54 protein-coding genes, 3 pseudogenes and 1 other annotated feature (1 of these 58 running past the window's edge) are annotated in these 57,671 nt (G+C 49.4%); of the genes and pseudogenes, 29 read left to right on the top strand and 28 right to left on the bottom strand.

Annotated elements, in window-relative coordinates:
• Positions 1-1,226: the 5' portion of an ATP-dependent DNA helicase gene (locus H0248_RS00285; RefSeq protein ID WP_180784242.1), read on the bottom strand. 694 nt of this gene lie to the left of the window's left edge; only the first 1,226 of its 1,920 coding nucleotides appear in the window; it begins with the start codon at positions 1,224-1,226; its stop codon lies off the left edge, out of view.
• A gap of 229 nt (positions 1,227-1,455) precedes the next feature.
• Between H0248_RS00285 and H0248_RS00280 the strand changes: the two genes are divergently transcribed.
• A complete protein-coding gene (locus H0248_RS00280; RefSeq protein ID WP_039275097.1) occupies positions 1,456-1,800 on the top strand; it encodes a RidA family protein in 345 nt (114 codons plus the stop codon).
• Between the two features lie 116 nt (positions 1,801-1,916).
• On the opposite strand, the gene H0248_RS00275 is transcribed toward H0248_RS00280, so the two are convergent.
• On the bottom strand, positions 1,917-2,165 hold the full coding sequence (locus H0248_RS00275; RefSeq protein ID WP_180784241.1) for a YoaH family protein: 249 nt from the start codon (positions 2,163-2,165) through the stop codon (positions 1,917-1,919).
• A gap of 143 nt (positions 2,166-2,308) precedes the next feature.
• On the opposite strand from H0248_RS00275, the gene pabB reads away from it, so the two are divergent.
• From pabB to sdaA, 3 genes are all read left to right on the top strand, one after another.
• Positions 2,309-3,751 (top strand): aminodeoxychorismate synthase component 1, encoded by a 1,443-nt coding sequence (gene pabB, locus H0248_RS00270; RefSeq protein WP_180784240.1) that lies wholly within the window; start codon positions 2,309-2,311, stop codon positions 3,749-3,751.
• Positions 3,748-4,341, top strand: a complete 594-nt coding sequence (locus tag H0248_RS00265) for a CoA pyrophosphatase (RefSeq protein ID WP_180784239.1) — start codon at positions 3,748-3,750, stop codon at positions 4,339-4,341. The genes pabB and H0248_RS00265 overlap by 4 nt, the downstream gene beginning before the upstream one ends.
• Before the next feature lie 395 nt (positions 4,342-4,736).
• On the top strand, positions 4,737-6,101 hold the full coding sequence (gene sdaA / locus H0248_RS00260) for an L-serine ammonia-lyase (protein WP_039511315.1): 1,365 nt from the start codon (positions 4,737-4,739) through the stop codon (positions 6,099-6,101).
• 123 nt (positions 6,102-6,224) lie between these two features.
• On the opposite strand, the gene H0248_RS00255 is transcribed toward sdaA, so the two are convergent.
• Positions 6,225-7,781: a TerC family protein gene (locus H0248_RS00255; RefSeq protein WP_180784238.1), complete on the bottom strand. Its 1,557-nt coding sequence runs from the start codon at positions 7,779-7,781 to the stop codon at positions 6,225-6,227.
• 569 nt (positions 7,782-8,350) lie between these two features.
• On the opposite strand from H0248_RS00255, the gene manX reads away from it, so the two are divergent.
• The 5 genes from manX to mntP all read left to right on the top strand — a co-directional run bounded on the left by manX (position 8,351) and on the right by mntP (position 12,685).
• Positions 8,351-9,319, top strand: a complete 969-nt coding sequence (gene manX / locus H0248_RS00250) for a PTS mannose transporter subunit IIAB (protein ID WP_039529327.1) — start codon at positions 8,351-8,353, stop codon at positions 9,317-9,319.
• Between the two features lie 177 nt (positions 9,320-9,496).
• Positions 9,497-10,294: a PTS mannose/fructose/sorbose transporter subunit IIC gene (locus H0248_RS00245; protein WP_180784237.1), complete on the top strand. Its 798-nt coding sequence runs from the start codon at positions 9,497-9,499 to the stop codon at positions 10,292-10,294.
• Between the two features lie 14 nt (positions 10,295-10,308).
• Complete coding sequence (locus tag H0248_RS00240) at positions 10,309-11,151, top strand: PTS mannose transporter subunit IID (protein ID WP_014915287.1); 843 nt, start codon at positions 10,309-10,311, stop codon at positions 11,149-11,151.
• Between the two features lie 78 nt (positions 11,152-11,229).
• On the top strand, positions 11,230-11,688 hold the full coding sequence (locus H0248_RS00235; RefSeq protein WP_180784236.1) for a DUF986 family protein: 459 nt from the start codon (positions 11,230-11,232) through the stop codon (positions 11,686-11,688).
• A 424-nt stretch (positions 11,689-12,112) separates the two neighbouring features.
• Complete coding sequence (gene mntP / locus H0248_RS00230; protein WP_180784235.1) at positions 12,113-12,685, top strand: manganese efflux pump MntP; 573 nt, start codon at positions 12,113-12,115, stop codon at positions 12,683-12,685.
• 67 nt (positions 12,686-12,752) lie between these two features.
• On the opposite strand, the gene rlmA is transcribed toward mntP, so the two are convergent.
• The 3 genes from rlmA to H0248_RS00215 all read right to left on the bottom strand — a co-directional run bounded on the left by rlmA (position 12,753) and on the right by H0248_RS00215 (position 14,082).
• Positions 12,753-13,586: a 23S rRNA (guanine(745)-N(1))-methyltransferase gene (gene rlmA, locus H0248_RS00225; RefSeq protein WP_180784234.1), complete on the bottom strand. Its 834-nt coding sequence runs from the start codon at positions 13,584-13,586 to the stop codon at positions 12,753-12,755.
• A gap of 128 nt (positions 13,587-13,714) precedes the next feature.
• Positions 13,715-13,924: a transcription antiterminator/RNA stability regulator CspE gene (gene cspE / locus H0248_RS00220; protein ID WP_005968829.1), complete on the bottom strand. Its 210-nt coding sequence runs from the start codon at positions 13,922-13,924 to the stop codon at positions 13,715-13,717.
• A 41-nt stretch (positions 13,925-13,965) separates the two neighbouring features.
• A complete protein-coding gene (locus H0248_RS00215) occupies positions 13,966-14,082 on the bottom strand; it encodes a DUF2627 domain-containing protein (RefSeq protein ID WP_085996916.1) in 117 nt (38 codons plus the stop codon).
• A gap of 953 nt (positions 14,083-15,035) precedes the next feature.
• On the opposite strand from H0248_RS00215, the gene H0248_RS00210 reads away from it, so the two are divergent.
• The 5 genes from H0248_RS00210 (at position 15,036) to H0248_RS00190 (ending at position 19,882) form a co-directional block, all read left to right on the top strand.
• Positions 15,036-15,950 carry a metal ABC transporter substrate-binding protein gene (locus H0248_RS00210; RefSeq protein WP_180784233.1) on the top strand — a complete coding sequence of 305 codons (915 nt, stop codon included), beginning with the start codon at positions 15,036-15,038 and terminating at the stop codon, positions 15,948-15,950.
• Positions 15,947-16,837: a manganese/iron ABC transporter ATP-binding protein gene (locus H0248_RS00205; RefSeq protein ID WP_180784232.1), complete on the top strand. Its 891-nt coding sequence runs from the start codon at positions 15,947-15,949 to the stop codon at positions 16,835-16,837. Before H0248_RS00210 ends, H0248_RS00205 begins: the two co-directional genes overlap by 4 nt.
• The gene (locus tag H0248_RS00200; protein ID WP_010275570.1) at positions 16,837-17,700 is read left to right on the top strand and encodes a metal ABC transporter permease; all 864 of its coding nucleotides are present in this window, start codon (positions 16,837-16,839) and stop codon (positions 17,698-17,700) included. Before H0248_RS00205 ends, H0248_RS00200 begins: the two co-directional genes overlap by 1 nt.
• Entirely contained in the window at positions 17,697-18,554 is an 858-nt protein-coding gene (locus tag H0248_RS00195) for a metal ABC transporter permease (protein WP_014915282.1), read from the top strand. Before H0248_RS00200 ends, H0248_RS00195 begins: the two co-directional genes overlap by 4 nt.
• A 467-nt stretch (positions 18,555-19,021) precedes the next feature.
• Entirely contained in the window at positions 19,022-19,882 is an 861-nt protein-coding gene (locus tag H0248_RS00190) for a fructosamine kinase family protein (protein ID WP_180784231.1), read from the top strand.
• A gap of 87 nt (positions 19,883-19,969) precedes the next feature.
• Here H0248_RS00190 and H0248_RS00185 read toward each other — a convergent pair whose 3' ends face one another.
• The gene (locus H0248_RS00185) at positions 19,970-20,518 is read right to left on the bottom strand and encodes a YniB family protein (RefSeq protein ID WP_180784230.1); all 549 of its coding nucleotides are present in this window, start codon (positions 20,516-20,518) and stop codon (positions 19,970-19,972) included.
• Between the two features lie 295 nt (positions 20,519-20,813).
• On the opposite strand from H0248_RS00185, the gene hxpB reads away from it, so the two are divergent.
• Positions 20,814-21,479 (top strand): hexitol phosphatase HxpB, encoded by a 666-nt coding sequence (gene hxpB, locus H0248_RS00180; protein WP_180784229.1) that lies wholly within the window; start codon positions 20,814-20,816, stop codon positions 21,477-21,479.
• Between the two features lie 95 nt (positions 21,480-21,574).
• Here the strand turns inward: hxpB and H0248_RS00175 are convergent, their stop codons facing one another.
• Entirely contained in the window at positions 21,575-21,907 is a 333-nt protein-coding gene (locus H0248_RS00175) for a cupin domain-containing protein (RefSeq protein WP_010275594.1), read from the bottom strand.
• 308 nt (positions 21,908-22,215) lie between these two features.
• On the opposite strand from H0248_RS00175, the pseudogene H0248_RS00170 reads away from it, so the two are divergent.
• The 11 genes and pseudogenes from H0248_RS00170 to H0248_RS00120 form a co-directional block, all read left to right on the top strand.
• Positions 22,216-22,423 (top strand): annotated as a pseudogene (locus H0248_RS00170) (5-dehydro-4-deoxy-D-glucuronate isomerase); the annotation flags it as partial.
• A gap of 83 nt (positions 22,424-22,506) precedes the next feature.
• Positions 22,507-23,268, top strand: a complete 762-nt coding sequence (gene kduD / locus H0248_RS00165; protein ID WP_180784228.1) for a 2-dehydro-3-deoxy-D-gluconate 5-dehydrogenase KduD — start codon at positions 22,507-22,509, stop codon at positions 23,266-23,268.
• Positions 23,269-23,540: 272 nt separating this feature from the next.
• Positions 23,541-25,172, top strand: a complete 1,632-nt coding sequence (gene pelW, locus H0248_RS00160) for a pectate disaccharide-lyase PelW (RefSeq protein WP_180784227.1) — start codon at positions 23,541-23,543, stop codon at positions 25,170-25,172.
• 47 nt (positions 25,173-25,219) lie between these two features.
• The gene (locus H0248_RS00155) at positions 25,220-26,110 is read left to right on the top strand and encodes a carbohydrate ABC transporter permease (RefSeq protein ID WP_005968854.1); all 891 of its coding nucleotides are present in this window, start codon (positions 25,220-25,222) and stop codon (positions 26,108-26,110) included.
• Positions 26,103-27,008, top strand: a complete 906-nt coding sequence (locus tag H0248_RS00150) for a carbohydrate ABC transporter permease (protein ID WP_180784226.1) — start codon at positions 26,103-26,105, stop codon at positions 27,006-27,008. Before H0248_RS00155 ends, H0248_RS00150 begins: the two co-directional genes overlap by 8 nt.
• 13 nt (positions 27,009-27,021) lie before the next feature.
• A complete protein-coding gene (locus H0248_RS00145; protein ID WP_180784225.1) occupies positions 27,022-28,149 on the top strand; it encodes an ABC transporter ATP-binding protein in 1,128 nt (375 codons plus the stop codon).
• Between the two features lie 15 nt (positions 28,150-28,164).
• Entirely contained in the window at positions 28,165-29,457 is a 1,293-nt protein-coding gene (locus H0248_RS00140) for an ABC transporter substrate-binding protein (protein WP_180784224.1), read from the top strand.
• Positions 29,458-29,712: 255 nt separating this feature from the next.
• Complete coding sequence (locus tag H0248_RS00135; protein ID WP_110162952.1) at positions 29,713-30,429, top strand: oligogalacturonate-specific porin KdgM family protein; 717 nt, start codon at positions 29,713-29,715, stop codon at positions 30,427-30,429.
• A 337-nt stretch (positions 30,430-30,766) separates the two neighbouring features.
• Positions 30,767-31,720, top strand: a complete 954-nt coding sequence (gene paeX / locus H0248_RS00130) for a pectin acetylesterase PaeX (protein ID WP_180784223.1) — start codon at positions 30,767-30,769, stop codon at positions 31,718-31,720.
• An 80-nt stretch (positions 31,721-31,800) separates the two neighbouring features.
• Positions 31,801-32,307, top strand: a pseudogene (locus H0248_RS00125) (metal-dependent hydrolase); the annotation flags it as partial.
• Positions 32,308-32,547: 240 nt separating this feature from the next.
• A complete protein-coding gene (locus H0248_RS00120; RefSeq protein ID WP_180784221.1) occupies positions 32,548-33,942 on the top strand; it encodes an L-cystine transporter in 1,395 nt (464 codons plus the stop codon).
• A gap of 146 nt (positions 33,943-34,088) precedes the next feature.
• Here the strand turns inward: H0248_RS00120 and osmE are convergent, their stop codons facing one another.
• Positions 34,089-34,418 carry an osmotically-inducible lipoprotein OsmE gene (gene osmE, locus H0248_RS00115; RefSeq protein ID WP_180784220.1) on the bottom strand — a complete coding sequence of 110 codons (330 nt, stop codon included), beginning with the start codon at positions 34,416-34,418 and terminating at the stop codon, positions 34,089-34,091.
• A 225-nt stretch (positions 34,419-34,643) separates the two neighbouring features.
• Here osmE and nadE point away from each other — a divergent pair, with 225 nt between their 5' ends.
• The 3 genes from nadE to H0248_RS00100 all read left to right on the top strand — a co-directional run bounded on the left by nadE (position 34,644) and on the right by H0248_RS00100 (position 37,029).
• Complete coding sequence (nadE, locus tag H0248_RS00110) at positions 34,644-35,468, top strand: ammonia-dependent NAD(+) synthetase (RefSeq protein ID WP_180784219.1); 825 nt, start codon at positions 34,644-34,646, stop codon at positions 35,466-35,468.
• 88 nt (positions 35,469-35,556) lie between these two features.
• Positions 35,557-36,444 (top strand): aromatic amino acid DMT transporter YddG, encoded by an 888-nt coding sequence (gene yddG, locus H0248_RS00105; RefSeq protein ID WP_180784332.1) that lies wholly within the window; start codon positions 35,557-35,559, stop codon positions 36,442-36,444.
• Between the two features lie 159 nt (positions 36,445-36,603).
• Positions 36,604-37,029 carry a nitrous oxide-stimulated promoter family protein gene (locus H0248_RS00100; RefSeq protein WP_180784218.1) on the top strand — a complete coding sequence of 142 codons (426 nt, stop codon included), beginning with the start codon at positions 36,604-36,606 and terminating at the stop codon, positions 37,027-37,029.
• A gap of 60 nt (positions 37,030-37,089) precedes the next feature.
• Here the strand turns inward: H0248_RS00100 and ihfA are convergent, their stop codons facing one another.
• From ihfA to H0248_RS00005, 19 genes and pseudogenes are all read right to left on the bottom strand, one after another.
• Positions 37,090-37,386 (bottom strand): integration host factor subunit alpha, encoded by a 297-nt coding sequence (ihfA, locus tag H0248_RS00095; RefSeq protein ID WP_009112984.1) that lies wholly within the window; start codon positions 37,384-37,386, stop codon positions 37,090-37,092.
• A 4-nt stretch (positions 37,387-37,390) separates the two neighbouring features.
• A complete protein-coding gene (gene pheT / locus H0248_RS00090; protein ID WP_180784217.1) occupies positions 37,391-39,778 on the bottom strand; it encodes a phenylalanine--tRNA ligase subunit beta in 2,388 nt (795 codons plus the stop codon).
• A gap of 14 nt (positions 39,779-39,792) precedes the next feature.
• Positions 39,793-40,776 carry a phenylalanine--tRNA ligase subunit alpha gene (gene pheS, locus H0248_RS00085; protein WP_014915263.1) on the bottom strand — a complete coding sequence of 328 codons (984 nt, stop codon included), beginning with the start codon at positions 40,774-40,776 and terminating at the stop codon, positions 39,793-39,795.
• 108 nt (positions 40,777-40,884) lie between these two features.
• Positions 40,885-41,009: a sequence feature (Phe leader region), on the bottom strand.
• Positions 40,960-41,004: a pheST operon leader peptide PheM gene (gene pheM, locus H0248_RS00080; RefSeq protein ID WP_106120997.1), complete on the bottom strand. Its 45-nt coding sequence runs from the start codon at positions 41,002-41,004 to the stop codon at positions 40,960-40,962. It overlaps the preceding feature by 45 nt.
• A gap of 85 nt (positions 41,010-41,094) precedes the next feature.
• Entirely contained in the window at positions 41,095-41,451 is a 357-nt protein-coding gene (gene rplT, locus H0248_RS00075; protein ID WP_005968887.1) for a 50S ribosomal protein L20, read from the bottom strand.
• Between the two features lie 43 nt (positions 41,452-41,494).
• Positions 41,495-41,692, bottom strand: a complete 198-nt coding sequence (rpmI, locus tag H0248_RS00070) for a 50S ribosomal protein L35 (protein ID WP_010275699.1) — start codon at positions 41,690-41,692, stop codon at positions 41,495-41,497.
• A gap of 95 nt (positions 41,693-41,787) precedes the next feature.
• Positions 41,788-42,330: a translation initiation factor IF-3 gene (gene infC, locus H0248_RS00065; protein ID WP_110162960.1), complete on the bottom strand. Its 543-nt coding sequence runs from the start codon at positions 42,328-42,330 to the stop codon at positions 41,788-41,790.
• 2 nt (positions 42,331-42,332) lie between these two features.
• The gene (gene thrS, locus H0248_RS00060; RefSeq protein ID WP_180784216.1) at positions 42,333-44,261 is read right to left on the bottom strand and encodes a threonine--tRNA ligase; all 1,929 of its coding nucleotides are present in this window, start codon (positions 44,259-44,261) and stop codon (positions 42,333-42,335) included.
• 254 nt (positions 44,262-44,515) lie between these two features.
• Positions 44,516-45,916, bottom strand: coding sequence for an amino acid permease (locus H0248_RS00055; RefSeq protein ID WP_039275153.1), 1,401 nt, complete (start codon positions 45,914-45,916; stop codon positions 44,516-44,518).
• A 127-nt stretch (positions 45,917-46,043) separates the two neighbouring features.
• Positions 46,044-46,307, bottom strand: a complete 264-nt coding sequence (locus H0248_RS00050) for a YebO family protein (protein WP_180784215.1) — start codon at positions 46,305-46,307, stop codon at positions 46,044-46,046.
• 257 nt (positions 46,308-46,564) lie between these two features.
• Positions 46,565-47,356: a DNA-binding transcriptional regulator KdgR gene (gene kdgR / locus H0248_RS00045; RefSeq protein WP_180784214.1), complete on the bottom strand. Its 792-nt coding sequence runs from the start codon at positions 47,354-47,356 to the stop codon at positions 46,565-46,567.
• A gap of 213 nt (positions 47,357-47,569) precedes the next feature.
• On the bottom strand, positions 47,570-48,736 hold the full coding sequence (ogl, locus tag H0248_RS00040; RefSeq protein ID WP_010275714.1) for an oligogalacturonate lyase: 1,167 nt from the start codon (positions 48,734-48,736) through the stop codon (positions 47,570-47,572).
• 354 nt (positions 48,737-49,090) lie between these two features.
• The gene (htpX, locus tag H0248_RS00035) at positions 49,091-49,972 is read right to left on the bottom strand and encodes a protease HtpX (protein WP_180784213.1); all 882 of its coding nucleotides are present in this window, start codon (positions 49,970-49,972) and stop codon (positions 49,091-49,093) included.
• 163 nt (positions 49,973-50,135) lie between these two features.
• A pseudogene (locus tag H0248_RS00030) lies at positions 50,136-50,363 on the bottom strand (glycerophosphodiester phosphodiesterase family protein); the annotation flags it as partial.
• 184 nt (positions 50,364-50,547) lie between these two features.
• Positions 50,548-51,771: an L-lactate MFS transporter gene (locus H0248_RS00025; RefSeq protein ID WP_180784212.1), complete on the bottom strand. Its 1,224-nt coding sequence runs from the start codon at positions 51,769-51,771 to the stop codon at positions 50,548-50,550.
• Positions 51,772-51,955: 184 nt separating this feature from the next.
• Positions 51,956-52,705, bottom strand: coding sequence for a LytR/AlgR family response regulator transcription factor (locus H0248_RS00020; RefSeq protein ID WP_180784211.1), 750 nt, complete (start codon positions 52,703-52,705; stop codon positions 51,956-51,958).
• A complete protein-coding gene (locus H0248_RS00015) occupies positions 52,702-54,447 on the bottom strand; it encodes a sensor histidine kinase (protein WP_180784210.1) in 1,746 nt (581 codons plus the stop codon). Before H0248_RS00015 ends, H0248_RS00020 begins: the two co-directional genes overlap by 4 nt.
• Before the next feature lie 161 nt (positions 54,448-54,608).
• Positions 54,609-56,777 (bottom strand): sensor domain-containing phosphodiesterase, encoded by a 2,169-nt coding sequence (locus tag H0248_RS00010; protein ID WP_180784209.1) that lies wholly within the window; start codon positions 56,775-56,777, stop codon positions 54,609-54,611.
• 395 nt (positions 56,778-57,172) lie between these two features.
• Positions 57,173-57,430 carry a hypothetical protein gene (locus tag H0248_RS00005; RefSeq protein ID WP_039514724.1) on the bottom strand — a complete coding sequence of 86 codons (258 nt, stop codon included), beginning with the start codon at positions 57,428-57,430 and terminating at the stop codon, positions 57,173-57,175.
• Positions 57,431-57,671 lie beyond the last annotated feature (241 nt).

The raw sequence follows: 57,671 nt of genomic DNA, 5'->3' as shown, positions 1-57,671 counted from the left end.
TGATCGTTAACAGACAGGGTCGCGGAGGTAAACACCCAGGCCGCAGGCTTCTCTTTTATCAGTTCACGAAAGCGATCGGAGACGGACAGCGGCGTCAGCGCCAACACGAAATGACGTGAATTACATTCATACCAGTAGCTGTAACCCGGTAACTGCACGTCTTTCAGCCGTTTCAGGCGGTTGCGATAGAGCGTGGCGCGCTCAAAGGCGGCATCCAGCAGCGCTGAACGCCCGAGCGACAGTTTCGCGACGTCGTAACACAGCTCCAGCGCATCATCCAGCAGCACCAGCGCACGCTGAAGCGACGGCTGTTCGAGTACATCACGCAGATTACCGCGAAACCCCGGATCGCCGAGCGCCAACCGAAAATCCTGCGTACTCTGCGTCAGGCGATCGGCACTTTTTTGCAGTTGAGAGGCGTCGCGCACTTCGGTGCGGTAAGCAATGATGATGTCTTTCGCCAGATCCAGCAGTTGGCGGCTGGAAAGCTGCTGGCCGAAATATTGGCTGGCGATATCGGGAATCTGGTGGGCTTCATCGAAAATGACGACGTCGCTTTCTGGGATCAGCTCCGCAAAACCACTCTCCTTCACCACCATATCGGCCAGATAGAGATGGTGGTTAACCACCACGATATCGGCATCCATCGCCTTGCGCCGCGCTTTCACCACGAAGCACTCTTTATAGTGCGGGCAGTCGCTGCCCAGACAGTTATCGTTGGTGCTGGTCACTAACGGCCAGATCGCGCTGTCTTCCGCGACGCCTGAACAGGTCGTGACATCGCCTTCCGTCGTTTCCGACGACCAGCCACGCAGCCGAACCAGTTCGCTCAGCGTTTCACCGGGTAAATCACCGCCCCCCAGCGATTGCTGTTCGAGCCGTTCCAGACAAAGGTAATTCGAGCGACCTTTCAGCAGCGCTAATTTGCCTTTGTACTTCAGCGCCTGCGCAATCGTCGGTAAATCGCGGCTATAGAGCTGATCCTGTAGCGCTTTCGAACCGGTTGAAATGATGACTTTTTTATCTGAACGCAGGGCGGGCGCAAGGTAGGCATAGGTTTTACCGGTTCCGGTTCCCGCTTCCACCACCAGCGCTGTTTTATCGGCGATGGCCCGCATGACGGCCTGCGCCATCTGCCGCTGTGGTTCACGCGGTTTGAAGCCAGTGATCGCTTTGGCCAGCACGCCGTCATTAGCAAAATCATCAATTACACGATCGTTCGTCACGCCTGCTCTCTTGTTGAAGGGAATGCTGTCTCTGTAAGCCGCTAACCGTTTCAGGTCGTGGCAAAATATCGCGCTGATTATGCCAAGAGTCACCCGACGCTACCACCTTAAATCAGGAAAGCGTGCCGCAACCTGCTGTGTTAGGCTTGGCGGCTGGTATTGATTGATGTCACTATTTTAACTATCCCCACAATTTTTAGTTATCACCACAATGGAGAAACCCCACCTCATGGCGATCACACGAATTAATCCTGAAGCCCGCTGGTCAGACGCCGTCATCCACAACAACACGCTCTATTACACCAGCGTGCCGGAAAATCTGGATGATGACGCACAGGCGCAAACGGAAAACGCGCTGGCCGCGTTAGATGCGATTCTGCAACAGGCGGGAACGGATAAGAGCAAACTGTTGGACGTGACGATTTTTCTCGTTGATGCGGATGATTTTGCTGCGATGAACGCCGCGTGGGATGCCTGGGTCGTGGCGGGCAGCGCACCTGTACGCTGCACCGTGCAGGCTAAATTGATGCACCCGAAATTCAAAGTCGAAATCAAAGCGATTGCGGCAATATAAGCTATCACCACTTTTATACCCTAAATAATTCGAGTTTCAGGAAGGCGGCAAGCGAGGGAATCCCGANNAACGCACATGCAACTTGAAGTATGACGGGTATAGAGGAAGAAAGGTGGTTACTGCTCTTCCTCTTCTTCCCCATCGTCAAAATCGTGCTCTTCGTCGCTGTCATTACTGTCATTAAATGCGTCATCCTCTTCGTCAAACATCATCGCGACGGTGTCACCTTGATGATTCTGGCGGATCTCCGCAGCAACCAGTGCTATCGCCTGGCCGCTGCTCATCCCCTCAGACATGAGTTCCTGAATACGCTCTACAGCATCTTGCTGCTGCTTGTGCGTCAGTGCGGGCATACCTGCAATCATGATAACTTCCTGGTTGGTAAATTTGGACGTATCATCGCATGCCCGCGTCGGCATACACCAGTATTTCTGCTTTGTGGTACGCTATGGGCAGGAAAATCGACGCGCTATCAACATAGCCATACTGTAGACACAACACGAAAAACATGATTGCCGCCAATACGACTCACGTAACCGACACCAGCGATTCGACCGCTGCGACAGGTTCCGCCGCTATTTATCACGCGCTGCCTTACTATCCGACCGTGCTGCTCGATCGCTTTGCGCCCTTTTCCCAACAGCCGTGGGCGATGTTGCTGCATTCTGGGTTTGCCGATCATCCGCATAATCGCTTCGATATTATGGTCGCTGATCCGCGAGTCACACTTTGCACACGCGGAGGCAAAACGGAAATCATGCGTGACGGTGTCACGAACATCGTAAACGGCGATCCCTTTGATCTACTGCAAGCGCAGCTTGATTCACTCGCGTTGTCCACGGACACACATCCTGATTTCCCTTTTCAGGGGGGCGCACTTGGCCTGTTCGGATACGATTTGGGACGTCAGATTGAAACGTTGCCCGCACAGGCCGAGCAAGATATCGATTTGCCGGATATGGCGGTGGGTCTCTACGACTGGGCGCTGGTTGCCGATCATCATCGGCAGACGTTAACGCTGATCGTACATCATTCCCTTCAGGCGAGGCTCGACGGGCTAGCGACTCCGCCCGTTGATACCCCGAAAGCCGATTTCAGCCTCACCAGCAATTGGCAACCGAACATGTCACGCAACGCATATGGCGAAAAATTCCGCAAAATACAGGACTACCTTCTGGCGGGCGATTGCTATCAGGTCAATCTGGCACAGCGCTTTTCTGCGGCTTACGCTGGTGATGAATGGCAGGCATTTTTACGATTGTCAGCAGGCAATAAGGCGCCCTTTTCCGCCTTCATGCGTCTGCCAGAAAATACCGTCATCAGTGTATCGCCGGAACGTTTTCTCTGGCTGGAAAATCACCGCATTCAAACGCGCCCGATTAAAGGCACTCTGCCACGCCTCGCAAACCCAGAGGCTGATAAACAACAGGCGGTGCGGCTCGCTAATTCGGAGAAAGATCGCTCAGAAAATCTGATGATTGTCGATCTTCTGCGTAACGACATCGGTCGCGTCGCGGTCCCGGGCAGCGTCCGCGTGCCGGAGTTGTTCGTCGTCGAACCTTTCCCCGCCGTGCACCATCTGGTCAGCACGATTGAAGCACAGCTCCCGGAAGATTGCCCTGCAACCACGCTGCTACGCGCCTGTTTCCCCGGCGGTTCGATTACTGGCGCACCCAAAATCCGCGCGATGCAGATTATTGAAGAACTGGAACCTCAGCGCCGCAATGCCTACTGCGGCAGCATCGGTTACATCAGTCTGTGCGGCACTATGGATACTAATATCACCATCAGGACGTTACTCACCGAACGCGGCAGAATTTACTGCTGGGCGGGCGGCGGCATCGTCGCCGACAGTCAGGAACAGGCTGAATATCAGGAAACATTTGATAAAGTGGGTCGCATCCTTCCCCTGCTGGATGGATCCCAGACAATTCAGGTACCGAATAAATGAGTGAGATCGCCTTACCGCCAACGGCTTTTGTACTGAACGACTTTATTACGCGCTTTCAGTTACAGCTTCCGCCATCGCTGCGGCCTGTGCACCAGCAGCGTCAGGCTGCGGTTCTGGTGCCAATTATTTGTCACCCTACACCCACGCTGTTATTGACCCGACGTTCTGCCGAACTGCGTAAGCATGCAGGACAAGTGGCGTTCCCTGGCGGAGCGGCGGATAAAGAAGATCGTTCCATCATCGAAACGGCGCTGCGTGAAGCGCAGGAAGAAGTGGCTATCCCACCGGAAAACGTCCAGGTGCTGGGCGTATTACCGCCGCTGGACAGCGTCAGTGGATTTCAGGTCACACCGGTTGTCGGGCTGATCGCCCCACAGACGCGCTTTTATCCCAATGAAGACGAAGTCGCTGAACTGTTTGAAATGCCGCTGGATGAGGCCTTCGCGTTGACACGCTATTACCCACTGGATATTGAGCGCAAGCAGCAGCGTCATCGGGTTTATCTTTCCTGGTATCAGCAGCAGTTTGTCTGGGGGCTAACCGCCGCCATCATCCACCAGCTCGCCTTACAGATTTCTGACAGGCCCTAAGCTCAATGCCGCGTTCAGCGGCTTTTGGCTCACCACTTCTTTTCCCTCGCCAAATATCCTTATTTAAAAAGCGGCCTTTGCGATCAAAAAGCAATCAATTGTATAAATTACAATTACTTAATTCACATTTAGGATAAGTTAAATTATGTGATGACATAAGTTTATTTCATGCGAAAAAGAAAGCCACACAACATATTCCACACTACAATAGCGCGATTTGACGAGTTTTATTCTAATCTTTGGGTATATATCCACTAAAATTCAGGTCATGTCTCGCTGGAACCGAAATCATCAGATAATTTGCAGCATAACTATCTGATTATGATGAAGGAACCGGATGTAGGCGACCGGATAACAAAGAGTGGGTACGACCCTGAGTCTTTGAGGAGTTTCGCGTGATAAGCGTTTTCGACATGTTTAAGATCGGTATTGGCCCCTCTAGCTCTCATACGGTTGGACCGATGAAAGCCGGTAAGCAATTTGTCGATGAATTGATCACCCAGGATCGACTGACCGCCACCACGCGCATTGCCGTCGATGTGTATGGCTCGCTGTCTCTGACGGGTAAAGGCCACCATACGGATATCGCTATCATTATGGGACTGGCGGGCAACATGCCGGATACCGTTGATATTGATGCCATTCCCGGTTTCATCCGCGATGTTGAGCAACGCGAACGCCTGCTGCTGGCTAACGGGCAACACGAGGTAGATTTCCCACGCGAAGGTGGCATGGTTTTCCGCAGTGAAAATCTGCCGCTGCACGAAAACGGCATGACCATCACCGCCTTTGCCGGCAATAAAGAAATTTATAGCAAAACCTATTACTCCATCGGCGGCGGCTTCATTGTCGATGCAGAGAATTTTGGCAAAGACAGCGCCACGGATGTATCCGTTCCCTATACGTTCAATTCCGCCAAAGAGATGCTGGATCACTGCAAACAAAGTGGCCTGTCGCTTTCTGGGATGGTGATGCGTAACGAGCTGGCGCTGCACAGCCGTCAGGACATTGACGCCTACTTTGCCGATATCTGGCAGACGATGCGTGCCTGTATCGATCGCGGCATGAACACCGAAGGTGTTTTACCCGGACCGTTGCGCGTGCCACGTCGTGCCTCTGCGCTACGCCGTATGCTGGTGTCTTCCGATAAGCTGTCCAACGATCCGATGAACGTGGTGGACTGGGTCAATATGTTCGCGCTGGCGGTGAATGAAGAAAACGCCGCAGGTGGCCGTGTGGTTACCGCGCCAACGAACGGCGCGTGCGGCATCGTCCCTGCTGTCCTCGCTTATTACGACCACTTCATCGAGCCGGTTAGCCCGACCATTTATATTCGTTATTTCCTCGCAGCAGGCGCGGTAGGCATTCTGTACAAAATGAACGCCTCCATCTCCGGTGCTGAGGTAGGCTGTCAGGGCGAAGTGGGCGTCGCCTGCTCCATGGCCGCCGCTGGACTGGCAGAGCTGATGGGTGCGAGCCCGGAACAGGTTTGCGTCGCCGCCGAGATCGGCATGGAACACAATCTGGGTTTAACCTGCGATCCGGTCGCTGGCCAAGTACAGGTTCCGTGCATCGAACGTAACGCGATTGCTTCCGTTAAGGCGATTAACGCCGCCCGCATGGCAACCCGCCGCACCAGCGAAGCACGCGTCTCGCTGGATAAGGTGATTGAAACCATGTACGAAACAGGTAAAGACATGAACGCTAAATACCGTGAAACCTCACGGGGCGGACTGGCGATTAAAGTACAGTGTGATTAAAGTACAGTGTGATTAAAAAGCCGTGTGATTAGCCCGCACCCCACTTCTGTTTTTATTTCCACCGATTAAAAAGCCCCGCCAATTGGCGGGGCTTCATTTTGTCATCTACTTACGCAGAACGGTTTACGCATCTTCATCCTCTTCCCGATCGATGATGCGTTCTACACGCACCAGTTCAATACGGTATTCGGACACGTCGATGATGTGGAAGCGCAGGTGGTACAACTCAATGATGGCACCGACTTTCGGGAACTCATCACTATGCGCTAACAGCATTCCTGCCAGTGATGCATACTCTTCCTTCGGATCAACCAGCTCGCTGCTATCCACTACTTGTTGCAAGGCGTGTAGATCCGTTCCGCCTTTCACCAACCAGCCTTCGCCGTCAGGGATGATATCCAGCGTTTCGTCTTCATCCGGGAACTCACCCGCAATCGCTTCCAGCACGTCCAGCGGCGTAACCAACCCTTGCACCACGCCAAATTCGTTGGCGATGATGACCAGGCTACCTTTCGCACGACGCAGAACGGGCAGCAGGTTAATCACATCCAGCGTTTCCGGCACGACGATTGGCGGGTTAGCCGCAGCAAAGCTTTCCACATCAGTCTGCGTTTCCAGCGCCACCAGCAGATCCTTGGCGCGGACGACGCCGATAAGCTCATCCAGCGAGCCACGACAGATTGGGAACAGGCTGTGAGGCGTATCCAGCAATTGCATACGGATCTGTTCGACAGAACTTGCGCTATCCACCCAGGAAATTTCAGTACGCGGCGTCATCACGCTGCGCAGCGAACGCGAGGCTAATGTCAGCACACCGCTGATCATATTGCGCTCTTCCTCGGCAAACTCCTCTGTAGTGAGTTTCTTCTGCGGTTCATCCGCATCCACATCGTCCGTATTTTTCCGTGAGCCCATCAGGCGCAAAATAGCCTCTGCGGTACGTTCACGCAAAGGACGGTGTGACTGATGCTTCATAAAGTTATGACGGGCAATTTGGTTAAACAGCTCGATCAGGATAGAGAAGCCAATCGCCGCGTACAGATAACCTTTCGGAATGTGGAAGCCAAGACCTTCCGCCATCAGGCTCAAACCAATCATCAGCAAGAAACTGAGACACAGGACAACCACCGTTGGATGCTCATTGACGAATCGGGTCAACGGTTTAGAAGCAATCAGCATGACGCCCATCGCAATGATCACCGCCGTCATCATGATCCCCAGGTTATCCACCATGCCCACCGCAGTAATCACGGCATCCAGCGAGAACACGGCATCCAGCACGACGATCTGTGCCACAACGGCCCAGAAGCTCGCATGGGCGCGATTGCCATTGCCGTCGTGCGTTTTATTTTCTAGCCGTTCATGCAGCTCCATCGTCGCTTTGAACAAGAGGAACACGCCACCGAACAGCAAAATCAGGTCACGGCCCGAGAAGCTGAAATCGCCAAAGCTAAACAGTGGACGCGTCAGGGTGACCATCCAGGAAATCAAAGACAACAGCCCCAGACGCATTAGCAGCGCCAGGCTTAAACCGATAATGCGGGCTTTATCTCGCTGTTTGGGGGGTAACTTATCCGCCAAAATGGCGATAAACACCAAGTTGTCGATACCCAGAACAATTTCCAGTACCACCAGTGTCAATAAGCCTGCCCAGATTGAAGGATCTAGCAAAAATTCCATGTCAGACTCCAGAAAATGAACGAGCAGATGACATCAATGCATGAGCCGCATTGAATGGTAATAAAAAGAGTTGGTGTGAATCAGAGAGATTCTGAATGTGGTCTGAGTGACCAGCTGAGTACAGAAAACCGCCAGCATTAGCGGGAAAACAAAGAACGTTTTGTCGGTGACAGTCCATGGGAAGGGCTGATGCCCGGTGCTCCTAAGCAATTTAAGGGATGTTTACTCTAACAGGTTGTTACCAATTTTCACAAAGAATTTCTTACGGCCGACTTCGCATTGATAATGCGTCTAAATCTTCCCATTCAGCGCCCTTTTAACCCGTGGTTTAACTGGTCAGCATTAGAGCATCATCACACTATTTATTTTTTCGATAAGTAAAATAAATCTGTCAGTCACGATTTCTCGCCTGACAACCTGGAGGAACACAGTGAATGTCATGAATCCACGGTAAAATTTTTTCTTGCAGCCATACTAATACCGCGACGGTTAACGTTCAGCTCGTGAACGCGAACCCGGTTTCCTGACACATTGACTCTTTTTTGATCGTGAACGTGAGGAGGTAGCAAGTGAGTATTGCAATCATGTTATGCACTCACGGCGCCACTGCGGGACCGCTGTTAAAGACAGCAGAAATGATTCTTGGCGAGCAAAGTAATGTCGCCTGGATTGATTTCGTTCCTGGAGAAAACGCCGAAACATTGATAGAAAAATATCAGGAAAAACTCACGCAGTTAGACACATCACAAGGCGTGCTGTTTCTCGTTGATACCTGGGGCGGCAGCCCATTCAACGCGGCCAGCCGCCTCGTCACCAACAAAGAAAACCATGATGTTATCGCCGGCGTGAATATTCCCATGCTAGCAGAAACCTTTATGGCCCGGGATGATAATCCGTCCTTCTCCGATCTGGTTTCTATCGCGCTGGAAACCGGCAGAGATGGTGTAAAAGCCCTGAAACATCAGGAAAAATCCAACGTCGCGCCCCCTTCTCCTCCACCAACACCAAAAGCCAACGCTGTACCCACACCGGCAGGACCCGGCGAACACATGAAGATTGGACTGGCTCGTATCGACGACCGCCTGATTCATGGTCAGGTCGCCACCCGCTGGACGAAAGAAACCAATGTTTCGCGCATTATTGTTGTCAGCGATGAAGTCGCCGCCGATCACGTGCGTAAAACGTTGCTGACTCAGGTTGCGCCACCGGGCGTTACCGCGCACGTGGTGGATGTGGCAAAAGCCGTTCGTGTTTATGACAATCCGAAGTATGCCGCCGACCGCGTGATGCTGCTGTTCACCAATCCGACGGATGTATTAACGCTGATCGAAAATGGCGTAAATATCACCTCGGTCAATATTGGCGGGATGGCATTCAAGCAGGGGAAAACGCAGGTCAATAATGCCGTCTCTATCGATGAGAAGGACATTGCGGCGTTCCGTGAATTAGATAAACGCGGTATTGAATTGGAGGTTCGGAAAGTATCAACCGATTCCCGAATTAAAATGATGGACTTAATTAACAAAATGCCGCGTTGATACCTATCGTGCTACGACGGTTATTAACGCTAATGTCACCATCAATAATAGCTTTATAGACCTGACGATTTTCAAGATATGCATTTATGTCGATATTGAGAAGCTTTATGTCGGCATAGGAAATCAACGGGGATGGCGATTTATTTTTACTCAGACACATTTTATAGGAGAAGTACGATGGAGATTACCACACTTCAAATTGTGCTGATATTTCTCGTCGCGTGTGTTTCGGGGATGGGTTCGATTCTTGATGAATTCCAGTTCCACCGTCCACTCGTCGCCTGTACGCTGATTGGTGCAGTGTTAGGTGATTTAAAAACGGGGATCATTATCGGCGGTACGCTGGAAATGATCGCGTTAGGCTGGATGAACATCGGTGCGGCCGTAGCGCCAGATGCGGCGCTGGCGTCCATTATCTCAACCATTCTGGTCATTGCCGGCGGTCAGGGGATCGGCGCAGGGATTGCTTTAGCCATTCCGCTCGCTGCCGCTGGGCAAGTATTAACCATCATTGTTCGTACCATCACCGTTGCGTTCCAGCATGCGGCAGACAGCGCGGCAGAGCGAGGTAATCTAACGGCTATCAGTTGGATTCACGTTTCTGCCCTACTGCTACAGGCTATGCGTATCGCGATTCCTGCGGTAATCGTTGCTGTTTCCGTTGGTACCGACGCCGTTCACGCGCTGTTGAACTCCATCCCGGAAGTGGTGACCAACGGCCTGAATATCGCCGGGGGCATGATTGTTGTTGTCGGCTACGCGATGGTCATCAACATGATGCGCGCGGGCTACTTGATGCCGTTCTTCTATCTTGGCTTCGTTACCGCCGCGTTCACCCAGTTTAACCTGGTGGCGCTGGGCGTAATTGGTATTGTGATGGCGGTGCTGTATATCCAGCTCAGCCCGAAATATAACAAGATTCAAGGCCAGCCGGTTTCATCAGGCAATAACAACCTTGATAACGAACTGGATTAACAGGAGTGAGAAAAATGGTCGAAAATACGAATGTCAAAAAACTCACTGACAGCGACATCCGCGCGGTCTTTATCCGTTCCAACCTGTTTCAAGGTTCCTGGAACTTTGAACGTATGCAGGCGCTCGGCTTCTGTTTTTCCATGGTGCCGGTGATTCGCCGTCTTTATCCTGAAAATTCGGAAGAGCGTAAACAGGCAATCAAACGCCATTTGGAGTTCTTCAATACGCAGCCTTTTGTTGCCGCGCCGATACTCGGCGTAACCATGGCGATGGAAGAGCAACGTGCGAACGGTGCTCCTATCGATGACGCGGCAATAAACGGTCTGAAAGTCGGGCTGATGGGGCCACTGGCTGGCGTCGGCGACCCGATATTCTGGGGCACTGCACGTCCGGTATTCGCTGCGCTCGGCGCAGGGATTGCCATGAGCGGCAGCCTGTTGGGGCCGATTCTCTTCTTCGTCCTGTTTAACCTGGTTCGCCTGCTGGTGCGTTACTATGGCGTCGCCTACGGCTACCGCAAAGGGATAGATATCGTCAGCGATATGGGCGGTGGTTTCCTGCAAAAAATGACGGAGGCCGCCTCTATTCTCGGCTTGTTCGTCATGGGGGCATTAGTCAATAAATGGACTCACGTCAACATCCCGATGGTGGTGTCGACAGTGACGAATCAGAACGGGGAAACCACAGTGACCACCGTTCAATCCATCCTTGACCAGCTCATGCCGGGACTTGTTCCCCTACTGCTGACGTTCGGCTGTATGTGGCTGTTACGGCGCAAGGTCAACGCGCTGTGGCTTATCATGGGCTTCTTCGCCATTGGTATCTTCGGGTACTGGATCGGCCTGCTCGGCGTGTAATGTTCAGTGGCTGGGTGCCAATACGCCCAGCCATTTTTATTCACGGACACAAATAGTTAACGGGCAAGGATAATACGGATGACGATGACGGATATCACGCTAGTGGTGTTGATTGCATTAGCACTGGTTTATGCCATCTACGATGAGTTCATCATGGATAAACTCAAAGGGAAAACACAGATCCTCGTCCCCTTAAAGCGGATGAATCGACTCGATACGCTGATTTTTATCGGCTTAGTCGGCATTCTTATTTATCAGAATGTGATGAGCAATGGTGCCATTATCACCACCTATCTTTTGATTTCGCTGGCCTTCATGGCGTGCTATCTGGCTTATATTCGCCGTCCCAAACTGGTTTTTAAATCAACCGGGTTCTTTTATGCGAATATATTCATTCCTTATATCAGAATTAAAAATATGAATTTATCTGAGGATGGCGTATTAGTTATCGAACTTGAGAAGCGTCGTTTATTGATACAGGTTGCACAGCTCGACGATTTAGAGAGAATATATAAATTTATGATTGAAAATCAATGAGGTAAGCTTACGTTTAAATTATTTAAAATAACGTTGACTATACACCTCATGTTTAGATGGTATTTTAACCACAATCACTCTGGCGTTATTTTATACGGCCCTTCATTGCCAATGTTCAAATGAAAATAATTATCAATTGCATTATTAACACTTAAAACTTTTAGTGTTGTTTGCACCATAAATAATATGGTAAGGTTGCGCCGTCATTGGGGAGTAGCCGATTTCTGATTAGTCATTATTCATAATCACTCGTCAGAAATGCTCGTATCAACATACTCGTTCTATCTCCATATTATCGGAGCATAAACGTGGTGCGGGCGGCCAAGCGTGATTGGCAGGCGAGACCATAGACACGTGGCATCATCATTCGGGTTGGGGATGATCTGCGTGTATATGGTTAATCGTCCAGCCGAGGCTACTTAAAATGAACATGTCAGCAACACTTATCCTAGCATTGGGTATGTCAATGGATGCCTTCGCCGCGTCAATCGGTAAAGGTGCCGTCCTGCATAATCCCCGTTTCCGCGATGCCATTCGTACTGGCCTCATTTTTGGTGTTATCGAAGCTATCACTCCGCTCATCGGCTGGGCACTCGGTTTTTTTGCCAGCCAATATATTCTCGAATGGGATCACTGGGTTGCCTTTACGCTGTTACTGATTCTGGGTGGCCGCATGATTGTTGAAGGCCTCAAAGGTTCTTCGGACTGCCGCTGCGAAAAAGTCAAAAATCATAGTCTGGCGCTACTGATCTGTACTGCCGTCGCCACCAGCCTGGATGCCATGGCAATCGGCGTCGGTCTGGCCTTCCTTCAGGTCAATATTTTCCATACTGCGATGGTGATAGGCTGCGCCACCATGATTATGGTGACGCTCGGAATGATGATTGGCCGCTATATCGGCCCGATTCTCGGTAAAAAAGCAGAAGTGATGGGCGGGCTGGTTCTGATTGGTATCGGCTGCAATATCCTGTACGAACACCTCGGCTACGCCGCCTGATATACCCGTCATGCTTCAGATCAACGGGCAGACCGACTATCGCGCTGCCCGTTTTTATTCTTCTCGATTACGCAACTACCGCGTCGCTATCAACACGCTGATGCAAGCGGACAATAAAGTCTGTTTCACAACTAAACGCGGTGGCCGCCTGCAGCCGCTCGCTGACGTCTGGCGTTGCCCGCCAGGCAAAGGGCGTCATTTGCAATAATGCGGCAGCCTCACTCCCGGATAGCTGCATCGGATACGCGAGCGTTTGCTGATCCATAAGCTGAAAGCCTGCGAACACTTCATCTTTGCTCGGATGTAATAACACCTCATCGTAGACTTCTGCTTTCAGTTGATAAAGATGCCGTGGCCCCGGAGATACCGTCACCACCCAACCGCCAACCTTAACCGTGCGCTGTAATTCCGCGTCATTACACGGCGCATAGATCTTTACCACAGCATCAAGGGATTGATTCTGGAAAGGTAACCGCTGGCTGGAAGCCACGCAAAATTCAACGTTGTCATACCGCTTTGCCGCACGCTGAATCGCCGCTTTGGAAACATCCAGCCCGTATATCGTCATCGTTCTGCGCGATGTGAGACGGTGGGCCAGCTCGGCAGTGTAATACCCTTCGCCACAGCCGATATCCAGCAGCGCCGCAGCGTCATCCGCCGTAATACGATCTACGTGCTGCGCAACGGCGTCACGTAGCGGTTGGTAGTGACCGGCCTCTAGAAAGCAGCGCCGCGCCTGCATCATTTCAGCACTGTCGCCAGGCTGTTTTGATCGCTTAAACTGTACTGGCAACAGGTTAACGTACCCTTCTTTTGCACAGTCAAAGCTATGTTTACCACACGTCCATTGCCGCGGGTGTCGCTCCAGAGGTAACTGGCATAGCGGACACTGATAACTCATCGGCACATTTTCCTCATTAAAAACGTCTTCATTGCATGACGGGTGTAGATAAAAGTATCACGGGTGCAGATAAAATGCAGACAACAAAAAACCCGCACCATGGCGGGTTTTGCAACAGAGCTGTAAACTTACAGCGCAGTGACGTTTACTGCAGAAGGACCTTTCTGGCCATCCTGAATTTCGAATTCTACGTTCTGGCCTTCAGCCAGAGTTTTGAAGCCGTTGCCTTGAATTGCAGAGAAGTGTACGAATACATCTTTGCTGCCGTCAGCAGGAGTGATGAAACCAAAGCCTTTAGACTCGTTGAACCACTTAACCTGACCTTTAATCTTTGCCATTTCAAATATTTCCTTTAATTGTTTAAACCGCCAAAAAGGCGTTATACAGACAAACCAAAGTCGTTACTGCTTGAGGCACTAAGATAAGGATCGGCAGAGAAGCAGCATGCAACACTAAAGGTTGTACTTAAGTCTTCTTTACTGAAAATGCCATTCATATACAGAACTGTACCTCGTTTTACCCATGAGCGTTATTACACACTATGTAAACGATGGCAAGGGCTTTTTTATCAGTCGTGGACATGCCGCACAAATTCGCGTCATCCTTGATTCATTAATACACGATAATACTCGCTGAGACCTATATTCACAGGCGACTTTTGGTACGACACAATAAGCGTATGTCAGATTCTACTATGAAAAAATACGCGACTACCGCTGCATTTTTGGCGCAGCGGTATCGGCAATCATAACAAAAAGCTATAATTGGCGCCCTGCTATGAAAGGATATTGACTATTAACAAAAAGGCATGCCCGACTACAGTCACGCTTATATCAATCTTTAAAATCGATTGTCATTTCTATGCTATCTATATCTTTTCCATTAATACATTACATAATAGAAATTATTTACAACCTAACATTTCGTCACGTTAGTAATTAACTGCTTTTAACCAGCAGAACTAATAATACCACCAAAAAAGTCAATAAAACGAAACTTGCTAGCTTCCAACGTCGCTCTGATTTTGTGCTCATATCGCTTACAATCCTTTTGTATAAATATAAAATAGAGACATCTCTCACATTCTTTATGGTTTATCGGCAGTCGTCGACATTTTTTTAAGGACGCATCAAATTTCTCTCTTCTTTTGGCGTAAATTTCACCATACGTATAACTATGTATAGTCGCGCGACAGTTCACTGCTGTTACCGTTAGACTTTCGTTGTAACCTTAAGTACGATTCATTAAATTAAAGCAACATTTCTGTTATCAAAGGGGCATGATGCGTTCCTTACCCGCGCAAGTGCGTGCTACGTGCCTGCGAATAGTGATTTCTTGTGTCATGAGACACCCTCCAATATTCACTCCCTGCCCTTCTCTGCCTCTTGACTTGAATGATATTGATAATTATTCTCAATTAACACTTTCACGGTTTGTAAGGATATCCGCATGATTGGTTTTCACGCTCATTTACCTGCCCTATTCCGTCGCATCGCGCTGCCGTGCGCTTTACTGCTTTTAGCCAGTACCTCCGCTCCGGCGGCTGAAAAGCTTAAAGTCATCACGACCTTTACCATCATTCAGGATATCGCACAGAATATCGCGGGCGACGCGGCGACGGTTGAGTCCATCATCAAACCCGGTGCGGAGATTCATGATTATCAACCGACACCACGTGATATTGTTAAAACACAGTCTGCACAGTTGGTGCTGTGGAACGGCATGAATCTCGAACGTTGGTTTACGCGCTTTTTCGAGAACGTGAAAAATGTGCACGCTGTTGTGGTGACAGAAGGCATCACCCCGCTTCCTATCCGCGAAGGGGCCTATCATGGCAACCCAAACCCGCATGCCTGGATGTCGCCCTCCAACGCATTAATCTATATTGAAAATATCCGCAAAGGCCTAGTACAAGCCGATCCCGTGAACGCAGAGACGTATAACCGTAATGCCAAAGCCTATGCGGAAAAAATTAAGGCTCTCGACGCGCCGCTGCGTGAACGTCTTGCCCGTATCCCAGAACCGCAGCGCTGGTTAGTCACCAGTGAAGGGGCGTTCAGCTATCTGGCAAAAGATTATCAGTTCAATGAAGTCTACCTCTGGCCAATCAATGCCGACGAACAAGGTTCACCGCAGCAGGTGCGTCGGGTTATCGATACCGTGCGTGAGAAGGCTATCCCTGTCGTATTCAGTGAAAGCACCGTTTCCGATAAGCCGGCAAAACAGGTCAGTAAAGAAACGGGGGCGAAATATGGCGGCGTGCTGTATGTTGATTCTCTGTCTACAGAGAAAGGCCCAGTGCCAACCTATATCGACCTGTTAAAAGTGACGGTGGAAACTATCGCTAAAGGATTTAATCAATGAGTAGTGATCGAGCAGTACAGTCATTAGCAGTCAATGATGTTTCGGTTACTTACAGCAACGGGCATCAGGCTATTCGCCATGCCTCGTTTTCCCTGAGTGGCGGTACGATCTGCGCCTTGGTTGGCGTAAACGGCAGTGGAAAATCAACGTTGTTCAAAAGCATCATGGGGTTGGTCAAACCCACCTCAGGGCAGGTACTGCTCAACCAGCAACCGATCTACCAGGCACTGAAACAGAATCTGGTTGCTTATGTTCCACAAACAGAAGACGTGGACTGGAATTTCCCCGTTTTGGTTTCCGACGTGGTCATGATGGGACGCTACGGGAGAATGAATTTCCTGCGTATTCCCAGTAAACAGGACCGCGCTATTGTCGCGGAGTCGCTGGAGCGCGTCGGGCTATCAGCGCTGCAACATCGCCAGATCGGTGAGCTTTCAGGTGGACAGAAAAAGCGCGTCTTTCTGGCACGGGCGCTGGCTCAACAAGGCAGCGTGTTGCTGCTAGATGAGCCTTTCACCGGCGTAGACGTTAAAACAGAGAACGCGATTATCGACCTGCTTCGCACCTTGCGCGATGAAGGGCATTTGATTTTGGTGGCAACCCATAACCTCGGTAGCGTTCCTGAGTTTTGTGACAACGTTATTTTGGTCAACCGCACCGTTTTAGCCGCAGGGCCGACGCATAGCACCTTTACCCAAAGCAATTTGGAGAAAACGTTCGGTGGCGTGCTGCGACATATCAACCTCGGGGGATCTCATCTTCACGATGATAACGATGTCCGTTCGGTGACGGTGTTAACAGACGATGAACGTCCAGCCGTGTTCTATGGGTCGACCAAGAGCGATCCTCCTGCATCACGCGTGATACCGGAGGAGAAAAAGCCCTGATGATCGATATCCTGTTGCAGCCATTCAGCTATAATTACATGGTCAAGGCGATCTGGGTCAGCGCGATTGTCGGCGGCGTGTGTGCTTTTCTTTCGGCATACCTGATGCTGAAAGGCTGGTCGCTGATGGGCGATGCGCTCTCCCACTCCGTCGTCCCCGGTGTCGCAGGAGCCTATGCGCTGGGCTTGCCCTACGCGGCAGGTGCATTTTTTACCGGCATGCTCGCCGCGCTGGCGATGACCCTGATTCGTCACATTACCCGATTGCGTGAAGATGCGATTATCGGCTTTATTTTCTCCACGTTTTTCGCCGTCGGCCTGCTGATTATTTCGCTCAACCCGACATCGGTTAACGTGCAATCCATCATTTTTGGCAATATTTTAGGTATTGCTGACGAAGATATTCTGCAAGTTGAAATCATCATCGGCGTAACGTTCGTGATTCTGTGCCTGCTGTGGAAAGATCTGCTGGCCGTGTTCTTTGATGAGAACCATGCCCGCTCCATTGGCCTTTCCCCGCTGAAGCTAAAAATTCTGTTCTTTACGCTGCTGAGTGCCTGTACGGTCGCTGCGTTGCAAACTGTCGGGGCGATTTTGGTGATCGCGATGGTGATTACGCCGGGTGCCACGGCTTACCTGCTCACCGATAGATTTGGTCGTCTGGTTGTCATTTCTATTGCACTGGGTGCGATCACCAGCGCCGTCGGGGCGTATCTAAGTTTCTTCCTTGATGGTGCAACCGGCGGCGTGATTGTCACGTTGCAAACCGTCGTCTTCCTGTTGGCGTTTGTCTTTGCACCCAAGCACGGGTTGCTAGCATCGCGCCGCCTGCGGTTACGCGATCAATCAGGAGATGCATTATGACGCTCATTAGCTGGCTCATCGATCCCCTGTCCTACCCGTTCATGCAGCGTGCGTTACTCGCCGCCGTCGTCACCGGTACGGTCTGCGCCGTGCTCTCGTGTTATCTGGTGCTGAAAGGCTGGTCACTAATGGGTGATGCTATTTCCCATGCGGTGCTGCCAGGCATCGTTGTTGCGTTTTTACTGGGGATCCCATTAGTCATCGGGGCTTTCGTTTCCGGTATTTTTTGTGCGGTCGCAACGGGCTACGTGAAGGAACACAGCCGGGTCAAAGAAGACACAGTTATGGGGATCATCTTTTCCGGCATGTTTGCGCTGGGGCTTGTGATGTTTGCGCGCATCGATACCGATCAGCACCTGAACCATATTCTGTTTGGTAACGTGCTGGGCATCACTCAGCAAGAGCTGACGCAAATCTTACTGATCGCTGGGGTGACGCTGGCCATCATCTTGTTAAAGCGCCGAGATTTTATGCTGTACTGCTTCGATCCCAATCATGCTCGCGTCATTGGTCTGCCCGTTAAGCTGCTGCACTACGGATTGCTGAGCCTGCTGGCGATGACGATTGTCGCATCCTTACAGGCCGTCGGCGTTATTCTGGTGATTGCGATGCTGATTGCGCCGGGCATTATTGCCTTCATGGTCTGTAAGCGCTTCGAGCGGATGGTTCTCGTCGCCACGCTGGTTTCCGTCATTTCCTGTATTGCCGGCACCCTGATCAGTTTCTACATCGATGGCGCCACAGGCCCTTGTATCGTCATCGTTCAGGCCCTGTTCTTTACGCTAGCACTGACCTACCACCAGCTTAAATTGCGTCGTCAGGCAACCTCTCAGGCTATCACCGACGCACTGTAATCCTTTTTTCTATAAGTCCTTTAGCATGACGTAACCGGAAAATAACCACCGGTTACGTCACTTATCCCTATTTTATTTTTTCATCAAACAGATTGAGCGCCATCCTAACTCCGTGATGTTTAATTCCGACTATACTTGTTTCGCGCTATCTCCACCGATCGGTTATCACTGTGCTATATACCTGTAATACTTCAAGCTGCATGTGCGTTGGCTGCGTTCGCTCACCCGAATCACTTACTTGAGTAAGCTCATCGGGATGAAATGAGAGACATCCTGTCTCTCACCGAAGGCCAGCCGTTGGCTGGTCAAATTCGTTCCCGACGAATTTGTCCTTCTCTTGCCGCCTTCCCGTAACTCGAATTATTTGAGGTATAGATTCCATTTTTATTGCGCTCAATGGGTTACCGTAAACGAATCACCCCAGTGAACAGCAGGGTATCAGGCAACATCAACGGGAGGATGACCTTATGTGGCAAGCTATCAGCCGACTTTTGGAAGAACATCACGGTGCTGCGGATATTCAGGAACGTCGCGAATTATCCGGCGGTGAAATACATCCAGCCTGGTACATCCGTTACGGCGAGCATGACGTCTTCGTAAAATGCGATAGTCGTGAAATGCTGCCCAAATTCACGGCTGAAGCCGATCAACTTCATTTGCTGAGCCGCAGTAATACGGTGCGTGTCCCCACCGTCTATGGGGTCGGTAGCTCACGCGATAACAGTTTCCTGCTTCTGCAATATCTTCCCGTCAAACCGTTGGATGCGCACAGCGCCTGGTGCCTGGGTGAACAGTTAGCTCGCCTGCACCAGTGGAGCGACCAGCCACAATTTGGGCTGGATTTCGATAATGACCTCTCAACAACGCCTCAGCCAAACAGCTGGCAGCGGCGCTGGGCGACCTTTTTTGCCGAACAGCGTATTGGCTGGCAGTTGCAGTTGGCGGCGGAAAAAGGGATGCATTTCGGTCACATTGAAACGCTGATCGCACGCGTTGAGGAACGTTTGGCAGGACATCAGCCTCAGCCGTCGCTCCTGCACGGTGACCTATGGCCAGATAACTGTGCGAATAGTCAGGACGGGGCTTATCTGTTCGATCCGGCCTGCTATTGGGGAGACAGAGAATGTGATTTGGCGATGCTGCCGCGCTATCCATCCCTGCCCCCACAGATTTATGACGGTTACCAGAGCGTATGGCCACTGGATAAAGGCTTTATCGATCGCCAGCCCATTTACCAGATTTATTATCTGCTTAACCGCGCCAATCTTTTCGGCGTCAAGCATATTGTTGACGCGCAACAGCTCATTGAACGGCAGCTTTTGATCTAAGGCGGGACAGTTGCACTAAGAGGAAGTGTTTGCTCTAAAGGTGAGAAGAATACGGCGTCTGGCGCAATCATTGCGCCAGACCGTCAATCAGACTGGCAATCCTAATAAACGTAACACCAGATAGCCAATAGCCGCGACAATCATCGGCAGGATATAAAGCGGAAAGAATTGCACAAAAATCGTGTGTCCAGGAAAAACAACACGTGATTCCAACGTCTCACGCGTATTCCCGCAATCACCTTTCATCTTTTCCAGAATCAGTTGATCTTCAATGCCTTCCTTAATGGCCTTCGCCTGACGCGACATGCGGGCACCCGACACCTGCAAAGCCAGGCCAACAAAAATCAGGATGTAGAGCAGCCAAAACATCAGCGTCGCCCCACTGAAAAAACGCGTAAAATCGGGTACTGGCGAGTTGTACCAGAAAATATTCAGGAAAGGCGTATTAAAGCGCACCATATCGACCATCAGGTGCACAAAATCCAGAAGAACAGCATCAATACCCTGTTTTTTCTGGGTATAAGCATAAAGATAATTAGCTAGCGAGACGAAGGTTGAAAGCAGCGCGGGAATAAAAAGGATCCATCCGGCAATGCGTTTAACGACGGCAATACGGCCAGCCTGTTGATACGTCATGAGAACCCCTTCTTAGCGACGCAACATCGGTAATATATCGTTTTAGTACGACGGGTAGCCTACTGTAACTTTACGCGCAGTCAACACTTTATCTCCCGCACCGCCTGATCGGCCACAATAGCGATTGACTCCGTCATACATCACGCTACGTGTACATTAAGCCCTTCCAAGGGCTCCCCCTGACACTCAGTACTTCACGTTGTTCACAATGCTCGCATCGTGCCCTGAAACTCAACTTATTTAAGGTATAGTCTACCCGTAAATTTTCTTTTCCTTTGCTGACGGAGCCAGTGGTATGTCCTTTGATTCTTCTATACGCGCGGCGATTTTCGATATGGATGGGCTGCTGATTGATTCAGAACCGTTGTGGGACAAAGCCGAACTGGAGGTTATCGCCTCGCTTGGCGTCGATATTTCACTACGAGAATCCATGAAAGATACTCTGGGTTTACGCATCGATATGGTGGTCGAACTCTGGTATCAACGCGCTCCCTGGGCGACACCGGCCCGAGACGAGGTTGTCCGCCGTATTATCGATCGCGCCATTGAACTCGTTGCCGAACAGCGTCCTCTCCTGCCCGGCGTCGAACATGCGCTGCAACTGTGTCGCGAACAGAATCTCAAAATCGGGCTGGCTTCCGCTTCGCCGCTCCGCATGCAGCAGCAGGTGCTACGAATGTTTAATCTGGAGCACTACTTTGATGTCTTAATGTCAGCCGAGACACTGCCGTATAGCAAGCCTCATCCAGACGTGTATTTGAATGCGGCAAACGGACTCGGCGTTCCTCCGACACAGTGTGTGACGCTGGAAGACTCGGTGAACGGCATGATCGCAACCAAAGCGGCACGTATGCGTTCAATCGTTATTCCACAGGCTGAGTTTCGCGATGACGCACGCTGGGCGCTAGCCGATTATAAGCTGGACTCTCTGAATCAGTTGACTACTGAGCAGTTAGTCTAGGGATTAGGAATAAAGAAGTAGAAGAATAGAAAAGCGGACATCGCGGGATATAACGAAAGCGTGATCAGTCTATTGGCTGACCACGCTTGGAAGCATTACAGGAAATCCGCTCGCTTAGGCGAGAAAGCATCGATCAGGACACTGCCGTCTTCCAGCGAGACCACGCCGTGCATCTCGTTTTTCACTGCCAGATAGGCGTCGCCGGTTTTCAGGATACGTTTCTCACCTTCGATCACGACTTCAAAGCTGCCAGCAGCAACATAAGCAATCTGATCGTGAATCTCATGGAAGTGCGGCGTACCAATCGCACCTTTATCAAAGTGCACGTAAACCATCATCAGCTCATCGCTCCACGTCATGATTTTACGTTTAATGCCACCGCCCAGCTCTTCCCACGGCGTTTCATCATCAATAAAGTATCTTCTCATCGTTATCTCTCCTCTAACGCTTTTATTGCCCATACCTTCTATTGCGTCAACAAAGCGTGCACGACAACGAGGGTATGATTATGGATTGCGACATTTTAGCCACATCAGTACCAGAAAAAACATAAAATAAGCAAAACCATGACGGCCCTCAAGAAATAAATAAAACATTATTTCATTTTTATTGAATTCGCATCCCATCCAAACTATCATCCCGCATAACAAGAAAGAACCGGGCAGGTTGAGGAACAGGTGACGTTGTCACTGCCACGCGACATCATCTGTTTCGCCCGGCGCTTTCACCAGAAACAGTGAGTAATGAAACGGCAGTTTTCCACATGATGGGTCAGCAGCAGGAACCCGTCATAGCGTAATAAAAACGAGCGGGCGGTGGTTTCACTGATCTGGTCGATGCATTCCGGTGTTAGCACCAGACGCTACACCTTTATCTGGGGCATGGTTGGCGAGAATCAGGTTTTCGGTGACATGGATCACGTCAAGGTTAGCGAGTTACGTTAATCGCTTTCAACCGGAATTACCGGTGTTCCCTACAGTAACAGCTAACGACTAAGTATTTTGTCGCTTATAGAGAGATTACAGATATGATTTTAAATTCTTTTGATTTGCAAGGTAAAGTTGCTCTGATCACGGGTTGTGATACGGGTTTGGGTCAAGGCATGGCTATCGGTCTGGCACAAGCAGGCTGTGATATCGTCGGCGTCAACATCGTTGAACCGAAAGACACGATCGAAAAAGTCACCGCACTGGGACGTCGCTTCCTCAGCCTGACCGCCGACATGAGCAATGTCTCTGGTCATGCAGAACTGGTAGAGAAAGCTGTTGCTGAATTTGGCCACGTTGACATTCTAGTCAACAACGCCGGTATCATCCGTCGTGAAGATGCGATCGATTTCAGCGAAAAAAACTGGGACGACGTAATGAACCTGAACATTAAGAGCGTTTTCTTTATGTCTCAGACCGTTGCTCGCCAGTTCATCAAGCAAGGTAAAGGCGGTAAGATCATCAATATCGCTTCTATGCTGTCCTTCCAGGGTGGTATCCGCGTACCTTCTTATACCGCATCAAAAAGCGCCGTTATGGGTATAACCCGTCTGATGGCGAACGAGTGGGCAAAACACGGTATCAACGTCAACGCCATTGCACCGGGATATATGGCTACCAACAATACCCAGCAACTGCGTGCCGATGAAGAACGCAGCAAAGAAATTCTGGATCGTATCCCAGCTGGCCGTTGGGGTTTACCACAGGATCTGATGGGCCCATCGGTCTTCCTGGCATCCAGCGCATCTGACTACATCAATGGTTACACGATTGCCGTTGATGGTGGCTGGCTGGCACGCTAAGCGCAATTTTTCTTAGCGGCATTTCGCCGACCGACGATGAAAAGCACAATTTCGGTTGTGCTTTTTATTTGTTTTTCAAGTTGTTATTTCGTTTTTCATGATTCTTTTTCCTGCCAAAATCCTTTCTTAAAAAAAATCAAAACAACGTTCCGACTTTGATCACACTTTCGATATTGCGTGCATGACGACAAGGTTAATAGCGCAATATAATCAATCAAAACAGTGTTTCTATTTATAAGGAACTGTTCCACGGTTCCATAAGAAGGTACTCCATGAGTATTTTTGAAAGCTTATACACCAGCAGGAAATCGCAGCTCGACGAATGGGTTGCAGCACTTGATAGCCACATTGCCTGCATTCAGGATAAAGGCCGCAGCCAGAGTCAACCTACGCCATTATTGGCAGATGGCTTTGATGTGGAAAGTTATGCGCCGGTCGTATGGCAATTCCCTGATGGACATAGCGCACCTATTTCTAATTTTGCCAGCCAGCAAAATTGGCTAAGAACGCTATGTGCCATGAGCGTTGTTACAGGTAATGAGCGTTACCAGCAGCACGCTATCGCACAAAGCGAATATTTCTTGGATCATTTCGTTGATGATAATAGCGGCCTGTTCTTCTGGGGCGGTCACCGCTTTATTAACCTGGATACGCTAGCAGGCGAAGGGCCAGAGTCCAAAGCTCAGGTGCATGAATTAAAGCACCACCTTCCCTATTACGCGTTGTTGCACCGTGTCAATGCGGAAAAGACGCTGAATTTCTTTCAGGGTTTCTGGAACGCGCACGTCGAGGACTGGGATTCACTGGATCTGGGTCGTCATGGTGATTACAGCAAAAAACGTGATCCAAACGTTTTCCTGCATGCCCGCCATGATGTCGTCGATCCGGCACAGTGGCCTATTCTGCCATTAACGAAAGGGCTAACTTTTGTTAATGCTGGCACAGACCTGATTTATGCCGCGTTCAAATACGCAGAATACACAGGCGATAGCCACGCCGCGGCCTGGGGTAAGCATCTTTATCGCCAATACGTTTTGGCACGCAACCCAGAAACCGGTATGCCGGTGTATCAGTTCAGTTCACCACAGCAGCGCCAGCCTGTACCCGAAGACGACAACCAGACACAGTCCTGGTTTGGCGATCGTGCTCAACGTCAGTTTGGTTCAGAGTTTTGTGAAATCGCGCGCGAAGCCAATGTACTGTTCCGTGACATGCGCCCACTACTTATTGATAACCCACTGGCAATGCTGGATATTCTCCGCACACAGCCTGATGCAGAAATGCTGAACTGGGTTATTTCAGGGTTAAAAAATTACTATCAGTACGCCTACGATGTCACCAGCAATACACTGCGCCCGATGTGGAACAACGGCCAGGACATGACTGGCTACCGTTTTAAACGCGATGGCTATTATGGTAAAGCGGGTACGGAATTAAAACCGTTTGCATTAGAAGGTGACTATTTATTACCGCTGGTTCGTGCTTACCGCCTGAGTGGCGATGAGGATCTGTACGCACTGGTTAACACCATGCTGACGCGGCTGAATAAAGAAGACATTCAGCACATCGCCAGCCCGTTACTCTTGTTGACCGTCATTGAACTGGCCGATCACAAACAATCAGAATCCTGGGCACATTACGCCGCGCAACTGGCTGGCGTTCTGTTTGAACAACACTTTCATCATGGTTTGTTCGTTCGCTCCGCACAGCATCGTTATGTTCGTCTGGATGATAGCTATCCGCTGGCTTTACTGACTTTCGTTGCCGCTTGTCGCAACAAATTAAACGATATCCCGCCGTATCTGACACAAGGTGGATATGTTCACGGTGATTTTCACGTTAACGGGGAAAATAGAATTGTTTATGACGTGGAATTAATTTATCCAGAGTTATTAACAGCTTAATTTTATGTTTTTTTTAATGGTTCACAATTAATCAATAGGTAAGCATTATGAATGAAAACAGAATGCTGGGGTTAGCCTATATCTCCCCCTATATTATAGGGCTGATAGTTTTTACCGCTTTCCCCTTTGTTTCGTCATTTATCCTCAGTTTTACTGAGTATGATTTGATAAATCCGCCTGAATTTACGGGGTTAGAAAACTATCACCGTATGTTCCTGGAGGATGATCTCTTTTGGAAATCCATGGGCGTCACCTTTGCCTATGTATTTCTGACCATTCCATTGAAATTAATCTTCGCACTGTTAATTGCGTTTGTACTTAATTTCAAATTACGTGGTATCGGCTTCTTCCGTACTGCTTACTATGTGCCTTCTATTCTGGGCAGCAGCGTGGCCATTGCCGTTCTGTGGCGTGCACTGTTCGCCATCGATGGATTGTTAAACAGCTTCCTCGGTGTGTTTGGCTTTGATGCCATCAACTGGCTGGGCGAACCGTCGCTGGCACTGATGTCAGTAACGCTGTTGCGTGTATGGCAGTTCGGTTCCGCCATGGTTATCTTCCTGGCTGCATTGCAGAACGTTCCGCAGTCTCAGTATGAAGCGGCAATGATCGACGGTGCATCCAAATGGCAAATGTTCCTGAAAGTAACGGTACCGCTGATTACGCCAGTTATTTTCTTTAACTTTATCATGCAGACCACTCAGGCATTCCAGGAGTTTACGGCACCTTACGTCATTACTGGCGGTGGTCCAACGCACTATACCTACCTGTTCTCGCTCTATATCTACGATACGGCGTTCAAGTATTTCGATATGGGCTACGGTGCTGCCTTGGCATGGGTTCTGTTCTTGGTTGTTGCAGTATTCGCGTCTATCTCCTTTAAGTCGTCGAAATACTGGGTGTTCTACTCCGCTGATAAAGGAGGAAAAAATGGCTGACATGCATTCAAACCTGACTACAGCACAAGAAGTTGCTGCTGCAGAAGTACGCCGCACGCTGCGTAAAGAAAAACTCAGTGCCGCCATCCGTTACGTGATACTGCTGTTTGTTGGTTTACTGATGCTTTATCCACTGGCGTGGATGTTCTCAGCGTCGTTCAAACCAAACCATGAGATTTTCACCACGTTGGGTCTGTGGCCTACTCACGCCACCTGGGACGGTTTCGTTAACGGTTGGAAAACCGGTACGGAATACAATTTCGGTCACTACATGATTAACACGTTCCAGTACGTGATTCCGAAAGTGGTTCTGACCGTTATTTCCTCGGTGATTGTGGCTTATGGCTTCGCTCGCTTTGACATTCCGTGGAAGAACTTCTGGTTTGCCACGCTGATTGCCACCATGCTGTTGCCAAGCACCGTGTTGCTGATTCCACAGTACCTCATGTTCCGTGAAATGGGCATGCTGAACAGTTACCTGCCACTGTATTTGCCAGTAGCGTTTGCAACACAAGGGTTCTTTGTGTTCATGCTGATCCAGTTCCTGCGTGGTGTACCACGTGATATGGAAGAAGCCGCTCAGATCGATGGCTGTAACTCTTTCCAGGTACTGTGGTATGTGGTCGTGCCGATTCTGAAACCAGCCATCATCTCTGTTGCGCTGTTCCAGTTCATGTGGTCAATGAACGACTTCATCGGTCCGCTGATTTATGTCTATAGCGTGGATAAATATCCGATTGCGCTGGCGCTGAAAATGTCTATCGACGTTACTGAAGGCGCTCCGTGGAATGAAATCCTGGCCATGTCCAGCATCTCCATTCTGCCATCCATTATTGTTTTCTTCCTGGCACAGCGTTACTTCGTACAAGGCGTGACCAGCAGCGGAATTAAAGGTTAATAGAGGATTTATCATGGCTGAAGTTATTTTCAAAAAGCTGGAAAAAGTATACAGCAACGGTTTCAAAGCGGTTCACGGTATCGACCTGACCATTAAAGACGGTGAATTCATGGTTATCGTCGGCCCGTCTGGCTGTGCGAAATCCACTACGCTGCGTATGCTGGCGGGTCTGGAAACCATCAGCGGCGGTGAAGTTCGCATCGGTGAGCGCGTTGTTAACAATCTGGCGCCGAAAGAGCGCGGGATTGCTATGGTGTTCCAGAACTATGCCCTCTACCCTCACATGACGGTAAAAGAGAATCTGGCGTTTGGTCTGAAGCTGAGCAAACTGCCTAAAGAGCAAATTGAAGCGCAGGTCGCTGAAGCGGCCAAAATTCTGGAGCTGGAAGAACTGCTGGATCGTCTGCCGCGCCAGTTGTCTGGTGGTCAAGCACAGCGTGTGGCCGTAGGCCGCGCCATCGTTAAAAAGCCAGATGTGTTCCTGTTTGACGAACCGTTGTCTAACCTGGACGCCAAACTGCGTGCTTCCATGCGTATCCGTATTTCTGACCTGCATAAGCAGTTGAAGAAAAGCGGTAAAGCGGCGACAAGTGTATATGTTACCCACGATCAGACTGAAGCAATGACCATGGGTGACCGTATCTGCGTGATGAAGCTCGGTCACATCATGCAGGTCGATACGCCGGATAACCTGTACCACTTCCCTGTCAACATGTTCGTTGCTGGCTTCATTGGCTCACCAGAAATGAACATTAAGCCGTGCAAACTGGTCGAGAAAGACGGTCAGGTTGGCGTTGTGGTTGGGAATAACGCGCTGGTGTTAAATGCTGCAAAACAAGACAAAGTCCGCGGCTATATCGGACAAGATGTCTTCTTTGGTGTTCGCCCAGACTATGTTTCCGTGTCAGATACGCCATTTGAAGGCAGCCACTCACAGGGTGAGTTGGTTCGCGTAGAAAACATGGGCCACGAATTCTTTATGTACATTAAAGTCGATGGCTTTGAATTAACCAGCCGCATTCCTTATGACGAAGGTCGGCTGATTATCGAGAAGGGACTGCATCGTCCGGTATATTTCCAGTTCGACATGGAAAAATGCCATATTTTTGATGCAAAAACAGAAAAAAATATCTCTCTTTAACAGGAGTAGTAACCGATGAAAAAAGCGATCCTACACACATTAATAGCTTCATCTCTGGCGTCGTTAGTGGCAATGCCCTCTTTAGCCGCTGATAATGTGGAATTAAGAATGTCTTGGTGGGGCGGCAACAGCCGTCACCAACAGACGCTCAAAGCCATTGAGGAGTTCCATAAGCAGCATCCAAACATCACCGTGAAAGCGGAATACACTGGCTGGGATGGTCACCTGTCTCGTCTGACTACACAGATTGCCGGTAACACCGAGCCAGATGTGATGCAGACTAACTGGAACTGGTTGCCGATATTCTCTAAAAACGGTACGGGTTTTTATGACCTGAACAAAGTAAAAGATACGCTGGATCTGACACAGTTCGAACCGAAAGAACTGCAAAACACCACGGTCGAAGGGAAGCTAAACGGTATTCCAATTTCCGTTACAGCTCGCGTCTTCTATTTCAACACCGAAAGCTGGAAAAAAGCGGGACTGGAATATCCGAAAACGTGGGACGAATTGCTGAACGCCGGTAAAGTGTTCAAAGAAAAACTGGGCGACCAATACTACCCTATCGTATTGGAACACCAGGATTCTCTGGCTCTGCTGAACTCTTATATGGTTCAGAAGTACAACATTCCAGCGATTGATGTAAAAGGTCAGAAATTCGCCTATACCGATGCACAATGGGTTGAATTCTTTGGCATGTATAAAAAGCTGATCGACAGCCATGTCATGCCTGATGCGAAATACTATGCGTCTTTCGGTAAGAGCAACATGTATGAAATGAAGCCATGGATCAACGGCGAGTGGTCTGGTACTTACATGTGGAACTCCACCATTACCAAGTACTCTGACAACCTGCAACCACCAGCAAAACTGGAATTGGGTAACTACCCAATGCTGCCAGGTGCGAAAGATGCCGGCTTGTTCTTCAAACCTGCACAGATGCTGTCTATCGGTAAATCAACTAAGCACCCTAAAGAGTCTGCTCAGTTGATCAACTTCCTGCTGAACAGCAAAGAAGGGGCTCAGGCTCTGGGTCTGGAACGTGGTGTACCGTTGAGTAAAGCCGCTGTGGCTCAGTTGACTGCTGATGGCGTGATTAAAGATGATGCGCCAGCCGTTGCCGGGTTGAAACTGGCGCTGTCTCTGCCGCATGACGTTGCCGTTGCCCCTTATTTCGACGACCCGCAAATCGTTTCTCTGTTTGGTGATACCATCCAGTCTATCGATTATGGTCAGAAATCAGTGGAAGACGCAGCGAAATACTTCCAGCGTCAATCAGATCGTATTCTAAAACGTGCAATGAAGTAATGTTGCACACCTTTTAGACGCTTATTCATCCCTGCCGCACTGACGGCAGGGATTTTTCATTTAAATTAAAACAACCGCCCTATCCAATTCGATCTCCCTCACAATTTGAAACCCCATTTTACTTTTTGTTACCCAAGACGATCTCGATCACAGAACGTAGTTTAATAATAAATAAAATAGAACTTGTCCCAAAAAGAGTAACGCGTCTTTCGAAATAAAGCATTAGAACCATCCTAACCAATAGGGAATATAACAATGAAAGTTAAATTACTAGCTCTGGCAGTTACCTCATTAATTAGCGTGAATGCAATGGCGGTAACCATCGATTACCGTCATGAAATGAAAGATACCCCGAAAAATGATCACCGCGATCGTTTGTCAATGTCACACCGTTTTGCCAATGGTTTTGGTTTATCTGTTGAAGCAAAATGGAGACAATCTGGTAAAGACACCACGCCAAATAAACCCTTTAATGAAACCGTCAGCAACGGTACGGAAGTGGTTGCCAGCTATGTTTATAATTTCAACAAAACGTTTTCTTTAGAACCAGGTTTTTCTTTAGATTCAAGCTCTACGTCTAACAACTATCGTCCTTATCTGCGCGGTAAAGTCAATATTACCGATGACCTGTCCACCTCACTGCGCTACCGCCCATACTATAAGCGTAACAGCGGCAATATCGGAGGAGCGAACACATCGGAAAACGGATATAACTTAACCGCAGTTGTTAGCTATAAGTTCCTGAAAGATTTCCAGGTTGATTACGAGCTGGACTACAAAAAAACCAATAAAGCTGGCGCTATCATTCATGATAATGAAACATATAACTTCGATCATGATGTAAAATTGTCTTATAAATTGGATAAAAACTGGAAGCCTTATATGGCTATTGGTAACGTAGCTGACGACTCCAATAAAGATACCGACCATCGTCAAACTCGTTACCGTGTGGGTGTGCAATACAGCTTCTAATAACGGCCTTATTGTTTAAATAAGCGTTATAAGTTGGCAAAAGGGATGTTAGTGTTAATTGACTCACTTAATTTTATCATTAACGTCCCTTTATTATTATGTCCGTTGTAGGTTAAGCAAGTTAGTTACGTTTCATTGTTACATGTGGTGTCGTTAAATGCGTTTTAGCTGTTGAAATTGCTGTGTCTGATTTACCCTCTTCGTGTATGAATGTTATTTCTTTATTAAAGTTTGCGGTTCAGGGTAGTCATTTTTTCTCCGATGTGATGGCTACCCTATTTTTTTTTACCATCGCCCAACAATTTCCCTCCTCCTTCCCTTTGTCAGGTGATCTATCATGATTGTTCGTTCTCTGCTTGTCGGGGCCATTATGATGTCTGTAAATGGATTAAGTCACGCCCAACCTGTTTTTCCTGTCTGGCCACACGGCGAAGCGCCAGGTGCCTCTTCTTCAACGGTACAGCCGCAAGTGGTCGAGCGGAGCAAAGATCCCTCTCTTCCCGATCGGGCAGCAACTGGGATTCGCAGCCCCGAAATTACCGTTTATCCGGCAGAGAAGTCCAATGGTATGGCGTTACTCATTACGCCTGGCGGTTCTTACCAGCGCGTCGTGTTGGATAAGGAAGGTAGCGATCTGGCACCGTTCTTTAATCAACAGGGCTACACCCTTTTCGTGATGACCTATCGCATGCCTGGTGAAGACCATAAAGAAGGCGCTGACGCCCCGTTAGCTGATGCCCAACGTGCAATCAGAACCCTGAGAGCCAACGCAGAGAAGTGGCACATAAACCCACAGCGTATCGGTATTATGGGATTCTCCGCAGGTGGTCATGTTGCTGCCAGCCTGGGGACCCGATTCGCCCAGTCTGTTTACCCCGCAACGGATGCCATTGATAGCGTAAGCGCACGCCCTGATTTCATGGTGCTGATGTACCCCGTTATTTCAATGCAGGCGAATATTGCGCATGCAGGTTCGCGCAAACAGTTAATCGGCGAGCAGCCGACGGAAGCGCAGGTGCTGCGTTATTCTCCGGAGAAGCAGGTTACCGCTCAGACGCCCCCCACGTTTCTGGTGCATGCCGTTGACGACCCGTCAGTATCGGTTGATAACAGTCTAGTGATGTTCAGCGCGCTGCGGGAAAAACAGATTCCCGTCGAAATGCATCTGTTTGAAAAAGGGAAACACGGTTTCGGCCTGCGCGGTACCAAAGGGCTTCCAGCGGCTGCCTGGCCTCAGTTGCTGGACAATTGGCTGCGTGTTTTACCGGTAAGTAACGAACCGTCGAAATAAATCGTTACGCCGTCACTACTTCCGCAGACAGGGATAATCTCTTATACTGTATAAAATAACAGTTTTATTTGAGAAGTTTCATGACTGCGGAAGGACACCTGCTGTTTTCTGTTGCCTGCGCGATTCTGGCTAAGAAAGTTGAGCTATCGCCAGCACTGGCTACTGGAGACTGGTGGCACATTATTCCCGGTGCGCTCCTTACCGCGCTGCTGCCCGATATTGATCACCCTAAATCCGTCCTCGGGCAGCGCCTGAAATGGCTTTCTTCGCCCATTGCCCGCCTCTTTGGTCATCGTGGGTTTACGCACAGCCTCCTTGCCATCGCCGCCGGTATTTTCTTTATTCAGACGCGCCTGCCGCCAGACTGGCTGATTCCGACCGATGCCTACCATGCCATGATCGTCGGTTATCTGAGCCACATTCTCGCGGATATGCTGACGCCCTCTGGCGTTCCTCTGCTCTGGCCCTGTCGCTGGCGTTTCCGCTTGCCGATTTTAAACAGCCAAAAAGGCAATCAATTGGAACGCTTTCTGTGTCTTGCCTGTATCGGTTTTTCGCTGTATCAGCCACAAAAGAATCTGGATTGCTGCACCTATGAGCAGTCGTTTCGCTTTTTACAGTCCGCGCAAACCTACCTCTTTCAATACGTGAAGTAACAGCGTTACTTACCGTCAGACATATCCCTGTAACATGATGGCAAAAGACCTGCTATCCTGTGCGCGTTTGTTATTTTTCATCGCAAAAAATCACGCTACCTCCGCCGATCTGCATTATCGCGCGAGATTGTAGGCAGCGTGACGCGACTCACTAATAGGGAGCAAAGCCGGATGAATTTTCCGCTACTCATAAATATTCTGCTATTTGTCGTATTACTGCTCGGATTAGGTTACGCCAGCCGTAACCCATCCTGGAGTCTGGCAAAGAAAGTGTTGCTGGGTTTGGTTGTCGGGGTACTATTTGGTCTGGCACTGCATCTGATTTATGGTGGTGACAACCCGGTTGTTAAGCAGTCCATTTCATGGTTTAACATCGTGGGTAATGGCTATGTGCAGCTGTTACAGATGATCGTCATGCCGCTGGTCTTTATCTCCATCCTCAATTCCGTTGCCAAGCTGCATAATGCCTCATCATTAGGGAAAATCAGCGTACTGACACTTTCTACCCTGTTGATCACCACGCTGATTTCCGCGTTGGTCGGTGTTTTTGTGACTAACCTGTTTGGCCTGACGGCAACCGGACTGGTGCAAGGTGCGCAAGAAACCGCGCGATTAACGGCGATTGAAAGCAACTATGCTGGAAAAGTCGCTGACCTTAACGTGCCTCAGCTTATCCTATCATTCATTCCTAAAAACCCGTTTGCTGAGCTGACCGGCGCGAACCCGACGTCTATCATCAGCGTCGTCGTCTTCGCCGCATTCCTTGGCGTTGCGGCGTTACAGCTGCTGAAAGATGACGCGGTCAAAGGCGAACGCGTTTTAACCGCCATTGACACGCTGCAATCCTGGATAATGAAGCTCGTTCGTCTGGTGATGAAGTTGACCCCCTACGGCGTCATGGCGCTGATGACCAAAATGGTCGCCAGTTCTAACCTGCAAGACATCCTCAAGCTGGGCAGCTTCGTTGTCGCGTCCTATCTGGGACTGGCGATGATGTTCGGCGTCCATGCGCTGATCCTGTCGTTCACAGGCATCAATCCGGCTCGTTTTTATCGCAAAGTCTGGCCTGTCCTAACGTTCGCGTTTACCAGTCGTTCCAGCGCGGCGACGATTCCACTCAGCATTGAGGCGCAAACGCGCCGTATTGGCGTACCGCAATCTATCGCCAGCTTTGCCGCCTCTTTCGGCACGACAATCGGTCAGAACGGCTGTGCGGGGCTTTACCCAGCAATGCTGGCCGTGATGGTCGCGCCAACAGTTGGCATCAACCCGTTGGAGCCTGTCTGGATCGCGACGCTGGTCGGTATCGTCACCATCAGTTCTGCTGGCGTAGCCGGTGTGGGCGGCGGTGCCACCTTTGCCGCATTAATCGTTCTGCCCGCGATGGGGTTGCCGGTAACGCTTGTCGCGTTGCTCATCTCCATTGAGCCGCTGATCGACATGGGCCGTACCGCACTTAACGTCAGCGGATCTATGACCGCCGGTACCGCCACCAGCCAGTTGATGAAGCAGACGGACAAAACGGTTTTCAACGCACAGGATGACGCTGAGTTGACGCACCGCTAAGCCACACTTGCTGCACAAAAGAAAACGCCGACGGCTTGATGCTATCGGCGTTTTTTTATGACGGACCGTTGCTGCACAACGTTGAAAAACGGTCCCTACATTTTTTATGACACTTTTCTAATAACGATATCGTGCCATCGGGCTAGTTAGCGCTGCGGGTTAGTATCGTAAGCCTGGCAGCTCTGGAAGCCTTTATTGAGAACATGGCCCATTTCGTTGTAGCTAACGAAATAGTTCTGCGCTGTGCCATCACGGTTTTTCAGCAGATAATCGCTACAGGTGCCTTTGGCATTTACCAGACGTTTTTCTACTCCGCTACCTGCAAGTTGATGAACCTGCTGCTTCGTCATTCCCACTTTCACATCTTTCACCACAGGCTCATTGACATAGCTTTCTGCCTTGTTATAAGCCGAACATCCCGCCAGCATGACAGCACCAGTTGCCGCAATACATATCAGTAATCTGTTATTCTTCATCTCATCACCTCATTATTAATGGGTCACCCTAAGGCTAGTCGGCGGCGACCCCTTTTTCAAATCATAACGCAGAGATGTAACCTATTGGCCGATAGTCAAAAACCGGTTATCTATAGGGAAAATGACTACCTGACAGCTTATTCTTTTTCTTCACGCCAATTCGTTTTACACTCAGGGTATCGTAATAATTCTTTTGCAGTATCAATAAGTTCAAGAGGGGATGGCATGTCATTACAAAACGACATTATCACTGCGCTGGGAGTGAAAAGTAGCATCGATCCAGCACAGGAAATCCGTGTTAGCGTTGATTTTTTAAAGAATTATCTGAATGCTCACCCGTTCGTTACGTCGTTAGTTTTGGGTATTAGCGGCGGTCAGGACTCTACGCTGACCGGTAAACTGTGCCAGACGGCTATCACGGAATTACGTAATGAGACCGGAAATTCTCGCTATCAGTTCATCGCCGTTCGGCTGCCTTACGGCGTGCAGGCGGATGAAGCCGACTGTCAGGATGCCATCGCGTTTATCCAACCAGACCGCGTACTAACCGTCAATATCAAGCCGGCGATTGAAGCCAGTGAAGCCACCTTGCGCGCCATTGGCGTGGAGCTTTCCGATTTTGTAAAAGGCAACGAGAAAGCCAGAGAACGCATGAAAGCGCAGTACAGCATCGCAGGCATGAATGCTGGGCTTGTCGTTGGCACCGATCATGCAGCAGAGGCGGTAACGGGTTTTTTCACCAAATACGGTGATGGCGGTACAGATATCAACCCGATTTTCCGGTTGAATAAGCGTCAGGGCAAAGCGCTGCTGCGCGAACTTGGCTGCCCTTCTCATCTTTATACCAAAGCCCCTACCGCCGATCTGGAAGAAGACCGCCCGTCTCTCCCAGATGAAGTCGCGCTGGGTGTGACCTATGAAAAGATCGACGATTATCTGGAAGGCAAGCAGGTTGAAGCTAAGGATGCGGCCATCATCGAAAACTGGTATCGCAAAACTGAACACAAGCGTCGTCCGCCGATTACCGTTTTTGATGACTTCTGGCGATAAACCATCGTGATGAGCAAACCAGATGAAGATAACGGCGTCTGGTTTGCTTTTAGTTTCTTCTGCACAGACTTCATGACCAGGTATGAATATGACACCACAGCGCGCCACACTCACGGGCTTACTGGCGATCGTTTTATGGAGCACATCCGTCGGGCTTATCCGTAGCCTGACAGAAGCACTCGGCCCCATCGGCGGTGCGGCGATGATTTACTCCACCAGCACGCTATGTCTATTGGCCTTTTACGGTTTTCCCCGCATTAAGACGCTGCCCAGAGTCTATTTATTCGCAGGCGGCGCGATGTTTGTCTGCTACGAGATATTTCTGTCGCTGTCCATCGGGCTAGCGGATAGCCGCATGCAGGCGATAGAAATAGGGATGATTAACTATTTATGGCCCAGTTTGACCGTGTTCTTTTCTCTTTTTATCAATCAGCAGAAAAGTCGTTTCCTGCTCTGGCCCGGTCTTGCACTCTCGCTGGGCGGCATCGTGTGGATTATGGAAGGAGAAAGCGACTGGACACCAGAACTGCTGTGGAACAACATCTTAGCTAACCCGTTGGCCTACAGCCTGGCGTTTTCTGCGGCCCTGACCTGGGCGCTCTACTGCAACATCACCAGGCGTTACGGACAGGGTAAAAGCGGCGTCTCGCTGTTCTTTTTCGTCGCCTCATTCCTACTCTGGGTTCAGTATGCCTTCAGTGCCGAAGGGGCGATTTCATTAACCTTACCCAGTTCGCTGCAACTGCTATTTATGGGCACATCGACCGCATTAGCCTATTCCGTCTGGAATATCGGTATTCAGCATGGCAACCTGACGTTGCTGGCAACCGCCTCTTATTTCACGCCCGTGCTTTCTACACTATTGGCCGCGCTCTGGCTCAATATCACGCCCGCTATATCATTCTGGCAAGGTGTCGTCATGGTCACAGCAGGTTCGCTACTCTGCTGGTATGCGACACGCTCATCCCCGAGCTGACAGGTTGGTTCGGTCAGGCCTGATTACGACCTTCCTCGGCGAGGGGCCTCCTCGCCTTTTTCCCTCTGCTTTACTACATAGATGTGACTTCAGTGGTTCCCCTTGCAATAAATTGCATTTAAAATACATCTATTATGATTTCATCAGGACATGACGCACATGGCGAGAAAACCCCTGGGAAAATACCGACAGCGGGAGATCCGTACCGTTGGATTGATGATCGAGCTGTATGAAAAGCATCATCCTGAAACCGGCGATAACGCGCAGCATAAAGACTTATTCAACTACGCCATCAAGCGTCTGGAACGCTGTCAATTCGGTGAAGATAAACCCGCGTGTAAACATTGCCCCATTCACTGCTATCAACCCGCCCGACGTGAGGCGATCAAAGCGATTATGCGCTGGTCGGGGCCGCGGATGTTGTTGCGTCACCCGATTCTGGCAATACGCCATTTAATTGACGATCATCGGCCAGTGCCGGACTATCCGAAGAAAGAGACAGCGCCAAAAACGCCAAATGGACGAGCAACGCGTTTAGCCTCGCAGCATATGGCACCAGCAGATACCGAATCGACGTCGAAATAGGCAAAATGAGGCGAGTAAGATAGGAAAAGGCCGCTTGCGCGGCCTTTTTGGGTGACACTGTTACTCTTTGGGAGAGGCGTTCTCTACCCTGCTTTTTAGCTTTTGCCCCGGACGGAACGTGACCACACGGCGCGCCGTAATCGGAATATCTTCGCCAGTTTTTGGGTTACGTCCCGGACGTTGGTTCTTGTCTCGCAAATCAAAATTGCCAAAACCTGACAACTTGACCTGCTCGCCATTTTCCAAAGCGCGACGAACTTCTTCAAAAAACAGCTCGACTAGCTCTTTGGCATCCCGTTTGCTCAGCCCGAGCTTCTCAAACAGGTATTCTGACATTTCAGCTTTAGTAAGCGCCATAGGTTCAATCCCTCAAGGATGCTTGGAATCGCTGTTTTAATGCTGCTACGCATTCTGCAACGGTAGCGGCAATTTCCTCTTCTGCCAGTGTACGCGTGGTATCTTGCAGGGTCAGACTGATAGCCAGACTCTTATAACCTTCCGCTACGCCCTTCCCTCGGTACACATCGAATAAGTTTACGCCAACTAACTGATTTGCGCCAACTTTCTTACACTCAGCCACAATATCGCCCGCAGGAACATTTTCAGCGACCACAACGGCGATATCGCGACGGTTCGCTGGGAAGCGGGAAACCTCGTTCGCCTCAGGCAATACGCGATCTGCGACCTTATCCCATAACAATTCGAACACCACGGTGCGCCCGTTAAGATCCAACTTGCGCTCCAGTTCTGGGTGAATAACGCCAATAAATCCAATGCGTTCTCCGCACAGATAAATAGCAGCACTTTGTCCTGGATGCAATGCCGGATTATTTTCGGCCTTGAACTCAATCTCAGACAACTTGCCCGTCAATGCCAGTACCGCTTCCAAATCGCCTTTTAAATCATAGAAGTCAACGGCCTGACGCGCCAGATCCCAATGCTCTTCATAACGCGTGCCAGTAATCACACCCGCCAGCATCAGATCTTGACGAATCCCCAGGTCAGCACGGGTGTCCGGTACAAAACGGAGACCGCTTTCAAACAGGCGCAGGCGGCTTTGTTGACGGTTTTGGTTATACACCGCCGCGCTCAGCAAGCCGCTCCACAGCGATAAACGCATCACCGACATCTCTGCGGAAATCGGGCTCGGCAGGCTCAGCGACGCTTCATTAGGGTGGATTAATCCCTGAATTTTCGGGTCAACAAAACTGTAAGTAATTGCTTCCTGGTAGCCGTGATCGACTAATAATGTCTTCACGCGCTTCAATGACAGTGACGCTTCGCGATGCGAGGTCATAATCAACGGAGCCTGGGTCGGAATATTCGGAATATTGTTGTAGCCGTAAATACGCGCGACTTCTTCAACCAGATCTTCTTCAATTTCCATGTCGAAGCGCCAGCTCGGTGCCGTCGCCTGCCAACCTGCATCGGTTTTCGCGACGTTACAACCCAAACGCTGCAGAATATCGCTCACCTGCTCATCGGCAATCACATGGCCAATCAGGCGATCCAATTTCTCACGGCGCAGCGTAATCGTTGCACGAGTTGGCAAATCTGCCTCGCTAGTCACATCAACGACCGGACCCGCTTCGCCACCACAGATATCGATCAGCAGGCGAGTCGCACGCTCAATGGCTTTGTGCTGTAACGCCGGATCGACGCCACGCTCGTAGCGGTGAGACGCATCGGTGTGCAAACCGTGACGACGTGCGCGTCCGGTAATCGACAGCGGATTGAAGTAAGCGCATTCCAGCAGAACATTTTGCGTTTCTTCATTGACGCCAGAATGCTCGCCGCCAAAGATACCACCCATCGCCAGCGCACTCTGCTGGTCAGCGATAACCAGCGTATCCGCGTTCAGCTTCGCTTCGTTACCATCCAGCAGCGTCAGCGTTTCGCCTTCTGTCGCCATACGCACGATAATGCCGCCGTTGAGGCGATCAAGATCGAATGCGTGCATTGGTTGACCGAGCTCCAGCAGAACGTAGTTCGTTACATCAACCACCGGATCGATAGAACGAATACCGCAGCGGCGCAGCTTTTCGCGCATCCACAGTGGCGTTGCCGTCTTAACGTTGATGCCTTTCACCACACGGCCTAAGTAACGCGGACATGCCTGCGGCGCATCGACCTGAATCGGGAAGGTATCCTGAATCGTCGCAGCAACGGGCTCAATAGTCGGTTCATTCAACGCCAGTTGATTCAACACAGCCACATCACGTGCCACACCGATAATGCCTAAGCAATCAGCACGGTTTGGCGTCACGCTGATTTCAATCGCGTTGTCATCCAGCTTCAGGTACTCACGAATATCCGTGCCAATCGGCGCGTCTGCTGGCAGTTCAATGATGCCATCGTGGTCGTCGGAAATACCTAACTCGGAAAATGAGCACAGCATGCCTTCAGACGGTTCACCACGCAACTTGGCGGCTTTAATTTTGAAATCGCCCGGCAAGACGGCACCGACCGTCGCCACCGCCACTTTCAGGCCCTGACGGCAGTTCGGCGCGCCACAGACGATGTCCAGCAGGCGCTCGCCGCCGACATTGATTTTCGTCACACGCAGTTTGTCTGCGTTCGGGTGCTGCCCACATTCAACCACTTCACCAACAAACACGCCGTGGAATGCGCCAGCAACAGGCTCAACGCCATCCACTTCCAGCCCTGCCATCGTGATCTGTTCAGATAGCGTTTCACTGTCAACCGCTGGGTTTACCCACTCGCGTAACCAGAGTTCACTGAATTTCATGATGTATACCCGCCTTACTTAAACTGTTTGAGGAAACGCAGATCGTTTTCGAAGAATGCACGCAGATCGGTCACGCCATAGCGCAGCATCGTCAGACGCTCCATGCCCATACCGAACGCGAAACCGGAATACACTTCTGGGTCGATACCGACATTACGCAGGACGTTCGGGTGCACCATACCGCAGCCCAGGACTTCCAGCCATTTGCCGTTTTTACCCATCACATCCACTTCAGCAGACGGTTCGGTAAACGGGAAATAAGACGGACGGAAGCGAACCTGCAAATCTTCCTCAAAGAAATTACGCAGGAAATCATGCAACGTGCCTTTCAGGTTGGTGAAACTGATGTCTTTATCGACGATCAATCCTTCCATCTGATGGAACATCGGCGTGTGGGTCTGATCGTAATCGTTACGATAAACGCGACCTGGCGCGATGATACGGATAGGCGGTTGCTGCTTTTCCATGGTACGAATCTGAACGCCAGACGTCTGTGTACGCAGCAGGCGTGTCGCATCAAACCAGAACGTGTCGTGGTCAGCACGCGCAGGGTGGTGCCCTGGAATATTTAGCGCATCAAAGTTGTGATAATCGTCTTCGATTTCTGGCCCGGTTACCACGGAAAAGCCCAGCTCGCCGAAGAAGGTTTCGATACGATCGATGGTACGGGTCACCGGATGCAAGCCACCATTTTCAATGGTGCGGCCCGGCAGGGAAACATCAATGGTTTCTTGCGCCAGACGCGCATTTAACTCAGCGGATTCCAGCATGTGCTTACGGGCATTCAGCGCGTCCTGAACGTCTTGTTTAGCTTGGTTAATGACAGCACCAGCCGCAGGGCGCTCTTCAGCCGGCAACTCGCGCAGCGAGGTCATCTGAAGGGTTAAGTGACCTTTTTTGCCCAGATATTCGACACGCACATTTTCCAGTGCGGCAACATCCTGAGCCTCTTCTATAGCTGTTCTGGCTTTGGCAACCAGCTCTGCGAGATGTGGCATTGTGTTCCTCTTTTTCTGCCTATGTGGCCAACGGTCATGATTGAAGAATGTCGTTTTAATCAAAACGATAAATGTTACTAAAAACAAGAGTAAAAACCGATTATTGTAAACAAAAAAGCCTCCCTATGGGGAGGCTTAAGCGCTACTTTTCGTTTCTTTTCTTACGCGCAAAGCCCCCTGAATTCAGGCGCTAAAGTAAAAAAAGAAACGGAAAATAGCAGCGTTCATACTTGCGTTACCTTTGTCTTATAAATAATAAAAACGAAAAGTGTAGAGCTCGACGAAAAGAGGGAGCCAAAGCTCCCTCTTTCAACTGACTTACGCCAGTGCTGCTTTCGCTTTTTCGACCAGCGCGCTGAACGCTAACTTATCGAATACTGCGATATCAGCCAGAATCTTACGGTCAATTTCAACAGAAGCTTTTTTCAGGCCGTTGATGAATTTGCTGTAAGACAAACCGTTTTGACGAGCTGCCGCATTGATACGTGCAATCCACAGCTGACGGAATTGACGTTTACGTTGACGACGGTCGCGGTAAGCGTATTGACCAGCTTTGATTACTGCCTGGAAGGCAACACGATAAACACGCGAACGGGCACCGTAGTAACCTTTCGCTTGTTTCAATATTTTCTTGTGACGTGCACGGGCAACTACACCACGTTTTACGCGAGCCATATGCTCTCTCCTAAAGTCTTATTCTGAATTAAAAAAAGGTTACTTATGCGTACGGCAGACATGCGATAACAAGACCCAGATCCCCTTTGGAGACCAGACCTTTTGGACGCAGGTGACGTTTACGCTTAGTTGACTTTTTGGTCAGAATATGACGCAGGTTAGCATGCTTACGCTTAAAGCCACCGCTTGCGGTTTTTTTAAAGCGTTTAGCGGCGCCACGTACTGTTTTGATCTTTGGCATTGTTATTTCCACTTCGCATTGTTAATAAAACGAATCAGATAAGGCGAACAAAGCCGTACAACACAGAGGTTGTACGGTCTTGCTACTTGAATGCCTTACTGTTTCTTCTTCGGTGCTAGCACCATGATCATCTGACGGCCTTCGATCTTCGTTGGGAAGGATTCGACCACTGCCAGTTCACTCAGATCGTCACGAACGCGGTTAAGCACTTCCATACCAATCTGTTGATGCGCCATTTCACGACCGCGGAAACGCAGTGTGATTTTAGCTTTGTCACCATCTTCAAGAAAGCGAATCAGGTTGCGTAGTTTGACCTGATAGTCGCCATCATCGGTACCAGGTCGGAATTTAATTTCCTTGACCTGAATAACTTTTTGTTTTTTCTTCTGTTCCTTTGTAGCTTTACTCTTCTCATAAAGGAACTTGCCGTAATCCATAATTCGGCAAACCGGCGGCTCGGCGTTCGGACTGATTTCAACTAAATCAACACCTGCTTCTTCGGCTTTTTCTAATGCTTCATTTAGACTTACGATGCCCAGCTGTTCGCCTTCGACGCCTGATAGACGTACCTCGTGTGCGCGAATCTCTCTGTTGATGCGATTAGGACGCGCCGGTTGAACTCGTTTTCCGCCTTTAATACTTATACCTCCAATTGATGAAGACTACGGCTGCGAATCTCTTGTTGCAGCTTACTGATGACTTCACTGACATCCATGCTCCCCAGGTCTTTACCACGACGAGTGCGGACAGCAACTTTTCCTGCCTCGACTTCTTTGTCGCCACAAACCAGCATATAGGGAACACGGCGTAAAGTGTGTTCGCGGATTTTAAAGCCTATCTTCTCATTTCTCAAGTCTGCTTTTACACGAATGCCCGCTTCTTGCAGTTTTCGGGTCAATTCGTTGACATAATCAGACTGGCTATCAGTGATATTTATAATCACCGCTTGAACCGGGGCTAACCAGGTCGGGAAGAAACCGGCGAATTCTTCGGTCAGAATACCGATGAAACGCTCCATTGATCCCAAAATAGCCCGGTGAATCATAACCGGCACCTGACGCTCGTTGCTTTCGCCAACGTAAGACGCGTTCAGACGGCCCGGTAATGAAAAGTCGAGTTGCACCGTACCACACTGCCACGCACGATCCAAACAGTCATGCAGGGTAAATTCAATTTTTGGGCCGTAGAACGCCCCTTCACCCGCCTGATAGGCGAATTCGATGTTATTTTCAGTCAACGCAGCCGCCAAATCGGCTTCAGCGCGATCCCACATCTCATCGCTACCAATGCGTTTTTCAGGACGCGTAGACAGTTTCACCACGATTTTTTCAAAACCGAAGGTGCTGTACATGTCATACACCATCTTGATGCAGCTATTCACTTCATCACGAACCTGCTCTTCCGTACAGAAGATGTGCGCATCATCCTGAGTGAAGCCGCGTACACGCATTAAGCCATGCAGAGAACCTGACGGTTCATTACGGTGACAGCTACCGAACTCAGCCATACGCAGCGGCAGATCGCGGTATGATTTCAATCCCTGATTGAAAATCTGTACGTGGCCTGGGCAGTTCATTGGCTTGATGCAGTATTCACGGTTTTCTGATGACGTCGTGAACATCGCTTCTTTGTAGTTTTCCCAGTGACCGGTTTTTTCCCACATCACGCGATCCATCATGAATGGACCTTTTACTTCCTGATACTGGTACGACTTCAGCTTCATGCGCACAAATGCTTCCAGCTCGCGGAAGATCGTCCAGCCGTCGTTGTGCCAGAACACCATACCTGGCGCTTCTTCCTGCATATGGTACAGGTCAAGCTGTTTGCCGATCTTACGGTGGTCACGCTTAGACGCTTCTTCAAGACGTTGCAAATAAGAAGCCAGTTGCTTTTTATCTGCCCATGCAGTGCCGTAAATGCGTTGCAGCATTTTGTTTTTGCTGTCACCACGCCAGTAAGCACCGGACGTTTTCTGCAATTTGAAATGGTGGCAGAAACGCATATTCGGTACGTGCGGACCACGGCACATATCGATGTATTCTTCATGGTGATACAGACCCGGACGATCATCACGACTGATGTTCTCATCCAGAATCGCCATTTTGTAAGTCTCACCGCGTGCAGCGAACGCATCACGCGCTTCTTGCCAACTGACTTTTTTCTTAATGACGTCATAGTCAGTGTCAGCAAGCTCATGCATACGCTTTTCGAGCAGCTCAATGTCTTCCTGAGTCAGGGTACGGTCGATATCAACGTCATAGTAAAAACCGTTATCGATAACAGGACCAATCGCCATTTTGGTATCTGGCCACAGTTGCTTAATTGCATGGCCCAATAGGTGCGCACAGGAGTGGCGAATAATTTCCAGACCGGCTTCATCTTTAGCGGTGATGATAGCTAACTGCGCATCGGTATCGATCTTATCGCTGGCGTCAACCAACTCGCCATTGACACGTCCTGCGATACAGGCTTTTGCCAGACCGGGACCAATATCAAGTGCAACATCGAGGGGAGAAACGGCGTGGTCGTAATGACGCTGACTTCCATCAGGAAGGGTGATAACTGGCATTATAATTCCCTTATTTACAGTGGTGAGCCACACGAAAGCTCACATGCAAAAAATCGTATATCAATTGAAAATCAAAAGTGTTAACCATGCTATTTCTCTTTACTCTGTGAAATATATACACATGATGCGAACACTAAAGGTGCGCATTAGCGTGACATGGATAACGTCGGGGCAATAATACACCTTATAAGTAGTGTGTTAAAGCCAGATAGTGGCCTGTTCATCTTTGCATCGTGATGAACAGGCTACGGGGGTTACTGTGTCTGCACCGACTTCATCGCTGCATTATTTTTGCGGGAGAATCGGAAGCCAAGCCAAATAACGGCAATCCAGAACGGAATTAAGATGACCGAAATGCGAATTCCTGGCGAAAGCAGCATAATCACCAGAATCCCCGCCAGAAACGCCAGACACAGGTAGTTACCCCACGGATACCAGAAGGCTTTAAACGCAGGAACAATGCCCTTCTCTATCATCGCCTGACGAAAACGCAGGTGCGCAAAGCAAATCATGATCCAGTTAATCACCAGCGTCGACACCACCAGCGCCATCAACAGTTCAAAGGCTTTGCCTGGCATCAGATAGTTGATCGCCACGCCGAACGATGTCGCTAATGCTGACAGCACGATAGAACGAACGGGAACACCACGCGCGTTGACCTTCGCGAGAGATTTCGGCGCATTTCCCTGTTTTGCCAAACCGTACAACATCCGGCTATTGCAGTACACGCCGCTGTTATAAACCGATAACGCCGCCGTTAGCACGACGATATTAAGTATGTTTGCCACCATGTTGCTATTCAGAGCATGGAAAATCAGAACAAACGGACTCCCGCCATCGACAACCTTTCCCCACGGATAAAGCGATAACAAAATAGACAGCGCGCCGATATAGAAAATCAGGATGCGATAAACCACCTGATTGGTCGCCTGCGGAATAGAACGCTTCGGATCGGCCGCTTCGGCAGCAGTAATACCCACCAATTCCAAACCGCCGAATGAAAACATGATCACCGCCATCGCCATGATCAATCCGCTTGCGCCATTCGGCATGAATCCGCCATGGATCCATAAGTTACGTACTGTTGCCGTTTCGCCACCATTGCCACTTAGCAGCAGCCAACTGCCGAAGACAATCATCCCAACGATGGCAAGCACTTTGATCAGGGCAAACCAGAATTCCGTTTCCCCAAACATCCGCACATTAACCAGGTTGATAAGATTGATCAGCACAAAAAATATCGCGGCGGACAGCCAGGTTGGCGTTTCAGGCCACCAGTATTGAATATAAATTCCCACGGCCGTCAGTTCAGCCATCCCTACCAGAATAAACATCGCCCAGTAGTTCCAGCCAGCCAAAAAGCCCGCAAAGTCGCCCCAGTACTTATAGGCAAAATGGCTAAACGAACCCGCAACCGGCTCCTCCACCACCATCTCACCCAACTGCCGCATAATCAGAAACGCAATCATTCCGGCAATCGCATAGCCCAATAAAACGGACGGCCCTGCCATTTGGATAGTCTGCGATATCCCTAAAAATAATCCGGTACCAATCGCGCCACCCAGCGCAATCAGTTGAATATGTCGATTCTTTAACCCTCGTTTTAGAACCAATTCCTGTTGATCGTTTGCTATGTTGTTTTGAGCATTTGCCATGTTGTTTTTGTGCTTCCTGTAAAGCCTTCTTCATTTTATAACCATGCCTGCTTACGCCATCAGCATGAAGGATGACGTAAGCAGACAAAGGGATAGGTGTTTTACGCGTTACACAGTGATTGAGCCATTAACGTTCCGGGATGACACTTTTAAACGTTAACTCCACATCATCACGATCGCGCTCAGCGGCAAACGTCTCAGGCTCACTTTTCTCTGCATTCTGGGGCAGCAATTTTTTCAATAACGCTAACTGCTGGCGTTGCTGCTCTACGATTTCCTGCAGCAATTTCACTTGCTCATTCGCTCTGACACTCGCCCGATTAACAAAAAACCAGACCAGCGCGGCCAGCAGCACAATCAGCAAGACAAAAACCACTTCTAATATGTTCACAACGACTCCACTTATAACCACTTATGACAGGTACCTGTGAGCTATCTTACCACCGTGGCATAGCCAAGTTCGATACCCAACCCTATCCGTTATCCACATCGTGTTGATGTGCATCGCTATCGTGTTGGTACAAAAATAAAAAAACGTGGGGAACGTTTTTCAACGTCGCTTGCGACGGCGCGCAGGGTGACAGCCAGGAATGGCTCGCCATAAAAAAGCCTGTCGGCAAGGACAGGCTCAGGCATTGATAGGGAATATCAGAAAGGGTAATCGTGGTAGCCCATTTGCTCAGAGATATTTCTGGCTGCGGTGTGCAGCGTAGCGACATATTCGTGTTTGTTTTCTTCTGAAAAACGAATCGTTGGGAAAGAAATACTGAGGCCCGCAATCACCACACCAAAGCGATCGAATACTGGCACGGCAATACAACGCAGCCCTTCTTCTTGCTCTTCGTTGTCTTCTCCGTAGCCTTGCTCACGCACGACATCCAATTGATTGAGAAGCGCTTCAGCAGAGCACAGCGTGTGTGGCGTACTGCGCGTGTATTCGACAGTTGATAAAATCTCTTCCACTTCACCGCGATCGCGCCAAGCCAACAGCACTTTACCAATTGCGGTACTGTGCAACGGATTGCGACGGCCAATGCGTGAATACATACGCAGGTTATACATAGAATCAATCTTGTGGATATAAACGATGCCGTCTTCATCCAACGCGCCAAGGTGGATTGTTTCACGCGTTAGTGCAGACAACTCACGCATCTGTATATCCGCACTGCGGATTAAATCTACGTTCTGCAATGCTTTTGCGCCAAGTTCAAACAACTTAAGCGTCAGCGAATATTTCTCTGATTCACCTTCCTGCGCAACATAGCCCAGGGATTTCATCGTCTGCAAGAAGCGGTAAACGGTACTCTTAGACATCATGACTCGCTGAGAAAGCTCGGTAATACCAATTTCTCTCTCTTCACCTAATGCCTGTAAAATACCAAAAACCTTTAAAACGGACGACACGGAATCGGGTTGTTTATCTAAATCTGCACTAGCCATTTTTGTGGTTACCCTACTCAGGTTTTTTTGTTTTAAAAAAAATAGAACAATGGTTTTAGTATAAAGGGAACGCTTTGATTATGGCAATGGAGCAATAACGATAATCAAGTTAAGTTTGAGAAATAACCGCATCAGAGACTTAATAAAATAATATGTAAGAAAATATTTTAAATAATCCGCGCCATAAAATGTGACGCGGATTTATTAGTATTATTAGTGCCAGACTGAATCAGGAACCTTCGCCAGATACAGCGCAGGTTTTCCATCTACGTCAGAAGTAAACAGAACTTGTTTATTATCTGGCGTAAAGGAAGGGTGTGGGTGAGTAACCTGACGGTCACCTTCCAACACGTCCCAGGATGTATTGTGCTGTGCAATGCGATGTTCTTTGCCTGTTTTCAGATTGAAAACATACAGGAACGGATCGTTCTCAATTTTGTAACCACCATCGTCCTGCACATCGACTGGCGCATCAGAACCATCACCCACCAGCAGCGTACCATCATAGTTACTCATCAGGTGAGAACACGGCGGCATGACACGCAGTTGGCGATCTTCCAGCGTAACCGGATCGATGCTACGGATGTAGCGATTGGTATCGTCTTTAAGGTAAGAGACGTAAATCATCGCTGAGCCATCTGGAACCCAGAATTCGTGGGTGCAGCTCTCGCCTTCCGCATGCTCTTTCACTTTACGCATGTTGGTACCATCTTCATTGATGAACCACATACGCGCATCAACCAAGTCATGTGGACCTTCGTGGCAGAAAGCAACGGTGTTGTCATCACCCGGACGGTAAATTGGGTGACCCAGCCACTGATTTTCCTGAAGGATAGTCTCCGCTTCGCCCGTTATCAAATCGACGCGAATCAGACGACAGCAAGGATTGGTGAAATAGAATTCCTGGAATTTTTTCCAATCGGTCAGTGGCTTCCAGTCTTCTTTTTTGATCTCAATACCGACCATTTTAGTGCAATCGGAATTGGCAACCCAGGTGCCGTAACCAACCCAATCGTCAGGCACCTGATAAATCGTTTTCTCTTCCAGCGTAGCCAGATCGACACGCATCAGATTACGGGTATTTTTAACGTAATACAGCGCATCGTCATTCGGAGACAGGAAGCCACCGAAGGTGTTATCACCTTTGCCTTCAGTCAGCTGCGTAGCGCTCTGCTCTTTTAAATCCAGCAAATAGTAATTCCACGGGCCATCAAATGCAGCACCAAACAGCAGTTTGCTACCGTCATTGAAGAAACACTTCTGGTAGAAATAGTTGCGATGGCAGATAACATCGGGCGGGGTTAAACGCACAACTTCGGTGCCGGTTGCTGAATCCTGGTAGGTATGAAACGTTAGGGGGATCTTGTTACCTTTGGCCATCCGTAAATCCTTAGAACTTATCATGAAGAATCTGGCACCACACGCGCATACTCTTCGATAACCTGACATTTCGATCGCCCGATAAATCGGTTATCCCGACACCGGTTGTTCAAAAATCAGGCCACCAATCTCACGCGAGACGCCTGTTATATCGGCATTATAGAAACAATGTTTCATTTTTCCGTGATCGTGGTTTTATTTTATAAAACATTCTTCATATTTTCACCACCTGTTTCAGATCTAATGAAAACATTCGGGCGGAGAAAATGCAGGTTCGATGAACCAATAAACGCAGAAATAACAAAGGCCCGAATGGGCCTTTGGGAAGATAACGGTAGAAGATAATATCGTAAATTACTTCAGGTATTCGCCGGAGCGCAGCGCTTCGATACGCTTATCCAACGGCGGGTGTGACATGAACAGTTCGCTGAAGGATTTCGATTTTCCGTTAATGCAGAAAGCCATCATGCTGCTCTCTTCCTGCGGCTCATAGCTGGTCTTCAAGCGTTGCAGGGCAGCGATCATTTTCTCACGCCCCACCAGCTTGGCTGAACCGGCATCCGCATGGAATTCACGGTAGCGTGAGAACCACATGGTGATGATGCTGGCAAGAATGCCAAACACCAGTTCCAGCACGGTGGCGACAGCAAAGTAAACCAGCGGGTTACCGTTACTGCTTTCACCTTCGTCACGGTTGCCGGACAGGAAACTGGAAACGACTTGCGCGATGATACGAGAGATAAAGATAACGAAGGTGTTTACGATCCCCTGAACCAACGTCATGGTCACCATGTCGCCATTCGCGATGTGGCTAATCTCATGCGCGATAACAGCTTCCGCTTCGTCACGGCTCATGTTTTGCAGTAAACCAGTACTCACAGCCACCAGCGACGCATCACGACGGGCTCCCGTCGCGAACGCGTTGATGTCCGGTGCATGGTAGATTGCCACCTGTGGCATCGCGATCCCAGCCTGTTGTGACTGTGAACGAACCGTTTCCATCAGCCAGCGTTCAGTTTCGTTACGTGGTTGTTCAATGACTTCACCGCCAACGGACCGTAACGCCATCCATTTAGACATCAGCAGTGAAACAAACGCACCGCCAAAGCCAAACAGTCCAGCCATAATCATTAAGCCCTGGACACTGCTGGACTGAATTCCCGTCAGGCTGAGTACCAGCCCGAAAACCAACATCACCGCCAGGTTGGTGATCAGGAAAAGCGCAATACGCATCATAAAGGTCTGATTTCCTCTTGCAGAAAGATAAAGTTTGCACCCATACATCGTATGGGTTGCCGTGGCATTTTCAAGCATTCTTAACTTTTCAGTTACTAAATCCACATAACTTTACACTTTTCAAAAGGAAAGCGACATTCTGCCGGCTGTCAATCCTAATATGTCAGCACGACAACATTGACCGAAATTCGATAAATTCGGCAGCGTGATCCACCTGAATCGCCCCCACACCCGCGCGAATTAATGCGCCCCATACAGCGTCAGGTTCAGCTAAGGCGCGTGTGTCGCTATAGTCGAGCGAATGCGAGCAATCCAGCGTGTTCACCCAAATCCGAATCCCAAGCCGTTGAAACTCGGCATACGCTTCGGTCACCGCATCAATATGATCAAAAATTCCGTCTTCTTCATCATCTCCGCAAGCTGGGTGATGTGGGCGACCTGCAACGGACCGTTCACCAACAGATGCGCATCGACACCATGTAAGCCATTGTTTTTCTTAGAAATCGGCAATCCATTCCACACGCTAAAGGCTTCCAGTAATATCCAGCCCTGCTGTCCTGCATTCGTATATTCGGTTAGCTCTGTGCGTGTGCCATATCCGTACGCATTGAAGCAGCAACGGGTTGATGTTTCGGCGGTTTAACCCACAGGGTGATCAGCAGCGAAACGACAGACATAATGATGATGGCCATAAAGGTAGCCTGAAAGCCTCCAAGCTGAGCCGAGATAAACGAACCAGACAATGCACCGATACCGAACCCCTGATAAATCACGCCGTAGTTTTTGCTGTGATTTTTCAGGCCAAAGAAATCGCCCACAATCGCCGGGAACACCGTGATATTGCCGCCAAAGCAGAAGGCAATCGCGCTGACACAGGTAAAGAACAGGAGCGGGTTAAGCGGCAGGAATGTCATCACTGACACCGCCAGAATCGTCACGAACAGGGTAAAACTGATCACCCGCATACGTCCGACATTATCGGAAAGCGCACCAAGCACAATCCGTCCGACGGTATTAAAAATCGCAATCGCAGACACGGCATTGGCCGCCATTGCCATATCCATTCCGGCCATTTGCACGCCGATATCTTTCACAATGCCAATCAAATACAGGCCGCTCATGCACGCGGTGAAGAAGATAATAAACAGCAAATACGATTCTTTAGTTGCCAACATTTCAGCCAGCGAGAAATCACGCGCCTGCCCCTGAACAGCAACCTGTTGAACCGGTACTGCAGCAGGTTCTTTCAGCAGTGAGCTACCAACCAAAATCATCGCCATGACAATAATGCCCCAGTAGAAAAAGGCTTCTGACACACCGACTTCCGCAATCAAAAAGCTGTTTACGTATTTGAACAGCAGGCTTCCGGTACCAAAGGCACCAACAGAAATGCCCGCAATCAACCCTTTCCGGTTAGGGAACCACTTGATCAGATTGGACAGCGTCGTGATGTAAGCTGTGCCGTCCGCAAAACCGACAACAACGCCCATCAGCAGATAAATCAGCGTCAGCGACGGGCTTACTGCACTCGCCATCAGACCCGCACCCAGTGCGATACCAGCGATCATCGTTAAGCGGCGCAGACCAATACGCTCCTGAAATTTACCGGCAAACAGCGTGGCAAAGGCCAGACAGAAACTGGTAATGGAAAACGTCGTCGCCACGGAGCTCAGCGTCCAGCCAAATTTGTCCACCAGCGGCTGGTTGAATAAACTCCAGGTGTAAATCGTGCCGAGTCCCATTTGGGTGATGATCGTACCGAGGACGATTAATCCCCGGTTAACTGGTTTGGTATTCATGGGCTTTCCCCTACATCAAAAATTGGTCCGATTCACTCGGTACGCTAAAAAATATAAGCTGATGTGGAGAAGAGAAATTTCATCAAAACACTGTCAGCTTATGGGCTGAGGCCAGTATACAAGCGGGCTGACAGTGGTTGATCGAATGGGGAATGAGATGCCTGAAACGCGGAATGAAATGCCGTTAAAGGCGCATCAATGACCTGAACGCCTTTATCTTGCTTCGGCTTACCGGGACTTCAAAATCTAGATCGTTCAATCGCAGAATATAGGTATTGTTAAACCACGGCACAATTTCACGGATTTTCGTCAGGTTGACGCAGTAAGAGCGATGGCAGCGGAAGAAGTAGTCTTCCGGCAAGCGACTGCAAAACTCCGTAATATTCATCGGCATGATGAATTCCTCACGCCGGGTATAAACCAGCGTGACCTTTTCCTGCGCAGCCGCATAGTAGATATTGTTAATATCCGTGACGATAATCCGTTCGTCTTTCATCAGGTTAATGGTGTGCTGCGCACTTCTCGGGGCACCAGAAGGCACGCCCGTTTCAACAGCAGGCGCCATTTGTCGCTGTTGCCAGGTCGTTTCCAGCTTACGCAACATCGTAACAATGCGCGATTCATGATACGGCTTGAGAATGTAATCGAAGGCTTCGACTTCAAACGCCTCAACCGCATGTTCTTTGTACGCCGTAATAAAAATAATGTAAGGCTTATGAGCAAATTTGCTGATATTTTGCGCCAGCCAGACGCCATCTAACGAGGGGATATTGATATCCAAAAAGATCGCATCGACGTCGTTATGTTGCAGATATTTCAATACATCCAGCCCGTCATCGAATGTCGCCTCAATCGTAATATCACTGTGCTGTTTGATGAGGTAACTCAGCTCTTGCTGCGCGAGGAACTCATCTTCAACAATAATGGCTTTCATGGGTTGCCTCCTGTTTGTTCAGCAGCAGAATATCCCGGTTGTGGCACCTGAATGGCATCCGGCAACGCCGACGGGGTTTTGTCTTCTCGTGGAATGTAGAAATAAATTTCGGTCCCCGGTTCCAGGCGGCGAATATGCAGCCCATCGCCATAGAGCAAGCGGACCCGGTGATGGACATTCAACAGGCCAATTCTATTCCCTGGCAATTCATTACGCGCGACGCGATCCATCGTTTCCTGACTAATGCCATTACCCGTATCTTTGACCGCCACCAGCAACTTATCGCCCTGATCCTTCACGGACAACACCACGGTCCCCTTGCCTCTGCAAGGCTGAATACCGTGCACAATCGCGTTTTCGACCAGCGGCTGAATTAACAAGCTGGGGATTTTGTACGCTAAATCGTCGTCGATATCGTAAATCACCGTTAACTTGGCACCGAACCGTGCCTGCTCAATCGCGATATAATCCTGAATTTGGTACAGCTCTTTCTTTATATCGATCAGCTCATCGTCGTTAAGTTCGAGGTTATAGCGCAAATAGCGAGACAGATTGATCACCAACTGGCGCGCGGTATCGGGATTAATACGAATAGATGAGGAAATCGCATTCAGCGCATTAAAAAGAAAGTGCGGATTGATCTTACTTTGTAGCGCTCTCAGTTCCGCTTTATTTGCCATATCACGCAGTTGCTCTGTGCGGGACACTTCAATTTGCGTTGACATGATTTGCGATAAACCGACGGCCATCACGCGTAATGAATAGGTAATTTTATGCGCATGGCGATAATAGATTTTCAGCGTGCCGGTTACCTGCCCGTGTTCCCACAGCGGGATGACGATCATCGAATGGATTTCCGGCGTCAGGTGCTGTTCATCATTATTTTTAATGATGATTTTCCCGTCATGAATCGCCTGCTGCGTCATTGGGCTGATAATGTCGTGGCCGATATTATACTTTTCTTCCCCAATTCCCACATACGCCTGAATGTGCTGCGTGTTCGTTATTGCCACCGCATCTGCATTAATTTCAGTCCGAATGATCCTACAGATGGCCGTCAGTGAATCGCTGTTGATATTGCGGAAATACGGCAATGTCTTGTGTGCAATATCCAGCGCGAGTTTGGCCTGTCTGGCGGCAATGACCTCTTTTTCATTCGCCACGCTTTGCACCAGCAGGACGATCAGGCCAATACAGACAGAGCCAAGAATCATCGGCACGGCGATTTTTGAAACAATATCCAGCCCTAATTCAATCGGCGTCGCCCATGCCACAACCAGCAACATGGTTAACGACTCACACAGCATGCCGCCCAGAATCCCGATGCTCCACTGCTGTTCTTTTTTGACTTTCTTATTGATGTAGCCAGAAGTGATACCCGCGATGATGCTGGTAATCAGGCAAGGGACGGAGGTGATGCCATCGATATCAATGAGGTAACGATGTGCTCCCGCAATGATACCGGTCGCAATGCCTACCCAAGGACCGAAGAGAATACCGCCGGACATCACGGCAATCACGCGTACGTTGACGAGCGACCCTTCAACATTAATGCCGGAATACGTACCAAACAGCGCAAACAGCGAAAAGATGGCCGTCACCGTCACCCGCTCTCCTGGCGAGTGTTGCTCTTTTTGCAGTAATTGCCGGAACTGACGCGTTCTTGTCAGGAAAAACAGACAAATCAGCATCAGCGCGGCGCGGTCGAAGACCGCAAGGAGCATCTCAAATATTTCGTGCACGGGACATCCGGTACTGGGTTACGAGCCAGCACTATAGAAAAAATGTGATCCATATTCCACTTTTTAGTCTGTGAACCGCGCGGCGAGTGCAAAGTATGAAAGCCAGCGAACGCTGGCTTTCTGGTAGGACAGGATGGTAAAACGCTGTTCGTCTATCTTGCTTACACGTCTATTGGCTTATTCAGTTTCAGCAATTGGGTGAATTCCTCCGCAGGCATCGGATGCCCAAACAGATACCCCTGCGCTTCCTCACACCCTTTACCCCGCAGACGCTCGCTCTGCTCTAATGTTTCCACACCCTCTGCAATCACACCCAGGCCGAAACTTTTCCCGAGATACAAGATCGCCCGGACAATCGCCGCATCCGGCGGAGACTCGCACATGGTTCGAACAAAAGTTTGATCGATTTTCAACCGAGTCACTGGGTAGTTTTTAAGCATACTGAGCGAGGCATAGCCCGTGCCATAATCATCAAAGGCAATACCAATTCCCGCTTCACGTAGCGAATTTAACGGCTGTAGCATGCTTTCATCGTAACGCAGGATGATATTTTCCGTGATTTCCAGCTCCAGCGAACTGGGTTGTAACCCGGTACGCGCAAGAATATCCATAATCTTTTGCGCCAACATACCGGTACGAAACTGTGCGCTGAAAAGATTAATGCTGATACGAAAATAGCTGTCGCTCGCCTCGCTCCATTCCGCCGCCTGCCTGCATGCCGTTTCGACGATCCAATCCCCGACGCGTTCTGCCCACGGGCCGTTTTCCAATGCGGTAAGAAATGCCGCAGGGCTAAGCAGCCCTCTTTCCGGATGACGCCAACGCAGCAGCGCCTCAGCACCAACAACCTCATTGGTCGCCAGTTTGACCTGTGGCTGATAGAACATCTCAAACTCATGCTGCTCGTAAGCGCGCACAAATTCTAACTGGAAGGCATGCTTAGCCTGAAAGGCCTCAAGCAGCTCGCGCGTAAAAAAGCGGTAGCAGTTTCGACCTGCAGATTTCGCCTGATACAGCGCAAGATCCGCGCTGGTCAACAGATCCTGCACGGTCAGCCCGTATTCTGGGTACAGCACCGCACCGATACTGGCACTAATATTGATTTGATGATCGTCAATAATTATCGCTTGGGAAATTTCATGGATGATTTGATCGGCAATTCTGCCCGCGACCTTTTTGTCATTCAGGCCGGGAAACAGTAGCGCAAACTCGTCCCCGCCCATTCGCGCAACAACATCACCGGAGCGAACCGTGGCTTTTATTTTTTTGGCGACATGTACCAGAATATGATCGCCGCAGGAATGCCCCAGGCTGTCATTCACATCCTTAAACCCGTCCAGATCGACCATCATGATACAAACCGCAGGTTCATTCTTGAGTGCAGTTTCCAGATTGGATGTCAGCAGCGTACGGTTTGCCAATCCGGTTAGTGGATCCAGATGCGCGAGTAAGAACAGCCGCTCTTCATTGCGTCGCCGTTCTGTAATGTCACGCAATATCGCGCCATAGCTAACATTGTCGTTGTCTTCCCACATCGAAACCGACAATTCGACTGGAACCAGACAACCGCTTTTGGCTTGTACGTTCAGTTCCAGCGTCACGCCTTTCATCAGCGAATCCCGATCGGTGATCAGATGATCGAGCTGCACGACAAAGGCATCAGGCACGATGGTATTAATACTGCGGCCAATAATTTCCTCGTCAGGATATTGCAGCATGTGTTCCGCTGCGGTATTCCAGAAGGTGATCATCCCCTTCTCATTAACGCACAAAATGGTATCGGGCGAGGTATTGGCAATATTTTCAAAACGCACCTGACTGGCTTTACGCGCCAGTTCCAGACGTCGCATTTCCAGCTTATCCATGACTAATGAAGCCAGATCTTGCAAATTATGCTCATCACGTTTAGTGAATGTCGCTCTGGGTTTCAAATCGATAATGCACAAGGTGCCGATGGCATGCCCAGACGGTGTAATTAATGGAATGCCAGCATAAAAACGAATGTAGGGAACGCCTACAACCAGTGGGTTATTTTTAAAACGGGCATCCTTAAGGGCATCCGGCACGACCATGATCTTTTTCTTTAGGATCGTATGCGCGCAAAAAGAGATATCGCGAGGCGTTTCACAAAAAGAAACGCCTATACTAGCGGCAAACAATTGGCGTTCAGCCTCGACCAACGACACCAAAACGATAGGCACGCTGAAGATGTTAGCGGCCAGACTAATCAGGTTACTCAGACCTGGGTCGAATAATACGTTCTTAATTCCATACTCACGAAGAGCAGCAAGACGTTTGTCTTCATCTTTGCTTATTGGGGCACGACTCATGGGTTCCCCCCTCCCACCGTATTAATGTTCAGATTAGACAAAAATTTAGCTATAAATCCAAAATGTTGCAGCAATGAGCATGATAAGAACAGCAAACCAACGTTAGCAAACCAAAGCCCCCTTAATCTTGCCAAGAGTCAAGATGCATAGTGGCTAAGTATGAGTATGGCAAAAGATCCAGACTCTATCATCTTTACAAATTATTAAGAATAACAAGTGGAAGCATCAATTAAGATAATAGATGAAAAGCGCAATAAAAAGATACTGACGCACTCACAACGTTGAGCGATGAGAGAAGAAAAGGAAGGGAAAGGTTGGTATATTCAAGTACTCATGACCAGATAAAGACAAGGTATTATCAAGTTATTAACAGAATATAACCAACCAAGGTGTCATCAGGCAGGAAAATAGGTTATTGAATGCTCAGGTGTGTCGTTTTTTGCTCGGATCACGACATCCCAAATCCCAGTATAAGGGACCGTTAAATACACTTCGCCTTCAGCATGACGACAAATAGAATCCTGCGTAGCACTATTCTCTTCCGTCATGGTTTCCTGTTCACTACTGCTCATTTGCACTTCAAATGTATTTGTACACCTAACAATGACCGTATCACCACCAAACAGACTTAAACACGTGCGAATTACAGACATACATCCTCCGCGACACGCAGTCATGCGCATGCTTAATGAAACGAATTTATTGGTTATATTTCCCATAGCGGGATTTCCATAAAATCAAAATGCATACGGCCAGATTATGATTTAGATCAAGTGACTTACACGTTTAAAGCAAATCAGGAGATGGAATAAGACGATACTATGACTGCCTGACTATTATTAGGGTTTTTGATAATCGAGTGGGTAATGACTCCAATTAGTAGAACATATATTT

Source organism: Pectobacterium brasiliense, from assembly GCF_013449685.1.
Taxonomy (GTDB): Bacteria; Pseudomonadota; Gammaproteobacteria; order Enterobacterales; family Enterobacteriaceae; genus Pectobacterium; species Pectobacterium brasiliense_A.
Note: the sequence above shows the minus strand (reverse complement) of the source record. Positions and strands in the feature narration are given on the sequence as shown.

What these genes read in the sequence shown, in the direction of transcription:
- H0248_RS00005 (WP_039514724.1), bottom strand. Translation starts at nt 57,430, where the DNA reads ATGTCTGTAATTCGCACGTGTTTAAGTCTGTTTGGTGGTGATACGGTC.
- H0248_RS00210 (WP_180784233.1), top strand. Translation starts at nt 15,036, where the DNA reads ATGATTGGTTTTCACGCTCATTTACCTGCCCTATTCCGTCGCATCGCG.
- rlmA (WP_180784234.1), bottom strand. Translation starts at nt 13,586, where the DNA reads ATGAGTTATCAGTGTCCGCTATGCCAGTTACCTCTGGAGCGACACCCG.
- H0248_RS00240 (WP_014915287.1), top strand. Translation starts at nt 10,309, where the DNA reads ATGGTCGAAAATACGAATGTCAAAAAACTCACTGACAGCGACATCCGC.
- pheS (WP_014915263.1), bottom strand. Translation starts at nt 40,776, where the DNA reads ATGCCACATCTCGCAGAGCTGGTTGCCAAAGCCAGAACAGCTATAGAA.
- H0248_RS00010 (WP_180784209.1), bottom strand. Translation starts at nt 56,777, where the DNA reads ATGAGTCGTGCCCCAATAAGCAAAGATGAAGACAAACGTCTTGCTGCT.
- H0248_RS00265 (WP_180784239.1), top strand. Translation starts at nt 3,748, where the DNA reads ATGAGTGAGATCGCCTTACCGCCAACGGCTTTTGTACTGAACGACTTT.
- kduD (WP_180784228.1), top strand. Translation starts at nt 22,507, where the DNA reads ATGATTTTAAATTCTTTTGATTTGCAAGGTAAAGTTGCTCTGATCACG.
- H0248_RS00185 (WP_180784230.1), bottom strand. Translation starts at nt 20,518, where the DNA reads ATGACGTATCAACAGGCTGGCCGTATTGCCGTCGTTAAACGCATTGCC.
- osmE (WP_180784220.1), bottom strand. Translation starts at nt 34,418, where the DNA reads ATGAAGAATAACAGATTACTGATATGTATTGCGGCAACTGGTGCTGTC.
- htpX (WP_180784213.1), bottom strand. Translation starts at nt 49,972, where the DNA reads ATGATGCGTATTGCGCTTTTCCTGATCACCAACCTGGCGGTGATGTTG.
- nadE (WP_180784219.1), top strand. Translation starts at nt 34,644, where the DNA reads ATGTCATTACAAAACGACATTATCACTGCGCTGGGAGTGAAAAGTAGC.
- hxpB (WP_180784229.1), top strand. Translation starts at nt 20,814, where the DNA reads ATGTCCTTTGATTCTTCTATACGCGCGGCGATTTTCGATATGGATGGG.
- H0248_RS00215 (WP_085996916.1), bottom strand. Translation starts at nt 14,082, where the DNA reads ATGAATGGCATTTTCAGTAAAGAAGACTTAAGTACAACCTTTAGTGTT.
- ihfA (WP_009112984.1), bottom strand. Translation starts at nt 37,386, where the DNA reads ATGGCGCTTACTAAAGCTGAAATGTCAGAATACCTGTTTGAGAAGCTC.
- yddG (WP_180784332.1), top strand. Translation starts at nt 35,557, where the DNA reads ATGACACCACAGCGCGCCACACTCACGGGCTTACTGGCGATCGTTTTA.
- pabB (WP_180784240.1), top strand. Translation starts at nt 2,309, where the DNA reads ATGATTGCCGCCAATACGACTCACGTAACCGACACCAGCGATTCGACC.
- H0248_RS00175 (WP_010275594.1), bottom strand. Translation starts at nt 21,907, where the DNA reads ATGAGAAGATACTTTATTGATGATGAAACGCCGTGGGAAGAGCTGGGC.
- H0248_RS00100 (WP_180784218.1), top strand. Translation starts at nt 36,604, where the DNA reads ATGGCGAGAAAACCCCTGGGAAAATACCGACAGCGGGAGATCCGTACC.
- H0248_RS00055 (WP_039275153.1), bottom strand. Translation starts at nt 45,916, where the DNA reads ATGGCAAATGCTCAAAACAACATAGCAAACGATCAACAGGAATTGGTT.
- H0248_RS00200 (WP_010275570.1), top strand. Translation starts at nt 16,837, where the DNA reads ATGATCGATATCCTGTTGCAGCCATTCAGCTATAATTACATGGTCAAG.
- H0248_RS00190 (WP_180784231.1), top strand. Translation starts at nt 19,022, where the DNA reads ATGTGGCAAGCTATCAGCCGACTTTTGGAAGAACATCACGGTGCTGCG.
- H0248_RS00205 (WP_180784232.1), top strand. Translation starts at nt 15,947, where the DNA reads ATGAGTAGTGATCGAGCAGTACAGTCATTAGCAGTCAATGATGTTTCG.
- pheT (WP_180784217.1), bottom strand. Translation starts at nt 39,778, where the DNA reads ATGAAATTCAGTGAACTCTGGTTACGCGAGTGGGTAAACCCAGCGGTT.
- H0248_RS00150 (WP_180784226.1), top strand. Translation starts at nt 26,103, where the DNA reads ATGGCTGACATGCATTCAAACCTGACTACAGCACAAGAAGTTGCTGCT.
- H0248_RS00235 (WP_180784236.1), top strand. Translation starts at nt 11,230, where the DNA reads ATGACGATGACGGATATCACGCTAGTGGTGTTGATTGCATTAGCACTG.
- H0248_RS00195 (WP_014915282.1), top strand. Translation starts at nt 17,697, where the DNA reads ATGACGCTCATTAGCTGGCTCATCGATCCCCTGTCCTACCCGTTCATG.
- H0248_RS00255 (WP_180784238.1), bottom strand. Translation starts at nt 7,781, where the DNA reads ATGGAATTTTTGCTAGATCCTTCAATCTGGGCAGGCTTATTGACACTG.
- rpmI (WP_010275699.1), bottom strand. Translation starts at nt 41,692, where the DNA reads ATGCCAAAGATCAAAACAGTACGTGGCGCCGCTAAACGCTTTAAAAAA.
- H0248_RS00275 (WP_180784241.1), bottom strand. Translation starts at nt 2,165, where the DNA reads ATGATTGCAGGTATGCCCGCACTGACGCACAAGCAGCAGCAAGATGCT.
- H0248_RS00145 (WP_180784225.1), top strand. Translation starts at nt 27,022, where the DNA reads ATGGCTGAAGTTATTTTCAAAAAGCTGGAAAAAGTATACAGCAACGGT.
- H0248_RS00280 (WP_039275097.1), top strand. Translation starts at nt 1,456, where the DNA reads ATGGCGATCACACGAATTAATCCTGAAGCCCGCTGGTCAGACGCCGTC.
- H0248_RS00245 (WP_180784237.1), top strand. Translation starts at nt 9,497, where the DNA reads ATGGAGATTACCACACTTCAAATTGTGCTGATATTTCTCGTCGCGTGT.
- mntP (WP_180784235.1), top strand. Translation starts at nt 12,113, where the DNA reads ATGAACATGTCAGCAACACTTATCCTAGCATTGGGTATGTCAATGGAT.
- H0248_RS00020 (WP_180784211.1), bottom strand. Translation starts at nt 52,705, where the DNA reads ATGAAAGCCATTATTGTTGAAGATGAGTTCCTCGCGCAGCAAGAGCTG.
- pelW (WP_180784227.1), top strand. Translation starts at nt 23,541, where the DNA reads ATGAGTATTTTTGAAAGCTTATACACCAGCAGGAAATCGCAGCTCGAC.
- H0248_RS00025 (WP_180784212.1), bottom strand. Translation starts at nt 51,771, where the DNA reads ATGAATACCAAACCAGTTAACCGGGGATTAATCGTCCTCGGTACGATC.
- rplT (WP_005968887.1), bottom strand. Translation starts at nt 41,451, where the DNA reads ATGGCTCGCGTAAAACGTGGTGTAGTTGCCCGTGCACGTCACAAGAAA.
- H0248_RS00135 (WP_110162952.1), top strand. Translation starts at nt 29,713, where the DNA reads ATGAAAGTTAAATTACTAGCTCTGGCAGTTACCTCATTAATTAGCGTG.
- H0248_RS00155 (WP_005968854.1), top strand. Translation starts at nt 25,220, where the DNA reads ATGAATGAAAACAGAATGCTGGGGTTAGCCTATATCTCCCCCTATATT.
- paeX (WP_180784223.1), top strand. Translation starts at nt 30,767, where the DNA reads ATGATTGTTCGTTCTCTGCTTGTCGGGGCCATTATGATGTCTGTAAAT.
- cspE (WP_005968829.1), bottom strand. Translation starts at nt 13,924, where the DNA reads ATGGCAAAGATTAAAGGTCAGGTTAAGTGGTTCAACGAGTCTAAAGGC.
- kdgR (WP_180784214.1), bottom strand. Translation starts at nt 47,356, where the DNA reads ATGGCTAGTGCAGATTTAGATAAACAACCCGATTCCGTGTCGTCCGTT.
- thrS (WP_180784216.1), bottom strand. Translation starts at nt 44,261, where the DNA reads ATGCCAGTTATCACCCTTCCTGATGGAAGTCAGCGTCATTACGACCAC.
- H0248_RS00140 (WP_180784224.1), top strand. Translation starts at nt 28,165, where the DNA reads ATGAAAAAAGCGATCCTACACACATTAATAGCTTCATCTCTGGCGTCG.
- ogl (WP_010275714.1), bottom strand. Translation starts at nt 48,736, where the DNA reads ATGGCCAAAGGTAACAAGATCCCCCTAACGTTTCATACCTACCAGGAT.
- H0248_RS00120 (WP_180784221.1), top strand. Translation starts at nt 32,548, where the DNA reads ATGAATTTTCCGCTACTCATAAATATTCTGCTATTTGTCGTATTACTG.